At 71.3% G+C, this 56,275-nt stretch carries 54 protein-coding genes, 1 pseudogene and 1 riboswitch (2 of these 56 cut by a window edge); of the genes and pseudogenes, 26 read left to right on the forward strand and 29 right to left on the reverse strand.

The features are described 5' to 3' along the window. Both lat and QNA09_RS15015 read right to left on the reverse strand, forming a co-directional pair. Nucleotides 1–1,082, reverse strand: the 5' portion of a protein-coding gene (gene lat / locus QNA09_RS15010) for an L-lysine 6-transaminase (RefSeq protein WP_017679599.1). The gene continues 262 nt to the left of window position 1, outside the view; only the first 1,082 of its 1,344 coding nucleotides appear in the window; its start codon is at nt 1,080–1,082; its stop codon lies beyond the left edge, outside the window. 66 nt (nt 1,083–1,148) lie between these two features. Then, nucleotides 1,149–1,598 (reverse strand): Lrp/AsnC family transcriptional regulator, encoded by a 450-nt coding sequence (locus QNA09_RS15015; protein WP_010594793.1) that lies wholly within the window; start codon nt 1,596–1,598, stop codon nt 1,149–1,151. Between the two features lie 36 nt (nt 1,599–1,634). Here QNA09_RS15015 and QNA09_RS15020 point away from each other — a divergent pair, with 36 nt between their 5' ends. Both QNA09_RS15020 and QNA09_RS15025 read left to right on the forward strand, forming a co-directional pair. After that, the gene (locus QNA09_RS15020) at nt 1,635–3,140 is read left to right on the forward strand and encodes an aldehyde dehydrogenase family protein (RefSeq protein WP_010594794.1); all 1,506 of its coding nucleotides are present in this window, start codon (nt 1,635–1,637) and stop codon (nt 3,138–3,140) included. After that, a complete protein-coding gene (locus QNA09_RS15025) occupies nt 3,137–4,297 on the forward strand; it encodes a DUF4429 domain-containing protein (RefSeq protein ID WP_010594795.1) in 1,161 nt (386 codons plus the stop codon). The genes QNA09_RS15020 and QNA09_RS15025 overlap by 4 nt, the downstream gene beginning before the upstream one ends. A 10-nt stretch (nt 4,298–4,307) precedes the next feature. On the opposite strand, the gene QNA09_RS15030 is transcribed toward QNA09_RS15025, so the two are convergent. Genes QNA09_RS15030 through QNA09_RS15040 form a run of 3 tightly spaced genes read right to left on the reverse strand, consistent with a single transcriptional unit; the run spans nt 4,308 to nt 6,089 of the window. Beyond that, the gene (locus QNA09_RS15030) at nt 4,308–4,742 is read right to left on the reverse strand and encodes a pyridoxamine 5'-phosphate oxidase family protein (RefSeq protein ID WP_010594796.1); all 435 of its coding nucleotides are present in this window, start codon (nt 4,740–4,742) and stop codon (nt 4,308–4,310) included. Continuing rightward, complete coding sequence (locus QNA09_RS15035; RefSeq protein WP_010594797.1) at nt 4,739–5,110, reverse strand: hypothetical protein; 372 nt, start codon at nt 5,108–5,110, stop codon at nt 4,739–4,741. Before QNA09_RS15035 ends, QNA09_RS15030 begins: the two co-directional genes overlap by 4 nt. Before the next feature lie 22 nt (nt 5,111–5,132). Then, on the reverse strand, nt 5,133–6,089 hold the full coding sequence (locus tag QNA09_RS15040; protein WP_119700320.1) for a hypothetical protein: 957 nt from the start codon (nt 6,087–6,089) through the stop codon (nt 5,133–5,135). A gap of 138 nt (nt 6,090–6,227) precedes the next feature. On the opposite strand from QNA09_RS15040, the gene QNA09_RS15045 reads away from it, so the two are divergent. The 5 genes from QNA09_RS15045 to QNA09_RS15065 all read left to right on the forward strand — a co-directional run bounded on the left by QNA09_RS15045 (nt 6,228) and on the right by QNA09_RS15065 (nt 15,121). Continuing rightward, a complete protein-coding gene (locus QNA09_RS15045) occupies nt 6,228–7,772 on the forward strand; it encodes an AMP-binding protein (RefSeq protein ID WP_040272438.1) in 1,545 nt (514 codons plus the stop codon). Further along, nucleotides 7,769–9,139, forward strand: coding sequence for an FAD-binding oxidoreductase (locus tag QNA09_RS15050; RefSeq protein WP_208643875.1), 1,371 nt, complete (start codon nt 7,769–7,771; stop codon nt 9,137–9,139). The genes QNA09_RS15045 and QNA09_RS15050 overlap by 4 nt, the downstream gene beginning before the upstream one ends. A 44-nt stretch (nt 9,140–9,183) precedes the next feature. Beyond that, the gene (locus QNA09_RS15055; RefSeq protein ID WP_010594801.1) at nt 9,184–9,741 is read left to right on the forward strand and encodes a hypothetical protein; all 558 of its coding nucleotides are present in this window, start codon (nt 9,184–9,186) and stop codon (nt 9,739–9,741) included. Nucleotides 9,742–9,809: 68 nt separating this feature from the next. Next, nucleotides 9,810–14,327, forward strand: coding sequence for an ATP-dependent helicase (locus QNA09_RS15060; RefSeq protein ID WP_010594802.1), 4,518 nt, complete (start codon nt 9,810–9,812; stop codon nt 14,325–14,327). Further along, the gene (locus QNA09_RS15065) at nt 14,327–15,121 is read left to right on the forward strand and encodes a DNA-formamidopyrimidine glycosylase family protein (RefSeq protein WP_010594803.1); all 795 of its coding nucleotides are present in this window, start codon (nt 14,327–14,329) and stop codon (nt 15,119–15,121) included. Before QNA09_RS15060 ends, QNA09_RS15065 begins: the two co-directional genes overlap by 1 nt. Before the next feature lie 91 nt (nt 15,122–15,212). Here QNA09_RS15065 and QNA09_RS15070 read toward each other — a convergent pair whose 3' ends face one another. Next, entirely contained in the window at nt 15,213–15,470 is a 258-nt protein-coding gene (locus QNA09_RS15070) for a Rho termination factor N-terminal domain-containing protein (RefSeq protein ID WP_003935700.1), read from the reverse strand. Nucleotides 15,471–15,539: 69 nt separating this feature from the next. Continuing rightward, a pseudogene (locus QNA09_RS15075) lies at nt 15,540–16,091 on the reverse strand (TetR/AcrR family transcriptional regulator); the annotation flags it as partial. 152 nt (nt 16,092–16,243) lie between these two features. Between QNA09_RS15075 and QNA09_RS15080 the strand changes: the two are divergent. Next, a complete protein-coding gene (locus QNA09_RS15080) occupies nt 16,244–16,780 on the forward strand; it encodes a hypothetical protein (RefSeq protein WP_010594804.1) in 537 nt (178 codons plus the stop codon). A gap of 61 nt (nt 16,781–16,841) precedes the next feature. Here the strand turns inward: QNA09_RS15080 and glpD are convergent, their stop codons facing one another. Continuing rightward, nucleotides 16,842–18,575 carry a glycerol-3-phosphate dehydrogenase gene (glpD, locus tag QNA09_RS15085; protein ID WP_010594805.1) on the reverse strand — a complete coding sequence of 578 codons (1,734 nt, stop codon included), beginning with the start codon at nt 18,573–18,575 and terminating at the stop codon, nt 16,842–16,844. A gap of 95 nt (nt 18,576–18,670) precedes the next feature. On the opposite strand from glpD, the gene glpK reads away from it, so the two are divergent. Then, complete coding sequence (gene glpK / locus QNA09_RS15090) at nt 18,671–20,185, forward strand: glycerol kinase GlpK (RefSeq protein WP_010594806.1); 1,515 nt, start codon at nt 18,671–18,673, stop codon at nt 20,183–20,185. A gap of 63 nt (nt 20,186–20,248) precedes the next feature. On the opposite strand, the gene QNA09_RS15095 is transcribed toward glpK, so the two are convergent. From QNA09_RS15095 to QNA09_RS15105, 3 genes are all read right to left on the reverse strand, one after another. Continuing rightward, nucleotides 20,249–21,064, reverse strand: coding sequence for a MerR family transcriptional regulator (locus tag QNA09_RS15095; protein WP_010594807.1), 816 nt, complete (start codon nt 21,062–21,064; stop codon nt 20,249–20,251). Continuing rightward, a complete protein-coding gene (locus QNA09_RS15100) occupies nt 21,061–21,480 on the reverse strand; it encodes a VOC family protein (protein ID WP_010594808.1) in 420 nt (139 codons plus the stop codon). The genes QNA09_RS15095 and QNA09_RS15100 overlap by 4 nt, the downstream gene beginning before the upstream one ends. Before the next feature lie 61 nt (nt 21,481–21,541). Continuing rightward, nucleotides 21,542–22,942: an NAD(P)H-quinone dehydrogenase gene (locus QNA09_RS15105; RefSeq protein WP_010594809.1), complete on the reverse strand. Its 1,401-nt coding sequence runs from the start codon at nt 22,940–22,942 to the stop codon at nt 21,542–21,544. 178 nt (nt 22,943–23,120) lie between these two features. On the opposite strand from QNA09_RS15105, the gene QNA09_RS15110 reads away from it, so the two are divergent. After that, the gene (locus QNA09_RS15110; protein WP_006939627.1) at nt 23,121–23,591 is read left to right on the forward strand and encodes a gamma-glutamylcyclotransferase; all 471 of its coding nucleotides are present in this window, start codon (nt 23,121–23,123) and stop codon (nt 23,589–23,591) included. Here the strand turns inward: QNA09_RS15110 and QNA09_RS15115 are convergent. The 6 genes from QNA09_RS15115 to QNA09_RS15140 all read right to left on the reverse strand — a co-directional run bounded on the left by QNA09_RS15115 (nt 23,588) and on the right by QNA09_RS15140 (nt 30,336). Beyond that, nucleotides 23,588–24,646, reverse strand: coding sequence for an ABC transporter ATP-binding protein (locus QNA09_RS15115; RefSeq protein WP_040272432.1), 1,059 nt, complete (start codon nt 24,644–24,646; stop codon nt 23,588–23,590). The genes QNA09_RS15110 and QNA09_RS15115 overlap by 4 nt on opposite strands. Further along, nucleotides 24,643–26,097 carry an iron ABC transporter permease gene (locus QNA09_RS15120; protein WP_052455296.1) on the reverse strand — a complete coding sequence of 485 codons (1,455 nt, stop codon included), beginning with the start codon at nt 26,095–26,097 and terminating at the stop codon, nt 24,643–24,645. Before QNA09_RS15120 ends, QNA09_RS15115 begins: the two co-directional genes overlap by 4 nt. Before the next feature lie 104 nt (nt 26,098–26,201). Further along, nucleotides 26,202–27,236, reverse strand: coding sequence for an iron ABC transporter substrate-binding protein (locus QNA09_RS15125; RefSeq protein WP_026137503.1), 1,035 nt, complete (start codon nt 27,234–27,236; stop codon nt 26,202–26,204). Nucleotides 27,237–27,291: 55 nt separating this feature from the next. Then, nucleotides 27,292–28,446 (reverse strand): M20 family metallopeptidase, encoded by a 1,155-nt coding sequence (locus QNA09_RS15130; protein WP_010594813.1) that lies wholly within the window; start codon nt 28,444–28,446, stop codon nt 27,292–27,294. After that, nucleotides 28,443–29,603 carry a M20 family metallopeptidase gene (locus QNA09_RS15135; RefSeq protein ID WP_010594814.1) on the reverse strand — a complete coding sequence of 387 codons (1,161 nt, stop codon included), beginning with the start codon at nt 29,601–29,603 and terminating at the stop codon, nt 28,443–28,445. The genes QNA09_RS15130 and QNA09_RS15135 overlap by 4 nt, the downstream gene beginning before the upstream one ends. Nucleotides 29,604–29,637: 34 nt before the next feature. Further along, nucleotides 29,638–30,336 carry an enoyl-CoA hydratase/isomerase family protein gene (locus QNA09_RS15140; RefSeq protein ID WP_010594815.1) on the reverse strand — a complete coding sequence of 233 codons (699 nt, stop codon included), beginning with the start codon at nt 30,334–30,336 and terminating at the stop codon, nt 29,638–29,640. A 65-nt stretch (nt 30,337–30,401) separates the two neighbouring features. Here QNA09_RS15140 and QNA09_RS15145 point away from each other — a divergent pair, with 65 nt between their 5' ends. Next, nucleotides 30,402–31,214, forward strand: a complete 813-nt coding sequence (locus QNA09_RS15145; protein WP_010594816.1) for a purine-nucleoside phosphorylase — start codon at nt 30,402–30,404, stop codon at nt 31,212–31,214. Then, on the forward strand, nt 31,211–32,686 hold the full coding sequence (locus tag QNA09_RS15150) for a phospho-sugar mutase (protein ID WP_010594817.1): 1,476 nt from the start codon (nt 31,211–31,213) through the stop codon (nt 32,684–32,686). The genes QNA09_RS15145 and QNA09_RS15150 overlap by 4 nt, the downstream gene beginning before the upstream one ends. A gap of 69 nt (nt 32,687–32,755) precedes the next feature. Here the strand turns inward: QNA09_RS15150 and QNA09_RS15155 are convergent, their stop codons facing one another. Continuing rightward, entirely contained in the window at nt 32,756–33,451 is a 696-nt protein-coding gene (locus QNA09_RS15155) for an MspA family porin (RefSeq protein WP_010594818.1), read from the reverse strand. Between the two features lie 365 nt (nt 33,452–33,816). Continuing rightward, on the reverse strand, nt 33,817–34,440 hold the full coding sequence (upp, locus tag QNA09_RS15160) for a uracil phosphoribosyltransferase (RefSeq protein ID WP_010594819.1): 624 nt from the start codon (nt 34,438–34,440) through the stop codon (nt 33,817–33,819). A 176-nt stretch (nt 34,441–34,616) separates the two neighbouring features. On the opposite strand from upp, the gene QNA09_RS15165 reads away from it, so the two are divergent. From QNA09_RS15165 to QNA09_RS15180, 4 genes are read left to right on the forward strand one after another with little or no spacing between them, the layout of a single operon-like run. Further along, nucleotides 34,617–35,258 carry an ABC transporter permease gene (locus QNA09_RS15165; protein ID WP_010594820.1) on the forward strand — a complete coding sequence of 214 codons (642 nt, stop codon included), beginning with the start codon at nt 34,617–34,619 and terminating at the stop codon, nt 35,256–35,258. A gap of 1 nt (nt 35,259) precedes the next feature. Beyond that, on the forward strand, nt 35,260–36,450 hold the full coding sequence (locus tag QNA09_RS15170; protein WP_010594821.1) for an ABC transporter ATP-binding protein: 1,191 nt from the start codon (nt 35,260–35,262) through the stop codon (nt 36,448–36,450). Continuing rightward, the gene (locus QNA09_RS15175; RefSeq protein ID WP_119699886.1) at nt 36,447–37,241 is read left to right on the forward strand and encodes an ABC transporter permease; all 795 of its coding nucleotides are present in this window, start codon (nt 36,447–36,449) and stop codon (nt 37,239–37,241) included. The genes QNA09_RS15170 and QNA09_RS15175 overlap by 4 nt, the downstream gene beginning before the upstream one ends. Then, entirely contained in the window at nt 37,238–38,215 is a 978-nt protein-coding gene (locus tag QNA09_RS15180) for a glycine betaine ABC transporter substrate-binding protein (protein WP_010594823.1), read from the forward strand. Before QNA09_RS15175 ends, QNA09_RS15180 begins: the two co-directional genes overlap by 4 nt. Before the next feature lie 25 nt (nt 38,216–38,240). On the opposite strand, the gene QNA09_RS15185 is transcribed toward QNA09_RS15180, so the two are convergent. Further along, nucleotides 38,241–38,555 (reverse strand): multidrug efflux SMR transporter, encoded by a 315-nt coding sequence (locus QNA09_RS15185; RefSeq protein ID WP_010594824.1) that lies wholly within the window; start codon nt 38,553–38,555, stop codon nt 38,241–38,243. Between the two features lie 10 nt (nt 38,556–38,565). Further along, nucleotides 38,566–38,632, reverse strand: a riboswitch (guanidine-III (ykkC-III) riboswitch). A 121-nt stretch (nt 38,633–38,753) separates the two neighbouring features. Here QNA09_RS15185 and QNA09_RS15190 point away from each other — a divergent pair. From QNA09_RS15190 to QNA09_RS15210, 5 genes are read left to right on the forward strand one after another with little or no spacing between them, the layout of a single operon-like run. Beyond that, the gene (locus QNA09_RS15190) at nt 38,754–39,092 is read left to right on the forward strand and encodes a hypothetical protein (RefSeq protein WP_010594825.1); all 339 of its coding nucleotides are present in this window, start codon (nt 38,754–38,756) and stop codon (nt 39,090–39,092) included. Between the two features lie 5 nt (nt 39,093–39,097). Beyond that, entirely contained in the window at nt 39,098–40,111 is a 1,014-nt protein-coding gene (locus QNA09_RS15195) for a C40 family peptidase (protein ID WP_040272521.1), read from the forward strand. Between the two features lie 40 nt (nt 40,112–40,151). Beyond that, entirely contained in the window at nt 40,152–40,484 is a 333-nt protein-coding gene (locus QNA09_RS15200; RefSeq protein ID WP_010594828.1) for a hypothetical protein, read from the forward strand. A 5-nt stretch (nt 40,485–40,489) separates the two neighbouring features. Further along, entirely contained in the window at nt 40,490–40,795 is a 306-nt protein-coding gene (locus QNA09_RS15205) for a YbaB/EbfC family nucleoid-associated protein (RefSeq protein WP_010594829.1), read from the forward strand. A gap of 60 nt (nt 40,796–40,855) precedes the next feature. Further along, on the forward strand, nt 40,856–42,088 hold the full coding sequence (locus QNA09_RS15210; protein ID WP_010594830.1) for a hypothetical protein: 1,233 nt from the start codon (nt 40,856–40,858) through the stop codon (nt 42,086–42,088). Here QNA09_RS15210 and QNA09_RS15215 read toward each other — a convergent pair. The 5 genes from QNA09_RS15215 to QNA09_RS15235 all read right to left on the reverse strand — a co-directional run bounded on the left by QNA09_RS15215 (nt 42,021) and on the right by QNA09_RS15235 (nt 48,435). Beyond that, on the reverse strand, nt 42,021–43,409 hold the full coding sequence (locus QNA09_RS15215; protein ID WP_040272515.1) for an NAD(P)/FAD-dependent oxidoreductase: 1,389 nt from the start codon (nt 43,407–43,409) through the stop codon (nt 42,021–42,023). The two genes, QNA09_RS15210 and QNA09_RS15215, sit on opposite strands and share 68 nt — an antisense overlap. Nucleotides 43,410–43,491: 82 nt before the next feature. After that, nucleotides 43,492–45,582 carry an ATP-binding protein gene (locus tag QNA09_RS15220; protein ID WP_029540064.1) on the reverse strand — a complete coding sequence of 697 codons (2,091 nt, stop codon included), beginning with the start codon at nt 45,580–45,582 and terminating at the stop codon, nt 43,492–43,494. A gap of 39 nt (nt 45,583–45,621) precedes the next feature. After that, nucleotides 45,622–46,719, reverse strand: a complete 1,098-nt coding sequence (locus tag QNA09_RS15225) for an adenosine deaminase (RefSeq protein WP_010594834.1) — start codon at nt 46,717–46,719, stop codon at nt 45,622–45,624. Between the two features lie 17 nt (nt 46,720–46,736). Beyond that, the gene (locus tag QNA09_RS15230) at nt 46,737–48,020 is read right to left on the reverse strand and encodes a thymidine phosphorylase (protein WP_017679621.1); all 1,284 of its coding nucleotides are present in this window, start codon (nt 48,018–48,020) and stop codon (nt 46,737–46,739) included. Further along, nucleotides 48,013–48,435: a cytidine deaminase gene (locus QNA09_RS15235; protein WP_026137505.1), complete on the reverse strand. Its 423-nt coding sequence runs from the start codon at nt 48,433–48,435 to the stop codon at nt 48,013–48,015. Before QNA09_RS15235 ends, QNA09_RS15230 begins: the two co-directional genes overlap by 8 nt. Nucleotides 48,436–48,688: 253 nt before the next feature. On the opposite strand from QNA09_RS15235, the gene sdhC reads away from it, so the two are divergent. From sdhC to QNA09_RS15255, 4 genes are read left to right on the forward strand one after another with little or no spacing between them, the layout of a single operon-like run. Further along, entirely contained in the window at nt 48,689–49,093 is a 405-nt protein-coding gene (gene sdhC / locus QNA09_RS15240; protein ID WP_072786530.1) for a succinate dehydrogenase, cytochrome b556 subunit, read from the forward strand. Nucleotide 49,094: 1 nt separating this feature from the next. Beyond that, nucleotides 49,095–49,535 (forward strand): succinate dehydrogenase hydrophobic membrane anchor subunit, encoded by a 441-nt coding sequence (locus QNA09_RS15245; RefSeq protein WP_010594838.1) that lies wholly within the window; start codon nt 49,095–49,097, stop codon nt 49,533–49,535. Between the two features lie 15 nt (nt 49,536–49,550). Then, nucleotides 49,551–51,302 carry a succinate dehydrogenase flavoprotein subunit gene (gene sdhA, locus QNA09_RS15250; RefSeq protein ID WP_003935735.1) on the forward strand — a complete coding sequence of 584 codons (1,752 nt, stop codon included), beginning with the start codon at nt 49,551–49,553 and terminating at the stop codon, nt 51,300–51,302. After that, nucleotides 51,302–52,078 carry a succinate dehydrogenase iron-sulfur subunit gene (locus QNA09_RS15255; protein ID WP_003935736.1) on the forward strand — a complete coding sequence of 259 codons (777 nt, stop codon included), beginning with the start codon at nt 51,302–51,304 and terminating at the stop codon, nt 52,076–52,078. Before sdhA ends, QNA09_RS15255 begins: the two co-directional genes overlap by 1 nt. Nucleotides 52,079–52,136: 58 nt before the next feature. Here QNA09_RS15255 and QNA09_RS15260 read toward each other — a convergent pair whose 3' ends face one another. Then, nucleotides 52,137–53,177 carry an NAD(P)-dependent alcohol dehydrogenase gene (locus QNA09_RS15260; protein WP_010594839.1) on the reverse strand — a complete coding sequence of 347 codons (1,041 nt, stop codon included), beginning with the start codon at nt 53,175–53,177 and terminating at the stop codon, nt 52,137–52,139. A gap of 89 nt (nt 53,178–53,266) precedes the next feature. Next, the gene (locus QNA09_RS15265) at nt 53,267–54,274 is read right to left on the reverse strand and encodes an NADP-dependent oxidoreductase (protein WP_010594840.1); all 1,008 of its coding nucleotides are present in this window, start codon (nt 54,272–54,274) and stop codon (nt 53,267–53,269) included. Between the two features lie 122 nt (nt 54,275–54,396). Here QNA09_RS15265 and QNA09_RS15270 point away from each other — a divergent pair, with 122 nt between their 5' ends. Further along, the gene (locus QNA09_RS15270) at nt 54,397–54,993 is read left to right on the forward strand and encodes a TetR/AcrR family transcriptional regulator (protein ID WP_026137506.1); all 597 of its coding nucleotides are present in this window, start codon (nt 54,397–54,399) and stop codon (nt 54,991–54,993) included. On the opposite strand, the gene yhjD is transcribed toward QNA09_RS15270, so the two are convergent. Both yhjD and trpS read right to left on the reverse strand, forming a co-directional pair. Continuing rightward, on the reverse strand, nt 54,938–56,002 hold the full coding sequence (gene yhjD / locus QNA09_RS15275) for an inner membrane protein YhjD (protein ID WP_040272420.1): 1,065 nt from the start codon (nt 56,000–56,002) through the stop codon (nt 54,938–54,940). The two genes, QNA09_RS15270 and yhjD, sit on opposite strands and share 56 nt — an antisense overlap. A 58-nt stretch (nt 56,003–56,060) precedes the next feature. Next, nucleotides 56,061–56,275, reverse strand: partial view of a tryptophan--tRNA ligase gene (trpS, locus tag QNA09_RS15280; protein ID WP_040272418.1) — the 3' end only. Its footprint extends 826 nt past the window's final position; only the last 215 of its 1,041 coding nucleotides appear in the window; its start codon lies beyond the right edge, outside the window; the stop codon is at nt 56,061–56,063.

The following is a 56,275-nucleotide window of genomic DNA, read 5'->3' on the forward strand; positions in this document are numbered from 1 at the left end:
AGCAGATGTGCCCCGGTCATCCGCGCTCGGTCGACGAGCCGGTCCCGCTCGATCACCTCGAGAATGCGCCGGGCACGGACCATGTCGGTCAGGTTGCCGCCCCAGGTGGAGTTCAGGCGCGACGAGACCGCGAAGACGTTGTCGGGGATCTCGTCGATCCGGCCGCCGGCCATGATGCCGCAGACCTGGGTCTTCTTCCCGAAGGCGACGATGTCGGGGGTGACGCCGAACTGCTGGTACGCCCATGTGCTTCCGGTCAGCCCGACGCCGGTCTGCACCTCGTCGAAGATCAGCAGCGCATCGTGCCGGCGGCACAGTTCGGCCATGGCCTGGAAGAACTCGGGCCGGAAGTGGTGGTCGCCGCCCTCGCCCTGGATGGGTTCGGCGATGAAACACGCGATGTCGTGCGGGTTCTCGGCGAACGCCCGGTGCGCCTGCTGCAGTGCGTGCGCCTCGGCGGCCTCGACGTCGCGGTCGGCGGCCAGGTAGGGCGCGTCGATGCGCGGCCAGCGGAACTTGGGGTACCGGGCCGTCTTCACCGGGTCCGTGTTGGTGAGGGACATCGTGTAACCGGTGCGGCCGTGGAACGCCTCGGAGAGGTGGAGAACGCTGCCCCCGAGGTCGGAGCCGAGTCCGCGAGCCTCGTTGAGCCGGCTCTTCCAGTCGAAGGCCGCCTTGAGTGCGTTCTCCACCGCGAGTCCGCCACCGTCGACGAAGAACAGGTGCGGCAGGGCCGGGTCGCCGAGCACCCGGGCGAAGGTGTCGACGAACCGGGCCATCGCCACGGTGTAGATGTCGGAGTTGCTCGGCTTGTTCGCGGCGGCCGCGGCGAGTTCGGTGGTGAACGCCGGGTCGTCGACGATGTCGGGGTGGTTCATCCCGAGCGCGGAGGACGCGAAGAACCCGAACATGTCGAGGTAGGCCGTGCCGTCCCGTTGGTCGACGAGCCGCACCCCCCGTGATCGGTCGAGGTCGAGGACGAGATCGAACCCGTCCACCAGCAGATGTTCGCGCAGAACGGCATGTACCCGGCTCGGGGGCAGCTCGCGGGCACCGTCCGGGTGTCGGAATGCAGTGCTCATGCCACGAGGGTACGTCAAATTTCTCCCCTCGACGGTCACATGCCGGAAGATCGATCCACAGCCACGCTATCGTTCGTAAAATGTTTGGAGGATGACCGTGCTGCGGGTGGCTACATTCGCCGTCGCGCGGATCTCCTGGAGGAGTTGTTCGAGTGCCCGCGGTGAGGCGACGCGCACGAGCAGGATGTAGCTCTCGTCCCCGGCCACGGAGTGGCAGGATTCGATGGCGTCGATGTGCCGCAACCGCGCCGGCGCGTCGTCCGGCTGGGACGGGTCGAGAGGAGTGATCGCGACGAACGCCGACAGCATCAGCCCGAGCGCCTCGGGATCTACCTTCGCCGTGTATCCGCGGATCACGTGCCGGGCTTCGAGGCGGCGGACCCGGGACTGCACCGCGGAGATCGACAACCCGGCCTTCTCGGCGAGCGTGGCCAGCGTCGCCCGGCCGTCCACCACCAGTTCGCGCATGAGCAGCCGGTCGATCTCGTCCAGGGACTCCTTCGAGTTTTCCGCCATCAGCGCAGGCTAACCGACCCGGAAAGGACATCGACGATGAATCCGACTGGCAATCTCCACGATCGCGCCGTGGCCGCGCTGCGCCGCTGCGGGGCGGGCGCGCCCGCGCTCGACGGCCCGCACCCGGTCACCAGCCCGATCGACGGTTCGGAGCTCGCGCGCCTGCACCCGGCACGCGCGGAGGATGTCGATGCCGCGGTCACCGCGGCGAGCACGGCCTTCGAACGCTGGCGGCAGGTTCCTGCGCCGGTGCGAGGACGGCTGGTCCGCAGGCTCGGGGAACTGCTCGGCGAGCACAAGTCCGATCTCGCCGAACTCGTCACGCTCGAGGCCGGGAAGATCCCTTCCGAGGCGCTCGGCGAGGTGCAGGAGATGATCGACATCTGCGAATTCGCGGTGGGCCTCGCGCGCCAACTCTACGGCCACACCATGCCGTCGGAGCGACCCGGCCACCGCCTGATGGAAACGTGGCATCCGCTGGGGGTGGTCGCGGTGATCTCGGCGTTCAACTTCCCCGTCGCCGTGTGGTCCTGGAACACCGCGATCGCGCTGGTGTGCGGCGATCCGGTGGTGTGGAAGCCGTCGGAGAAGACGCCGCTCACCGCGTCGGCCTGCCACGCCCTGCTCGAACGGGCCGCACGCGACGTGGGCGCCCCCGGCGGCCTGCACCACGTCCTCGTCGGCGACGCCGCCGTCGGTGAGGCGCTGGTCGACGACCCCCGCGTCGCGCTGGTCAGCGCAACGGGCTCGATCCGGATGGGCCGCATCGTCGCGCCCCGGGTGGCGGCGCGGTTCGGGCGCTGCCTGCTCGAACTCGGCGGCAACAACGGTGCGATCGTCGGCCCTTCCGCCGACCTCGACCTCGCCGTGCGGGCCGTGGTGTTCGCCGCGGCCGGCACCACCGGTCAGCGTTGCACCACCCTGCGACGGCTCATCGCCCATCGTTCGGTCGTCGACGAACTGACCGAGCGGATCGCCAAGGCGTATTCGGGACTGCGGGTGGGTGATCCGTTCGGCGAGGGGGTGCTCGTGGGCCCGCTGATCGACGGCCGTGCCCACGCCGCGATGCGGGCGGCGCTCGAGCGCGCCGAGCTCGACGGCGGCATTCTCGTCACGGGCGGCGATCCGGTCGAGGTCCCCGGCGACGGGGTGTACGTCCGGCCCGCGGTCGTGCGGATGCCGGCGCAGACGGACGTGGTGCGCGAGGAGACGTTCGCTCCGATCCTCTACGTGCTGACCTACGACGACTTCGACGAGGCGATCGCCCTGCACAACGGGGTGCCCCAAGGGCTGTCGTCGTCGATCTTCACCACCGACCAGCGTGAGGCCGAGCGTTTCCTCGCCGCCTCGGACTGCGGCATCGCCAACGTCAACATCGGCACCTCCGGCGCCGAGATCGGGGGCGCGTTCGGCGGCGAGAAGGAGACCGGCGGCGGACGCGAGTCGGGTTCGGACTCGTGGAAGGCGTACATGCGCCGCGCCACGAACACCGTCAACTTCTCCGGCGATCTCCCCCTGGCGCAGGGCGTGGAGTTCGGTTGAGCGACAAGTTGGTTCCGTATCGGCTGTGGGGGTGCCGACCGGACCGGTTCGACACCGAGATCGAGGGCGAGTTCGCCTGGACCGAGCACATCGTGCGGACCCTCGGTGCGGCGTTCGACCCGGCCGGCGCCGAGATCCGCAGGGACGTGTCCCTGCTGCCGGAGACGCACGGCGTGAGCGTGCGCGCGGACGGGCTGACGGTCGGGATCCTCGGCGACGGCGACGCGCTGCGCTACGGGCCGGTGCTGCGCCGCGTCGTCGCCGGCGGGTACCTGCCGACCGTGCCGGGCCGCATCTGGGCCGCGGACGCGGGCACCTACAACGACGACCCCGGCCGCAGCGGGCGCATCATCGCGCGCGTCACGGTCAGCCTCGGCGCCCCGGCCAGGCTGGTGCCCCGCAACGATCCGCCGGACGTGCCCTACACGCTGCTGCCCTCGGGTCGCACCCTGCAGGTCACCGGGGAGGAACAGCACTTCGACCTGCTGCACCCCTACGCCGACCCGCCCGGCAAGTACGCCCTGCTCGTCACCCTGCACGAGGCGGACGGCGCGCTGGTGGAGGTGCGGGTGGACGATCGACCGTGCGGGTATCTCGGCCGGCGGTCCAGCGCGCGTCTGCTGCCGATCGTGACGCACCTGTCCGGGCGGGGGCTGCGCACCGCCGCACGGGCCGCGGTGAGCGGATCCCGGCTGGCCGCCGAGGTGACGGTGTCGGTGACCCCGGCCGACGAGATCGACGAGCGCGTCCTCGACGGGCCGCCGGTGACGGTGCCACGGCTGGCGCCCGGACCGGTCGCCGACCCGCCCGACCCGGTGCTGCCGATGCGCCGGTACCACGGGTGGGGCGGGCAGATCGTCGTGCAGGGCGACCGGCTGTGGATCCTGCGGGAGGGTCCCGTGGCACGAGCTCTGGGACCGGTTCCGTTGACGCCCAGAAGGATCCGGTTGCGGGACGTGAGCGACGTGCAGTTCCGTCCGGCGCTGCCGCAGACCGACGGCATGCTCCGGATCGTGACGGGCAGCGGGCGGGACGGTGCGCCGGCGCCGACGGATCCCGACACCGTGGTGTTCCACCACCCCGATCGGCAGCGGTTCCAGGCGCTGGCCGACTGGCTGCGGCACGTCGCCGCCGTGAACGCCGGACCGCCGTCGTGAGGGACACCCCTCAGGGCCGCCGCAGCAGCTCGGCCTCTCCCGGTTCGACGACGATCGTGGCCGGCGCGCTCTGCCCGTAGTACCGGGTACGCAGGAACCAGCTCCGCGCGTGCGACAGCTCCGAGCGCCATCCGCCCAGGTAGTACTTCCGCCCGAAACGGGCCGTGACGGCCGCGGGCGGCGCCCCCGGCCGCACGGTGGCCCGGCCGCGCAACCGCAGGACCGGTCCGCGCTCGCCGTCGTCGAGCAGCACGACGACGTCGGGATTCGCGGCGGCGTTGCGCGCCGCCACGGTGTCGCGCCCGGTGCCGAAGTACAGCCGGCCGTCGACCTGCACGAACCACAGGGGCGCCAGGGCCGCCGCGCCCTTCGGTGAGCGGGTCGCCAGGCGCGCGACGCGGGCGCGGTCGAGGAAGTCGCGCACGACGGCGTCGTCGGCCTTCACGAGTCCCGCTCCTCGTGCAGGGTCGCGTAGTCCCACGCGGTGGCGCGTCGGGGCGTGAAGACGAACCAGGCGAGGTCCTCCCGACCGTCGGGGGCGTCCGCCGGCGTCAGGCGTCCGCGCCAGTTCACCGCCCGCAGCTCGAACCAGAATTCGCCGTCGTCGAGCAGGACGGTGACCCGATCGAGTCCGGCCGACGGCGGCACCGATTCCCGCGGCACACCGACCCACAACCGGCCGTCGCGCCGCCGGACCCGCGCGGGCAGCGCGGTGACCGACCCGGCCTCGTCGAAGGCGACCGCCGCGCGACCGTGCCCGATCAGCCAGTCGGCAAGCGGTTCCGGTTCGACACGCTGGGTGATCCGCCCCATGTCGACAGACGATACCGTCGGATCATCCGCGACGGCCAGGCTCGCGCGGGGCCGGCCGGATCCGGACGGGTTCGGGCACGGTGACGGTCTCGTTGTCGGGCAACGGCTCTCCCCGCCGGCGCCCGGTGTCGACGTCCGCGAGTGGCGCCGCCCCCTGCCGCGCGACGGTCTCGTCGTAGAGTTCGAACCACGGGAAGCCGCGCGCCGTGTAGTCGCTCGCGGCCGGGGGCCGGGTCGGTGGATCCTGGTCCGTGATCGCGCGCCACTGCTCGCTGTTCACCAGGTGCACCTCGACCACGGAGCGGTGGTCGAGATCCCACGCGTCGTGCGACTCGACCGGGGTGGCGACGCCCTGGTCGACGGATCCGCCGGCACCGAGTCCCATCGCCGGGGCCGGCGCGAAGGCGGGCAGCGGGCGCCGGGCGTCGAATCCGGCGCGCTCCTCCCATCGCTGCGCCCGCATGGGGCGGGCCGCGACGCGGATCCCGCCCCGCGCCGGCCCGGACCGCAGTTGCTCCTCGAGGCTGTAGCCGGACCCGAGCGGCATCGCGACGAACTGGCGCACCCGGCCGTGCGCCACGACGTAGCCGTCGAGCCACGGTTGCGCCGGCACCTCGAGATAGTCCTCGCGTCCGAAGTCCGGCTCCGGCGACCAGGGTTCGCCGGTGAGCGCGTCGACGTCCCCGGCGCCGACCTTGACCAGGAACGGGTACCGGGACTCGAACCCGAGCCAGCACGCCTCCGCCTGCCACATCGGCATCACGAGGCCGCCGTGGGATCGCCACGAAGACGGCAGCGCGGCCTCGTCGAGTTCGGCGACGGTCCGCAGCGGGAACCGGCCCAGGCCGGGCGGCAACGGATAGGTGTTGCCGTCGTCCGGCACCCGCAGGGTGCGGTGGAAGGAGACGGCCATGCGGGCGGCGGGATGCACCTCCGGGAACTCGAACACCAGGCGGTCCTTCTCGAGAGCGAGCGCCACGTCGTCCTCCCGTCCGCGTGTTGCGGTGCCGTGCACGTGCGGGTGAGGGTACGCCCGGCCGGGCGGTCCGGTCGAGCGACGGCACCGCGGGCGCGCGACTCACGTGACCCGGGCCACAGCTGTGGTAGACCAGGGAACATGTTTCCTGGGAACTTCGTCGCCACGACGCCCGACAAGCCCGCTATCGTGCGGCCCGCCACCGGGGAGTCGCTCACCTACCGGCAGCTCGACGAGAACTCCGTCCGCCTCGCGAAGTACCTGCGCGCCGCGGGCCTCGAGCCGGGCGATCACATCGCGCTGATCTCCGACAACGACCTGCGGGTCATGGAGGTTTACTGGGCGGCGCTGCGGTCCGGCCTGTACATCACGGTGGTGAACTGGCATCTGACCCCGTCCGAGGCCGCGTACGTGGTGAACGACTGCGGTGCGAAGGTGCTCGTCGCCTCGGCCGGTGCGGCCACCGCGATCGACACCGGCACCGAGGCCTACCCGAACGTGGACCGACGGCTCGTGTACGGCGGTGTGCTGCCCGGCTTCGACGACTACTCCGAGGCACTCGCGGCGTTCGACACCTCGCCCCTCGAGTCGCAGCCGCGTGGCCAGGACATGCTGTACTCGTCCGGAACGACCGGACGGCCCAAGGGCATCGAGCCGAAGTTGCCCGAGGGCCAGGTGCAGGACGTTCCGGATCCCTACACGGCGGTGTTCGCGCCGATGTACGGATTCGACGCCGACACCGTCTACCTGTGCCCCGCTCCCCTCTATCATGCTGCCCCCCTGCGCTTCTGCGGCACCATCCAGTCGGTCGGGGGCACCGTGATCCTCATGGACCGGTTCGAGCCCGAGGAGGCACTCGCCCTGATCGACCGTTACCGGGTCACGCACAGCCAGTGGGTCCCGACGATGTTCGTGCGGATGCTCAAGCTTCCCGAGGAGGTGCGCGGCAGGTACGACGTGTCGAGCCTGAAGGTCGCCATCCATGCGGCGGCACCGTGCCCGCCGGAGATCAAGCGCGCGATGATCGAGTGGTGGGGTCCGGTCGTGTACGAGTACTACGCCTCCACCGAGGGTGCCGGCGCCACGTTCATCGACTCGCAGCAGGCGCTCGCGCATCCCGGGTCGGTCGGGCGCGACGGGGTCATGGGAATCGTCCACATCTGCGACGACGAGGGCCGCGAACTACCCACCGGCGCGGTCGGCACCGTGTGGTGGGAAGGGGACGAGCATCCGTTCCGGTACCACAACGATCCCGAGAAGACCCGCCAGGCCACCCATCCCGACCATCCGACGTGGACCACGAGCGGCGACATCGGATACCTCGACGAGGAGCGCTACCTGTACCTCACCGACAGGGCGGCGTTCACCATCATCTCCGGCGGCGTGAACATCTACCCCCAGGAGTCGGAGAACGTGCTCACCCTGCATCCCAAGGTGTACGACGTCGCCGTGATCGGGGTCCCCAACGAGGAGATGGGCGAGGAGGTCAAGGCCGTGGTCCAGCTCGCCGACGGCGTCGAGCCCGGGCCCGAGGTCGAGCGCGAGCTCCTCGACTTCGTCCGCGAGCGCGTCTCCCACTTCAAGGCGCCGCGCAGCATCGACTTCTCCGACGACCTGCCGCGCACGCCCACCGGCAAACTCGTCAAGCACAAGCTGCGCGCCCGCTACCTCACCCCGGCAGGCTGACCGTGCCCGCCGATCTCGCCGAACTCGCCGACCAGCTCCCGGACGGCGCGCTGATCACCGATCCGGACCTGCTCGCCGGGTACCGGCAGGACTGGGCCCGCGACCCGGACGCGGCGGTGCCGCGCGCGGTCGTGCGGGCCACCCGCACGGCGGACGTGCAGGCCACACTGAGGTGGGCGAGCACGCACCGGGTGCCGGTGGTGCCGCGTGGCGCGGGCACCAGCCTGTCCGGCGGGGCGGGCGGCGTCCCGGGCGGGATCGTGCTGAGCACCGAGCGGATGCGGGCGGTCGCCGTGGACCCGGTCACCCGCACGGCGGTCGTCCAGCCGGGACTGCTCAACGCCGAGGTCAAGCGGGCCGCGGCCGAGCACGGGCTGTGGTATCCGCCCGACCCGTCGTCGTTCGAGATGTGCACCATCGGGGGCAACGCGGCGACCAACGCCGGTGGGCTGTGCTGCGTGAAGTACGGCGTCACCACGGACTACGTGCTCGGACTCGAGGTGGTGCTCGCCGACGGCACCGCGGTGCGGCTCGGCGGACCGCGCGTCAAGGACGTGGCGGGGCTGTCGCTGACCAAGCTGTTCGTCGGCAGCGAGGGCACCCTCGGCGTCATCACCGAGGTGACGCTGCGGCTCCTCCCGCCGCAGCCGCCGGCGTCGACGATGGTCGCCACGTTCGGCTCGGTCCAGGCCGCGGCCGACGCGGTGCTGGCCGTCACGGCGACGTTGCGCCCGGCGATGCTCGAGTTCATGGACCGTGCCTCGATCAACGCGGTCGAGGACGCGCTGCACATGGGGCTGGACCGCACCACCGAGGCGATGCTCATCGCCCGGTCCGACGCGCCCGGTACGGCGTCGGCGCAGGAGATCGCGACGATGGTGAAGGCGTGCGAGGACGCCGGCGCCGACGAGGTGTTCTCGACCGACGACCCCGAGGAGGGCGAGGCGTTCGCGGCGGCGCGGCGGATGGCCATCCCGGCGGTCGAACGGACCGGCAGCCTGCTGCTCGAGGATGTCGGCGTTCCCCTGCCGGCACTGCCGGCACTCGTCGGGGGCGTCGCCGAGATCGCCGAGCGCAATGCGGTGACGGTGGCGGTGATCGCGCACGCCGGGGACGGCAACACCCATCCGCTGATCGTGTACGACCCCACCGACGCCGACCAGACGGCGCGGGCGCACCTGGCGTTCGGGCAGATCATGGACCTGGCGATCGCGCTGGGCGGCACCATCACCGGCGAGCACGGGGTGGGCCGGCTGAAGAAGGCGTGGTTGCCGGATCAGGTGGGTCCCGACGTGATGGACCTGACCCGGCGGATCAAGGCGACACTCGACCCGGACTCGATTCTCAATCCGGGCGTCATCCTCTGAAACAAGATCGAGTACGGTGACCGCGTGCACGAGGACCAGATCCAGTGAACGCCCGTACGCCCTTGTCCCCGGCGGGTCTGCCGCTGCGCGACACCCGCTACCGGACGTTCGAGCAGTACCCGGAGTTCACCGCGGCGACGACGTGGCTGCGCGACTACGTCCGCGCCGCGATACCCAACCCGCGGATGAGTGAACGCGAGTACTGGTCGGTGGTGTGCCTGCCGCCGCGCGACGGCTCCACCGAACCGCTCGTGAGCGTGCACGTCGGCGCGATCGAGGCCGCGGGGTTGTACGTCGAGGCTCCGGCCGCGCAGGCACGCCGGCTCGGCGGACGGGTCAGCGTCGCCGTCGACGACCTCGAGGCGACGGCCGGCACGAGCGTGGAAGTGCTCGCGGCAACGCATTCGGAGCTGCGGTTCCGGCTCGACGGACCCATCGTGTCGATCGGCTGGTCCGGCGAGCCGGCCAGCCGTGCGCAGTTCGCCGCGATGCCGTGGGAGCCGGCCGCTGCCGCACTCGTCGGCCGCGTGATGCGTACCGGCAGGTGCCGCTGGGCGTCGCACCACTGCGCCCAGCTGGCGCGGTTCGCGCTGGCCGACTGACGCCGGGTACCCGGGTCCGGAACCCGCGAGGTGCCCGCGGTGTCGTACCGGCGGTGCACCATGGAACGGTGACCGATGTCCTGAGCCGATTCTCCGAGCCCACCCGGCAGTGGTTCGCGGGCGCGTTCGAGGCCCCGACCGCCGCGCAGCTCGGGGCCTGGGAGTCGATCTCGACCGGCGCGCACACCCTGGTGGTGGCCCCGACCGGGTCGGGCAAGACGCTCTCGGCGTTCCTGTGGTCGCTCGACCGCCTCGCGGCCACCCCGGCCGGGCACCCCGGCACGCGGGTGCTCTACGTCTCCCCGCTCAAGGCCCTCGCGGTGGACGTGGAACGGAACCTGCGCTCGCCGCTGGTCGGCATCACCCAGACCGCGCGCCGGCTCGGCCTCGAGCCGCCGGAGATCACCGTCGGCGTGCGTTCGGGCGACACGTCGGCGACCGACCGGCGCGCCCTGATCCGCACCCCGCCGGACATCCTCATCACCACCCCCGAGTCCCTGTTCCTCATGCTCACCTCCGCGGCGCGCGAGACGCTCGCCGGGGTGGAGACCGTCATCGTCGACGAGGTGCACGCCGTCGCCGGCACGAAACGCGGCTCCCACCTTGCGCTTTCGCTCGAACGGCTCGACGTGCTGCTCGGGCGGCCCGCGCAGCGGATCGGCCTTTCGGCGACGGTGCGCCCGCACGAGGAGGTGGGCCGGTTCCTCGCCGGGGCGGCGCCGATCCGCATCGTCGCCCCGCCGTCGGCCAAGACGTGGGATCTGACGGTGCGGGTGCCCGTCGAGGACATGACCGAACTGGGCGTACAGCCGGAACTGTCGGACGACGGGATGCCCGCGGTCCCGCAGGCCGGGTCGATCTGGCCGCACGTCGAGGAGCAGATCGTCGACCTCATCGTCGCGCACCGTTCCACCATCGTGTTCGCCAACTCCCGCCGCCTCGCCGAGCGGTTGACGGCCCGGCTCAACGAGATCCACGCCGAACGCGAGGGCGAGGCGGTGGACCACCGGCCGCGGCCCCCGGCGCAGCTCGGGGCGCCCACCGAGGTCGCGTTCGGCGCACAACCGCTGCTGGCGCGGGCCCACCACGGCTCGGTGAGCAAGGACCAGCGGGCCCTGATCGAGGACGACCTCAAATCCGGGCGGCTGCGCTGCGTCGTCGCGACCTCGAGCCTCGAACTCGGCATCGACATGGGCGCGGTCGACCTGGTGATCCAGGTCTCGGCGCCCCCGTCGGTGGCGAGCGGCCTGCAGCGCGTCGGACGGGCGGGCCATCAGGTCGGCGAGGTCTCCCGCGGGGTGCTGTTCCCCAAGCACCGCACCGACCTGGTGCACTGCGCGGTCACGGTCGAACGGATGGTGGGCGGGCACATCGAGGCTCTGCAGGTCCCGGCCAACCCGTTGGACGTGCTCGCACAGCAGACCGTCGCCGCGGTCGCGCTCGAGCCGGTCGACGTGGACGAGTGGTTCGACACGGTTCGGCGCAGCGGGTCCTTCGCGACGCTGCCGCGCTCGGCGTACGAGTCGACGCTGGACCTGCTAGCCGGGCGCTATCCGTCGGACGAGTTCGCCGAGCTGCGGCCCCGGGTGGTGTGGGATCGCACCGCCGGCACTCTCACCGGCCGGCCCGGCGCGCAGCGGCTGGCCGTCACCTCGGGCGGCACGATCCCCGACCGCGGCCTGTTCACCGTGTACATGGTCGGCGAGAAGGCCACGCGCGTCGGGGAACTCGACGAGGAGATGGTGTACGAGTCCCGGGTGGGCGACGTGTTCGCGCTCGGCGCGACGAGCTGGCGCATCGAGGAGATCACCTTCGACCGGGTGCTGGTCTCCCCCGCCTACGGACAGCCCGGCCGGTTGCCGTTCTGGCACGGCGACGGGGTCGGCCGCCCGGCCGAACTCGGCGCCGCCCTGGGGGCGTTCGTGCGCGAACTCGGGCACGCCGATCCGGAGGACGCCGCCGCCCGGTGCCGTCGCGGCGGCCTGGACGACAACGCGACCGCGAACCTGACCCGGCTGCTCGAGGAGCAGCGCACCGCCACCGGGCAGCTGCCCACCGACCGCACCCTGGTGGTCGAGCGATTCCGCGACGAACTCGGCGACTGGCGCCTGGTGCTGCACTCCCCGTACGGGATGCGGGTGCATGCACCGTGGGCACTCGCCGTGGGCGCGCGACTGCTCGACCGGTACGGCGTCGAGGCCGCACCCACGGCGTCGGACGACGGCATCATCGTCCGGCTCCCGGACACCGAGGACGCCCCGCCCGGGGCGGAGGTCTTCGCCTTCGACACCGACGAGATCGAGGACCTCGTCACCGAGCAGGTCGGCGGCTCGGCACTGTTCGCGTCCCGCTTCCGGGAGTGCGCGGCGCGCGCATTGCTGCTGCCCCGCCGCAATCCCGGCAAGCGGGCGCCGCTGTGGCAGCAGCGTCAGCGGTCGGCCCAGCTGCTCGACGTGGCGCGTCGCTACCCCACCTTCCCGATCCTGCTCGAGACGGTGCGGGAATGCCTCCAGGACGTCTACGACCTGCCTGCGCTGCGGAACCTGCTCGGCCGTGTCGCCCGGCGGCAGGTCCGGATCGTGGAGGTCGAGACGGCCACCGCGTCGCCGTTCGCGACCTCGCTGCTGTTCGACTACGTCGGCGCGTTCATGTACGAAGGCGACAGTCCCCTGGCCGAGCGGCGCGCCGCGGCCCTGTCCCTGGACTCGACCCTGCTCGCCGAACTGCTCGGCCGGGTGGAGCTGCGCGAGTTGCTCGACGCCGACGTCATCGCCCGGGCCGAGCTCGAGCTGCAGCACCTCGCCCCCGACCGCAGAGCCCGCGACGCCGAGGGTGTCGCGGACCTGCTCCGGTTGCTCGGCCCCCTCACCGACGCCGAAATCGCCGAGCGCACCACCGCCGATCCGGCCGCCTGGCTCGACGAACTCGACGCACAGCGCCGGGTGCTGAAGGTGTCCTTCGCCGGCCGGGAGCGGTGGTCGGCCATCGAGGACGCCTCACGTCTCCGGGACGCCCTCGGGGTCCCGTTGCCGATCGGCGTGCCGACGGCGTTCGTCGAGCCGGTGCCCGATCCGCTGGGCGACCTGATCGGCCGGTACGCCCGCACCCACGGCCCGTTCACCGCGGCGGAGGCGGCGGCCGGATTCGGACTCGGCACCGCGGTGGTGCAGGACGTGCTGCATCGGCTGGCTGCCGAGAAACGGGTCAGCGCAGGAGAGTTCCGCCCCGGCGCGACGGGCGCGGAGTGGTGCGACACCGAGGTACTGCGGCGGCTGCGCCGACGGTCGCTCGCTGCGGCACGACAGGAGGTCGAACCCGTCGGGACCGCCACCCTCGGCCGGTTCCTGCCGGCGTGGCAGCACGTGGGCGGCGGCCTGCGCGGAGTGGACGGAGTGGCCACGGTCGTCGAGCAGCTGGCCGGGGTGCCGGTGCCGGCGAGCGCACTCGAGCCGCTGATCCTCGCCCCCCGGGTGCGGGACTACTCCCCGACGATGCTCGACGAACTCACCACGACGGGCGAAGTCGTGTGGGCCGGCTCGGGGCAGATCTCCGGCAAGGACGGCTGGGTCTCGCTGCACCTGGCCGACACTGCTCCGCTGACCCTCGCACCGGCAGCCGAGATCGACAGGACCGACGTCCATCACGGCATCCTGGACACGCTCGCGGGCGGCGGGGCGTACTTCTTCCGCCAGCTCACCGACGCCCTGGGCACCACGGACGCGGAAACCTCCTCGGCTCTCTGGGATCTCGTGTGGGCCGGACTCGTCTCGGGCGACGCGCCGGCCGCGTTGCGCGCCCTCGTCGGCGACACCTCACGCGCCACCCCCGCGCATCGCACGCCCCGGCGGGCCCCGCGCGCCCGGATGTACCGCGGACGTCCGGCACTGCCGAGCCGAAGCGGGCCCCCGACGGTCGGCGGCCGGTGGTCGCTGCTGCCCGAACGGGAAACCGACCCGACGGTGCGCACCCACGCCACCGCGGACCTGCTGCTCGAGCGCTACGGCGTGGTCACCCGCGGCGCGGTCGTCGCCGAGGGCGTGCCGGGCGGCTTCGCGTTGATGTACAAGGTGCTGAGCCGGTTCGAGGAGACCGGTCGGTGCCGGCGCGGCTACTTCGTCGACACGCTCGGCGGTGCCCAGTTCTCGACGCCGGAGGTCGTGGACCGGTTGCGGTCCTACGGCGAATCGCTCGAGGGCCGCCACACCGACACCCCGGCGGTGACCCTGGCCGCCTGCGACCCGGCGAATCCGTACGGTGCGGCCCTGCCGTGGCCCAAGTCGGCCGCCCCCGAGGACTCGCCGCGGCACCGTCCCGGCCGCAAGGCCGGCGGACTCGTCGTACTCGTCGACGGCGAACTGGGACTGTTCGTCGAACGCGGCGGCCGCACGGTGCTGACGTTCAGCGACGACCCGGGAACTCTCCGCGGCGCGTGCACGTCGCTGGCCGGGACGGTCAAGGGCGGGGGCCTGGACACTCTCGTCGTCGAGAAGGTCGACGGCAGTTCCATCCACGGCCACTCGTTCGCCGAGTTCCTCGCCGAGGCCGGCTTCTCGGCCACCCCGCGCGGCTTCCGGTTGAGGGCCTGATGCCCGAGGGCGACACCGTCTTCCGGGCGGCCACTCTCCTGCGCGGCGCACTGGCGGGAAAGCCGTTGACGCGCTGCGATATCCGCGTGCCCCGGTACGCGACGGTCGACCTCACCGGCACCGTGGTCGAGGAGGTGCTCGCGCGCGGCAAGCACCTGCTGATCCGCGCCGGTGCACACACCGTCCACACCCACCTGAAGATGGAGGGAGTGTGGGACGTCCACCCACCCGGGACGCGCTGGCGCCGTCAGGGATACCACGCGAGGATCGTGCTGGCGGTCGCGGACGCCGAGGCCGTCGGCTTCGATCTCGGCACCGTCGAGGTCCTGGACCGCGACCGCGAGGCGGAGGCCGTGGGACACCTGGGCCCGGATCTGCTCGGGCCGGACTGGGACCCGGCCGTCGCGGCGGCGAACCTGGCGCGCGACCCGGGCCGCCCCGTCGGTCTGGCGCTGCTCGATCAACGGGTGATGGCCGGGGTGGGCAACGTGTACCGGTGCGAACTGTGCTTCCTGCGGGGCGTACACCCGGCGACTCCGGTTGCGGACGCGGGAGATCCGGCCGCCTGGGTCGATCTGGCGCACCGGCTGCTGATGTTCAATCGGGACCGTGTCAGCCGGATCACCACCGGCGACCGCCGGCCCGGCCGGGGCACATGGGTGTACGGGCGCGCGGGCAAGCCGTGCCGCCGGTGCGGCACGGTGATCCGCACCGGGATGCTGGGGTCGGCCGGGGACCCGGACCGCAAGATCGACTGGTGCCCGCACTGTCAGCCGCGGAGCGAGGACGGGTGAGTCGCCCCCGCTCCGCCGGCCGAGCCGGCGCGGCGACCGCGCGGTCGGCTCAGTGGTTGCGCCTCAGTGGTTGCGCCTCAGTGGTTGCGCCTCAGTGGTTACGCAGAGCGTCGATGAGCTCGCTCTTGCGCTTGGACGAGTAACCCGACATCCCGAGTTCCTTCGCCCTCTTCTTCAACTCGTCGACCGTCCAATCCTCGTAGGACCCCGACTTGCCGCCCTTGTGCCCGACGGAGGAACGGCCACGATTCGCGGCCGCGTTCGAGATTCGGGCGGCCTTCTCCTTGGAGGCGCCGTCGTCACGTAGTTCCTGATAGAGCTTCTCGTCCTTGATCGACGACCTGGGCATGATGCCCCTCCTTTCGTCGAGCGTGCTGTCGTGGTGCGGATACCCCTCCGGCCGGGGCCGTACACCTCCGGCCTGGACCAGCAGGCTCACACAGTGCCGCACCAACCGCTCCGGCGCCACCGTGACGGTGCCGTCCAGGTAGCCGATGAACAGGCTCGTCAGTGCCCCGACCAACCCCACGGCCACCAGGTGCCGCTCGTCGCGATCGGCGATCGCGGTGAGCTGCTGCCGGACGAGCGTCACGAATGCGGGAGCGAGATCGAGGCCCTGCCCGCCGAGGGCCGGTTCCCGCAGCGGGCCGAGCAGCAGCACCCGGCCCACGGCCGGGCGGTCCACGATCAGCTCGACGAAGGCCCGGACCGCCGCCCCGGGAACGTCCCGCGGCTGCGGGACCGTGCCGACCGCGCCCTCCAGCACTGCGCGCACGTGTTCCCCGACCGCCGCATACACGGCGCGCACGAACGCGTCCCGGTCGTCGAAGCTCTCGTAGAAGTACCGTTCGGTCAGTCCGGCCGCCCGGCACACGGCGCGTACGTTGACCGCCGGTCCGTCGGGCGCGCCGAGCAGATCGATGCCCGCCGACAGCAGCGCGTCGCGGCGTGCCCGCCGGCGTTCCGCCATGTCGGTGCCGCCCCAGCGCCGTCGCACCCTCTCCACCACCGCGATCCCGTCGTCGACCGTCTGCGACGTCGGATCCTACGCGCCGGGCCGGCCGCGACGGATGCACGCGGTTGCCGTCTCGGTACGCTCCCCGGTCTGTCACCCTGGTCGGCATGGACTCCGATGCCAACGCACTCCTGCACGGCCCGTTGTTCTCCCGGCGCATGCCGCTCGACCGCGGCAACGCCGCCAGTCGCATCAGCGCCTACATCTACGGCAACGTGCTGGTGCTCGCGGCCCTCGTGCCGATCGTCACCGGGCCGAAGTACGTCGGCATCGCGATCGTGCTCGGCACGGCACTGTCGACGTTCGTCGCCCACGTGTTCGCCGAGGCGGTCGGGCACACCGTGCGCCAGGGCACCCCGTTGACCCGGGCGGAGAAGCTCGCCGAACTGCGCAACTCCGTGCCGATCCTGAGTTCGGCGGTGCTGCCGTGCGTGATCCTGGGAATCGGCTGGCTGGGTTGGCTCGAACCGCGCACCGCCCAGTTGCTCGCCGAGGTCGCCGTGCTGGCACGGATCGGGGGGATCGTCTTCGTCATCGGTCGCCTCAAGGGGGAGCGGCCGGGCCGGACCTCGCTGGTCAGTGCCGTCGCGCTCACCACGGTGGCCGCGACCGTGGTGCTCGTCAAGGTCGTCCTGACCCACTGACACGTCGACCCACCGACGTCGGCGTCCTCGACGGCCGGGCCGCCGTCGCGCCGAGGGCGTCTCAGGCGCCGGTGGGCACCGGTTCGAGGATCTCCGCGCGCGCCTCCGGGGCAGCCGCCCGCAGCGCGTCGGCGGACTCGTCGTCGGGCCGGCTCTGCGATTCGATCTCGGCGTCGACCCTCGCCCGGTAGGTCGCGATCTCCTGCTCCACCGTCGCGGCGTCCCAGCCCAGGACGGGTGCCACCAGGCGGGCGGTCTGCTCGGCGCAGTGCACGCCGCGGTGCGGGTACTCGATGGAGATGCGGGTGCGGCGCGCGAGGATGTCCTCGAGGTGCAGCGCGCCCTCCGCGGCCGCCGCGTACACGACCTCCACCTGCAGGTACTGGGGGGCGTCGGTGAGCGGTTCGAGCAACTCGGGACGGTCGGCCGCCGCCTCGAGCACCTCGTCGATCAGCGACCCGTACCGGTCGAGCAGATGCTTGATCCGGTACGGATGCAGGCCGTACCGCTCGGCGAGCTGCATCGTCTGGTTCACGAGCGCGAAGTAGCCGTCGGCCCCCGCCAGCGGCACCCGTTCGGTGATGGACGGGGCGATGCGGGCGGGGATGTCCTCGGCCGCCAGGTCGACGGCATCCTCGGCCATCACCCGGTAGGTGGTGTACTTGCCGCCGGCGATCGCGACGAGACCGGGCGCGACCCGGGCGACGGCGTGCTCGCGCGAGAGCTTCGACGTCTCGTCGCTCTCCCCCGCCAGCAACGGCCGCAGTCCCGCGTACACGCCGTCGATGTCGCCGTGGGTGAGCGGGACGACCAGGACCCGGTTCACGTGGTCGAGGATGTAGTCGATGTCGGCCTTCGTCGCGGCGGGGTGGGCGAGGTCGAGATTCCAGTCGGTGTCGGTGGTGCCGATGATCCAGTGGCTGCCCCACGGGATCACGAACAGCACGGACTTCTCGGTGCGCAGGATGATCGCCGAGTCGCTGACGATCCGGTCGCGCGGCACCACGATGTGCACGCCTTTCGAGGCGCGCACCCGGAACCGGCCGCGCTGCCGGGACAGGGCCTGGATCTCGTCGGTCCACACCCCCGTGGCGTTGATCACCACGTGCGCCCTCACCTCGGTGACCGAGCCGTCCTCCGAGTCGCGCACCCGTACACCGGAGACCCGGTCGGCCTCGCGCAGGAACCCGACCACCTGGGTCGACGTGCGTACGACGGCGCCGTAGTGGGCGGCGGTGCGAGCCACCGTCATGGTGTGGCGGGCGTCGTCGACGACGGTGTCGTAGTACCGGATCCCGCCCACGAGCGAGTTGCGTTTGAGCCCGGGTGCCATGCGCAGCGCGCCGGACCGGGTCAGATGCTTCTGCGCGGGCACGGATTTGGCGCCGCCCATCCGGTCGTAGAGGAAGATGCCCGCAGCGACGTACGGGCGCTCCCACCCGCGGTGGGTGAGGGGGAAGAGGAACTTCAGCGGCTTGACCAGATGCGGGGCCAGCGTCGACAGCGACAGTTCGCGCTCGCGCAGCGCCTCACGGACGAGGCCGAACTCGAGCTGCTCGAGATAGCGCAGCCCGCCGTGGAACATCTTCGACGAGCGGCTCGACGTGCCCGAGGCGAAGTCCCGCGCCTCCACCAGTGCGACCCGCAGCCCGCGGGTGGCGGCGTCCAGGGCGGCGCCGGCGCCGACGACACCGCCGCCGACGACCACCACGTCGAAGTGCTCCGAGCCGAGTCGTCGCCATGCGTCACGGCGCTGTTGCGGCCCGAGGACCTGGACGCCTGGTTGGTTGGTCACCGCATTGCTCCCGTGAGTCGCCGACGTTTCCGCACTCAGGGTAGTAGGTTCGTCCGCAGACTGCCGTCCCGAACCACACGCCCGGAGAGGTTGCCGTGACCCGATACATCGCCGCGATCGATCAGGGGACCACGTCGAGTCGCTGCATCATCTTCGACCACGACGGTCGCATCGTGGCCTGGGCCCAGACCGAGCACGAACAGATCCTTCCCCGCGCCGGCTGGGTGGAACACGATCCGGAAACACTGTGGATCAACACTCGCGAGGTCGCCGCCCTGGCCCTGGCGAAGGCGGATCTCACGCGCGCCGACATCGCCGCGATCGGGATCACCAACCAGCGTGAGACCACGGTGGTGTGGGAACGCTCCACGGGCCGGCCCGTCCACAACGCGATCGTGTGGCAGGACACCCGCACCGATCGCCTCGTCGAGCAGCTCGCCGGGGACGCGGGCGTGGACCGGTATCGCGACGCCACGGGCCTGCCGCTGTCGACGTACTTCGCGGGCCCGAAGGTGCGGTGGATCCTCGACAACGTCGAGGGCGCCCGGGAGCAGGCGGAGGCCGGCGAACTCGCGTTCGGGACGGTGGACAGCTGGATCCTGTGGAATCTCACCGGCGGCACCGGCGCGGGCAACCGGCAGCCGGGGGTGCACCTCACCGACGTCACCAACGCCTCGCGCACGATGCTCATGAATCTCGAGACGCTGCAATGGGATCCGGACATCTGTGCGGATTTCGGCATTCCGATGTCGATGCTGCCGGAGATCCGGAGTTCGTCCGAGATCTACGGATACGCCCGCGACCGCGGACCGCTGGCCGGCGTCCCGGTGGCCGGCATCCTCGGAGACCAGCAGGCCGCGACGTTCGGCCAGGCATGCCTGTCGCCGGGTGAGGCCAAGAACACCTACGGGACCGGCAACTTCCTGCTTCTCAACACCGGGACGACGCCGGTGCGCAGCGAGCACGGGCTGCTGACCACCGTCTGCTACCGCGTCGGCGACGCCCCGGCGGTGTACGCCCTCGAGGGTTCGATCGCCGTCACGGGCTCGCTCGTGCAGTGGATGCGCGACAATCTGGGGCTCGTCCGCACGGCCGCGGAGATCGAGGACCTCGCCGCGACCGTCCCCGACAACGGCGGTGCCTACTTCGTACCGGCGTTCTCGGGACTGTTCGCACCGCGATGGCGACCCGATGCGCGCGGGGTGATCGCCGGTCTCACCCGCTTCGTCAACCGGGGGCACCTGGCGCGGGCCGCACTCGAGGCGACCGCCTACCAGACCCGTGAGGTCATCGAGGCGATGCACGCCGACTCCGGTGTCGAACTGCACACGCTGAAGGTGGACGGCGGGATGGTCGTCAACGAGACCCTGATGCAGTTCCAGTCGGACATCCTCGGCGCCCCCGTGGTCCGCCCCGTGGTCTCCGAGACCACCGCGCTCGGCGCGGCGTACGCGGCGGGCCTGGCGGTCGGCTTCTGGGAGGGTGAGGACGACATCCGCCACAACTGGGCGGCCGGCCGCACCTGGGAACCGAAGATGGACGCCGCCGAGCGGGAACGGCTCTACGCCGAGTGGAACCGGGCGGTCGAACGGACCTACGGCTGGGCCTGAGTCGGTCGATCCGGTGGGGCGAGGCCGGCGCGGGAGCCTCGGCGCGCCGGCCTCGGGGACCCCTCATCCCGGAACGTGGTCACCGGGGACGGGGTGCAGCACCCGCGTACGCATCGCATCGGGAGCGACGTCGCGCGGGTCGGCGAGGTAGTACTCCCGGAACGGCCCCTCGGCCGCGAGACCGCGCTCGTCGAGCCACCCGAACAGTGCGTGGTAGGCGACCGGGAGCAGCGCGACCGGACCGACGAAGTCCACGCCCGCGAACGCCCCGCCCGGCAGCGTCGTCGTGGCAGTTTCCGCACGTCCGGGCGGGGACCGCAACTCGAGACCGACGCCGAACTGCACCACGCCGTCGAGGGTGGCCGGGTACTGCCCCACCACCGGCGCGTCGGTGGGCAGCCCGGCGCTCGACGCCTCGGTCAGCAGCGCCGTCACGAGATTCGTCACATCCGAATCGAGAGATTCGGCGGTCGATTCCCCACTGCGCCACAAGACCGTTCGATCCTCGACCCGGTGCCGGCGCACGGAGAGTCCGCCGGCTTCGGCCTCGGCGAGCGACGCGACGAGGGCGAGCGCGCGGCGCTTACGGTCGGCCTCGCGCTCGATCCGTTCCCGCTCCGCGGCGAGGACGGCCTCGGTGTGTCCGGGGTCCTGCAGGAGGAGACGGATCGCGGGGACGGACACCTCGGCTCGGCGCAACACCGCGATGCGCAGAGCCGAGGCGAGTTGCTCCCGCGAGTAGTACCGGTATCCGGTACGCGGATCGACCCGGCCTGGAGCGAGCAGCCGTTCGCGGTCGTAGTGGCGCAGCGTCCTGACGCTCAGCCGCGACATCCGCGCGAACTCGCCGATGCTCAGCCAGCCGTCGGCCGGGCTCACCCGGTCACCACCGCCCCGCTTCCGGCAACCTCCGGCGCGTACGGGATCACCGTGATCACGTCGACGAGCAGGCCGTCGGGATCGACGGTCATGAAGTGCCGCTGCCCGAAGTCCTCGTCGCGCAGGTCCGACGCGACCGGGAGTGCGAGGTCGCCGGCGCGCGCATACACGGCGTCCACGTCGTCGACCTCCACCGAGATCAGCACGCCGGCGGGAGCGGAGAGATGGGCTCGGGGAATCGTCTCGTGGCCGCGTGCCACGAGACCGAGCTGCACGGTCTCGTCGGTCGCCGCCTGCAACTGGACATACCAGCCGCTGTCGAAAACCACACGCAGACCGAGCAGCCCAGCATAGAAGTCGCGGCTGCGGGCGACGTCGTGAGCGGGGACCACGGGGAAGATGCTGTTCGTTCGCATGCCTCCACCGTCGACCCTCCCCCAGCGAGAGAGTCAAGAACGTCGACGCCGACCATCCCGCTCAGTCCAGATGATCGTCGTGCCGCATCAGCTGACGCGCCGCCTCGGTGATCGACCCGGTCAGCGACGGATAGACCGAGAAGGTGTGGGCGAGGTCGTCGACGCTGAGATTGTTCTGCACCGCGATCGCGATGGGCAGGATCAGCTCCGAGGCGGTGGGGGCGACCACCACGCCACCGATCACGACGCCGGTGGCGGGACGGCAGAAGATCTTCACGAAACCACGGCGCAGCCCCGCCATCTTCGCGCGGGGATTGGTGTGCAGCGGCAACATCACGGTGCGGGCCGGGACCTCACCCTTGTCGATCGCGGCCTGGCTCACGCCGACCGTGGCGATCTCGGGCCGGGTGAACACCGCGGAGGCGACGGTCTTGAGCCGGATCGGGCTGACCCCCTCGCCGAGGGCGTGGTACATCGCGATGCGGCCCTGCATCGCGGCCACCGATGCCAGCGGCAGCAGCCCGGTGCAGTCGCCGGCGGCGTAGATCCCCGAGACGGACGTGCGCGAGACCCGGTCGACCTGGATGTAGCCGCCCCGGTCGAGTTGCAGGCCGACCTTCTCCAGGCCGAGGCCGGCGGTGTTCGGCACCGAGCCCACCGTCATCAGCGCATGGCTGCCCTCGACGATGCGGCCGTCGGCCAGCTTGACCCGGATCCCGTCCCCGGTGCGCTCGACGGCGTCGGCACGGGCGTGCTTGACCAGGTTCACGCCCCGCTCGGCGAAGGCGTCCTCGAGCACGAGGGCGGCGTCCTCGTCCTCGTGCGGCAGCACCCGGTCGCGGCTCGAGACGAGCGTCACCTGGACGCCGACCTCCGTATAGGCGGAGACGAACTCGGCGCCGGTGACACCGGAGCCGACGACCACGAGGTGTTCGGGCAGCGCGTCGAGGTCGTAGAGCTGACGCCAGTTGAGGATGCGGTCACCGTCCGGCTCCGCGCCGGGCAGCACCCGCGGGCTCGCGCCGGTCGCGATGAGCACGACGTCGGCATCGAGGATCCGCTCCTCGCCCGTGAAGAGGTCGGCGCGCACCTGGTGCGCCGCCATTCCGACCTGGGTGTCGATGAGCTCGCCGCGGCCGCTGAGCAGCTGCACGCCGGCCGCCTCGAGCTTGGTGCGGATGTCCGCGGACTGCGCCCGGGCGAGGCTCTTGACACGGGTGTTGACCTCGGGCAGCGCCACCCCGGCGCTCTCGAGCCGCACGCCGAGGTCGGCAGCCCGGCGCATGTCGGTGCGGATGCCCGTGGACGCGATGAACGTCTTGGACGGTACGCAGTCGAAGAGGACGCAGGCGCCGCCGATCCCGTCCGAATCGATCAGTGACACGGCCGCGCCGTACTGGGCCGCCACCAGCGCCGCTTCGTAGCCCGCGGGGCCGCCGCCGATGATCACGATCCGGGTCATTGTTCTCCTCTGTATCGATTCCGAGATGGTCCTCGGTCCGGTGTGTGCGGGCGCCGGGGTTGCCGAACGTCCGCAGACACGCTATGTCACGGGCACCGTCCCGCGCACGCGGACGCCGCCACGAAGCGGCCGGCGCCCCGTGTCCTGCGCCGGACGGTCAGCCATTAGCCTGTACCCCGTGCCGATCTACGCCGCCTACGGCTCCAACATGCATCCCGAGCAGATGCTGCAGCGCTGCCCGCATTCGCCGATGGCCGGAACCGGCTGGCTCCACGGCTGGCGGCTGACCTTCAGCGGCGGCGACATCGGCTGGGAGGGCGCGCTCGCCACCGTCGTCGAGGATCCCGACTCGAAGGTGTTCGTCGTGCTCTACGACGTGCCCGACGAGGACGAACGCAGCCTCGACCGCTGGGAGGGCTCCGAACTCGGCATCCACCGCAAGATCCGGTTGCGGGTGGACACCGACGACGGGCCCGTGCTCGCCTGGCTGTACGTCCTCGACGCGTACGAGGGCGGCCTGCCGTCGGCGCGCTACCTGGGCGTGATGGCCGACGCCGCCGAGATCGCCGGAGCCCCCGCCGACTATGTGCGGGATCTGCGCACCCGCAACAGCCGCAACGTCGGGCCCGGCCGGCCCGACAGCTTCTAGGCCGTCTTCTCGGCCTCGGCCGGCCGAGCCGGGTAGAACGGCACCGGGACGCCGACCCGCAGCGTCACCGGATCCCCGGCCTGCACGTCGTGCGACGCGGCCCGGTGCGCCCGGATCGTCTGCCCGGCCCCGGTCACCCGCACCTCCGTCAGTGCGCCCCCGAAGGCGACGTCGAGCACGGTGAACTTCGACGGTTCGTCGGCCGCGGCGACCTGCACCTGTTCCGGGCGTACGAGCACGTGGCCCTTGCCGTGGGCCGGGGTCGCGAGGGGAACCGCACCGATCACCGTGTGCGCGCGGTCGCCGGCCGCATCGGCGTCGAGCACGACCGAATCCCCGACGAAGGCGCCCACCTCGAGCGTCGCGGGCCACCGGTAGACCTCCTCCGGCGTGCCCACCTGGGCGACACGCCCGCCGAGCATCACCGCGACCGTGTCCGCGATGGCCAGGGCCTCGGCCTGGTCGTGGGTGACGAGCACGGAGGCGACCTCCTGGTCCCGCAGCAGGGTGCGGACCTCGGTGCGCAGGCTGGACCGCAGCCCGGCGTCGAGAGCGCTGAACGGCTCGTCGAGCAGGACGACGGCCGGATTGGGCGCGAGCGCCCGGGCCAGCGCGATCCGCTGCTGCTGACCGCCGGACAGCTGGGAAGGCTTGCGCTGACCGGTGCCGGCCAGGCCGACCAGTTCCAGCAGTTCCTCCACGCGGCGCTGCCGCACGGCCTGCTGCCGCACCATCGACCGCCACGTCGGCTGCACGAGCCCGTAGCCGACGTTGCGTGCGACGCTCAGGTGCGGGAAGAGAGCGCCCTCCTGCGGGACCAGTCCCACCCCCCGGCGTTCCGGCGGCAGCGCCGTGAGGTCGCGCCCGTCCGCGACGACGCGTCCCGCGCTCGCCGGGTGCAGACCCGCGACCACCCGCAGCAGGGTGGTCTTGCCCCCGCCCGAGGGCCCGAGCACGGCCAGCAGCGCGCCTCGTTCCACCGTCAGCGAGACGTCGCTGACGACCTCCGTCCGCCCGTACCGGGCGCAGACGCCCTCGAGACAGAGCCCGCTCATTCCTCACCGCCACTTTCCGCATCGACCCGGCCGCGCAGCAACCGGCCCAGCACCAGGGACGGCAGCGCGGCGACGAGCACCAGGATCGCCGCGTACGGGGCCGCCGACCCGTACTCGAGGGTCTCGGTGTACTTCCACATCCGTGACGCCAGGGTGTCCTCCCCGATCGGCAGGAGCAACAACGTCGCCGGCAGTTCCTTCGCGATGGTGAGGAACGCCAGTGCCGTCCCCGCGACGACTCCGGGCGCGGCCAGCGGGATCATCACCCGGATGCCGGTCCGCATCCGTCCGCTGCCGAGGGTCGCGGACGCGTCCTCGAGGCCGAGCGGAATCGAGGCGACCGCCGCGCGGATCGAGCCGACGGCGAGCGGCAGGAACAACACCGCGTAGCCCATCACGAGCATCGGGGTGTGCTGGTACCACTGCGGCAGCAGTCGGATCCCGAAGAAGACCAGGGCCAGGCCCACGGTGATGCCGGGCAGCGCGAATCCGACGTAGGCGGCGCTCTCGGTGAACCGCGAGACCGGCGAGGTCGAACGCGCCGCCAGGATGCCGACCGGCAGGGCCAGCGCCGTGGTCAGCAGCGCACCGAGGGCCGCCACCCACAGGGTGTACGTCGTCGCCGTCCAGATCCCCGCCCAGTCGATCGCGGCCTGCTGCGAGAACCACAGCCAGCGCGCGAGTCCGGCGAGCGGCACGCCGACGCCGACCGTCAGCACGACGGCGAGGAACGCCAGGGCCGTCCACCGCTGCCGGCCCAGCGGCACGGGCGCGGCGGGCCGTGGGGCGCCGGAGCCGATGCGCGCGGTCGCCCCCCGGCGCACCCGGCGTTCGGAGACGGTCAGCGCGACGGCGAGCACGACGAGCACCAGGCCGAACACCGCCGCGGGGGTGCGGTCGAGCAACCCCCGGTAGCTGCCGTAGATGGCGAGGGTGAACGCTTCGTACCGCATCAGCGCGACGGCACCGAAGTCGCTGAGGGTGTACAGCGCCACCAGCAGGCCGCCGGCCGCCGCGGTGGGCCACACCTGTCGCAGGGTGACGGTGAGCGTGGTGCGCAGCCGGGACCGGCCGAGGGTGCGCGCCACCTCCTCGAGCCCCGGGTCGACCGAGGCCAGCGCGGCGGACACCGGCAGGTACACGTACGGGAAGCTCGCCGCGGTCAGGACCAGCGCAGCACCCGCGAAGCCCGCGAGTCCGGGGAACTGGGCGATGTACACGAACCCGGACACGTACGACGGGATGGCGAGGGGAACGCTCAGCGCGAGGGCGAACCACCGCCGGCCGGGCAGGTCGGTGCGTGCCGTGAGCCATGCGGCGGTGACGCCGACGACGAGGCAGGCCACGGTGACGGTGAGCGCGAGAATGCCGCTGCGCCACACCAGATCGAGGGTGCGCTGCCGGAACACCAGCGACCACACCCGGTCGGGGCCGTCGGCGAACGCGCGCATGACCAGGTGCGCCACGGGGGCGAGTGCGAAGACCGAGACACCCAGCGCGGCCAGCGTGAGAACGGGCCGGCTGCGCCGGGTGGGACGGAGCGAGGCGAGCTGGATCAGATGAATCCCAACTCCTGCAGCAACGCCTGGGTCTGCTCGAGCGAGGCGAGTTCGGCGAGTTCGATGTCGGCATTACCGATCTCGGACAGCGGACGCAGCTGATCCTTCGTCTCGACACCCTCGACGACCGGATACTCGGACGTCTCGTCGGCGAAGTAGGTCTGTGCCTCGGGCGAGAGCAGCGCGGCGACGAACTGCTCCGCCTGTTCCTTCTGGTCGGTGGTCCGCACGACGCCCGCCCCGGCGATGTTCACCAGTGCGCCCGGATCACCGGCCTGGAAGTAGTACACCTGCACGTTCAGGTTCTCGGCACCGCGCTCGTCCGCGAGTCCGTACCAGTAGTAGTGGTTGGTCAGACCGAGGGTGACCTGGCCGGCGTCGACCCCCTCCATCAGCGGGCCGTTGCCCTCGAACGCCACCGGCTCGTTGGCCTTGAAGGCCTCGAGCCAGGCGCGGGCGCCGTCCTCGCCGCGGGCGACGCGCAGCCCGGTGACGAACGCCTGGAACGACGCGTTGGTCGGGGCGAAGCCGATCTGGCCCTTCCACTTCGGGTCCAGCAGACCGTCGATGCCGGTGGGCAGGTCCTGCGGCTGCACCTTCTCGTCGTTGTAGACGAGTACGCGGGCACGTGCGGAGGTCGCCACCCAGGTGCCGTCGGCAGCGCGGTAGTCGGCGGGAACCAGGTCGGTCACCGAGGCCGGCAGCGTCTCGAGCAGCCCCGCCTGGTCGAGCAGGCCGAGGGCACCCGCGTCCTGGGTGAACACCACGTCGGCGGGCGAGGAGTCACCCTCCTCCACCAGCTTCCCGGTGATCTCCGGGGTGCTGCCGTAGACGACGTCGACCTCGAAGCCGAGCGTGCCCTCGAGCTGGTCGATCAGCGGGGCGACCAGGTTCTCGCTGCGCCCGGAGTACAGGGTGAGCGCGCCGGTCGAGTCGCCCTCGGACCCACCCGAGTCGCTGCCGCACGCGGCCAACGCGGCGGCGAGTACCCCGGCCGACACTACTGCGACGGCTCTGCGTCGAAACTGCATTCCGGACCTCCTGGCGTGAGCGACGGCTCACAGGCGATGTACAGGTTGTGCAAGCCTAACCTGATCCCAGGACCAGGTTCGTCATCACCCGTACGCCGACCGCCAGGGCGCGCTCGTCGAGGTCGAAATCGGGCTGGTGGATGTCGAGCTTCGGCCCGCTCCCCCGCCACACACCCAGCCGGGCCATCGCACCCGGAACCTGCTCGAGGTACCAGGAGAAGTCCTCCCCGCCGCCGGACTGCGGGGTGTCCGCCAGCGCGTCCGGGTCGATCGCCCGCACCGCGTCCTCGACCATCCGGGCCGACACCTCGTCGTTGACGACGGGCGGCACCCCGCGCCGGTAGTCCAGCTCGTAGCTCAGTCCCGTGGGCGCGAGCAGGCCGTGCACGATCTCCCGCACCATCGGTTCGAGCAGTTCCCACGTCTCGTGGTCGCCGGTGCGGACGGTGCCGGTCAGCATGCCGGTGCGGGGAATCGCATTCGCGGCCTTGCCCGCCGCGACCGCGCCCCACACCATCACCGTGCTCGTACGGGGGTCGATGCGCCGGCTGAGCATGCCGGGCAGCCCGGTGATCACGGTGCCGAGTCCGTACACCAGATCGCCGGTCAGGTGCGGGCGGGAGGTGTGCCCTCCCGGCGAGTCGAGAACCAGCTCGACCGTGTCGGCGGCCGAGGTGATCGCCCCGACCCGCACCCCCACCTTGCCGGCCTCGAGTCTGGGATCGCAGTGCAGCGCGAAGATCCGGGCCACGCCTTCGAGCGCGCCGGCGGCCACCACGTCGAGCGCGCCGCCGGGCATCACCTCCTCGGCGGGCTGGAAGATCAGCCGCACCCCCACCGGCAGCTCGGGCACCGAGTTCAACGCCAGGGCCGCGCCGAGGAGCACGGTCGTGTGGGCGTCGTGCCCGCAGGCGTGCGCCACACCCGGCACGGTGGAGGCGAACGGCAGGCCCGTCATCTCCTGCATGGGCAGCGCGTCCATGTCGGCGCGCAGGGCTATCCGCGGCCCGTCGGGACCGAGATCGCAGATCAGGCCCGTGCCGCGCGGCAGCACCTTCGGTTCGAGCCCGGCGGCCGCGAGCGTGCTCCCGACGAACTCGGTGGTCGCGTACTCCTGGCGGGCCAGTTCGGGATTGGCGTGGATGTGCCGGCGCCACCCCGACAGGTCGTCGGTGTGCTCGCCCAGCCACTTCTCGATGTACGGGTTCATCGGCGTGCCACGTTCTCGAGCAGCCGCGCACGTTGCGTGGGATCGGCCGCCGCCCGGGCCGCCGTCGCGGCCAGCGCGCGGGCGCCGTCGAGGACGGCGAGGTCCGCCGAGGCGGTGACGCACGCGTCGGCGAACGCCGCCTGGTGAGTCACCGCGCCACCGGAGTCGAGACCGATCACCGGGTGGATACCCGGCACCACGTTCGTCACGTTTCCCATGTCCGTGCTGCCCAGCGGGCGCGATCCTTCCTCCTCGACGGGCAGCGGCGTGCGCCCGAGACCGATGATCTCCTCACGATAAGCCCGGACCAGCCACGGGTCGGGAGTCAGTTCCGTATAGGTCGGCGACACGGTGCGGATCTCGTGCGTGCAGCCGGCGGCGAGGGCCCCGGCGGCGAAGCAGCTGCCGGCGCGCTCGGACAGGTCGGCGAGGGACTCCGCGGTCGCCGCCCGCAGGTAGTACAGCAGTTCCGTGTGCGCGGGCACGATGTTCGGGGCGGTGCCGCCGTCGCTGACGATCCCGTGGATCTGCTGACCGGGCAGCAGGTGCTGCCGCAGCAGGCCGACGGCGACCTGCGCGACGGTCGCCGCATCGGCGGCGTTGCGGCCGTACTCGGGAGCCGCGGAGGCGTGCGCCTCGCGGCCGGTGTAGCTGACCGCGATGTCCGCGAGGGCCAGCGACGTCGCCCCGGTGATGTCGAACGGACCCGGGTGCACCATCAGGGCCATGCCGACGTCGTCGAACACCCCGCGTTCGAGCATGAGCACCTTGCCGCCGCCGGTCTCCTCGGCGGGTGTGCCGATGACGCGGACGGTGACGCCGAGCGCGTCGGCGACGGCGGCCAGTCCCAGGCCCGCGCCGGCGGCGGCAGCAGCAATGATGTTGTGCCCGCACGCGTGCCCGATGCCGGGCAGCGCGTCGTATTCGGCGCAGAGGCCGACCACGAGGTCTCCGCTGCCGAACCGGGCGTCGAATGCGGTGGGCAGATCGGCGATCCCGGTGCGGACCTCGAATCCGCCGCTGCGCAGCAGGTCCACGATCTTCGCGGCGCTGCGGTGTTCGTCGAAGGCCAGTTCCGGCTCGGCATGGATCGAATGCGACAGGGCGATCAGGCCGTCCGACGCAGCCTCGATCGCCCTGTCCGCATCGCTCGTCACCCGCTCAGTCTGGCACGGGCGGAAAGCGCGCACCTCACCCGAGGCGGAAGTTCGACTCGTCCGTCTTCGTCTCGAGTGCCGCGATCAGCGGTGCATGCAGACCACGCTTGATGCCCGCCAGGTTGGCGCCGCGGGTGCCCGTCAGCGCGGCGGCCCGTTCGACGGCGGCGGCCAGCACGGCATCACCGTCGACGGCGCGATCGACGATGCCCGCCGCGAGGGCGTCGGCGCCGCCGAACCGGCGGCCGGTCGTGGTCGCCTCGACCGCGGCCTGGATCGGCAGCCGCTCGCGCAGGAGCGCGGACATGCCCACGGTGAACGGCATGTTCAGGGACACCTCGGGCAGGCACCAGAAGCCGCGATCGGACCGCATCACGCGGAAGTCGTGGGTCAGCGCGAGCATCGCACCGGCACCGAACGCGTGGCCCTGCACCGCCGCGACGGTCGCCGCGGGGAAGGTCAGGATCCGCACGTACAACTCGTGCACGGAATCGAGGTAGCCCGGAAGGTCGGGGAGGTTGCCGAAGATCCAGTCGGTGTCGAGGCCGTTGCTCCAGAACTTCCCGGTGGCCGCGGTCACGAGCGCGGCCGGGCCGTCGTGGGCGACGACCTCGTCGAGCAGCTCGTGGACGGCGGAGAGCCAGCCGGGATGGAAGCGGTTCTCGGTGTCGCCGCCGGAGCGGTCGCCGAGATGGAGGACGAAGACGTCGCCGTCGCGGTCGAGGTATGGCATGCGGAGAGGATAGCGCCACAACCTACCGACGAGTAACAACAGGCTTGGCGCTAGGGTCGACCGACATGGGAACACCCGACGCCATCGCCGACCCCCCTGCCGAGGCCGCCCGCGCCGCCGCGGCACTCGCCGAACGCACCGGCGTGCCCGAACACCCCGTCGCGGTGGTCCTCGGCTCGGGCTGGCGCGCCGCGGTGGAGCGCTTCGGCCCGGCGGTCGCCGACGTCCCGATGGGCGAACTTCCCGGGTTCGCCCCGCCCACCGCCGAAGGGCATTCGGGCACCGTGCATTCGGTGCGGGTCGGCGAGACCCCGGTGCTGCTCCTCGCCGGCCGCACCCACGCCTACGAGGGGCACGACCTGAGCCGTGTCGTGCACCCGGTGCGCACCGCCGTCGCGGCCGGCGCGCACACCGTCGTGCTCACCAACGCCGCCGGCGGCATCCGGCCCGACCACACGGTCGGTCAGCCGGTGCTGATCTCGGACCACCTCAACCTCACCGGCCGTTCGCCCCTGCGCGGCGCCCAGTTCGTCGACCTCGTCGACGCCTACTGTCCGGAGCTGCGCGCCCTCGCCCGCGAGATCGACCCCACCCTCGACGAGGGCGTGTACGCAGGACTGCCCGGCCCGCACTACGAAACCCCCGCCGAGATCCGCATGCTGCGCACGCTCGGCGCCGACCTGGTGGGCATGTCCACCGTGCACGAGACCATCGCCGCGCGTGCCGCGGGCGCGCGGGTGCTCGGCATCTCCCTGGTCACCAACGCCGCCGCGGGACTCACCGGTGAGCACCTGGACCACCACGAGGTCCTCGCGGCGGGACGGGCCGCCGCGACCCGTATGGGCGACCTGCTGCGCGAGCTGGCGGGCCGGCTGTGAGCCTGCGTTTCGGGACCGCCGGGCTGCGCGGTCCCGTCGGCGACGGACCCGGCTGCATCAACGAGGACGTGGTCGTCCGCACCACCGCGGGCCTGGCCCGATGGCTCGACGCGCGCGGGTGCGGCGGCGGCACCGTGGTCGTCGGCCGCGACGCCCGCACCGGATCCGCCGAGTTCTTCGCCGCCGCCACCGAGGTCCTCGCGGCCGCCGGTTTCGACGTCGTGGCCCTGCCGCGCCCGCTGCCGACCCCGGTGACGGCGTACGCCGTGCGGGCCCTCGATGCGGTCGCGGGCGTGCAGATCACCGCGTCCCACAACCCGGCCCCGGACAACGGCTACAAGGTCTACACCCGGGGCGGTGCACAACTGGTCGAGCCGGACGACCGCGAGATCGAGAGGGCGATCGACGCCGTCGGCGCGGCGTCGTCCGTGCCGCGCACCGCCGTCGCGCCCACCGGGGACGACCTGGTGGCGCGCTATCTGGCGCGCGTCGCCTCCCTACCGCGCGGCACGGCGCGCACCCTGCGCATCGCGCTCACACCGCTGCACGGCGTCGGCGGCGAGACCGCCGTCGCGGCGCTGCACGCCGCGGGCTTCGGCGACGTGCACGTGGTGGACGCCCAGTTCGCCCCCGATCCCCGCTTCCCCACCGTCGAGTTCCCCAATCCGGAGGAACCGGGGGCCGCCGATGCCGTGCTCGCACTCGCCGCCGACGTGGGCGCGGACATCGCGCTCGCCCTCGATCCCGATGCGGACCGATGCGCCGTGGGCGTCCCCACGCCCGAGGGCTGGCGGATGCTGCGCGGCGACGAGACCGGGGCGCTGCTCGGGGACCGGATTCTCGCGGGTGCCCCGCGCGGCGCGCTGGTGGCGACGACGATCGTCTCCTCGGCCCTGCTCGGCAGACTCGCCGCCGCACGGGGCGCCCGCTACGCGCAGACCCTCACGGGCTTCAAGTGGCTCGCTCGCGCGGGCGACGGACTCGTGTACGCGTACGAGGAGGCCCTCGGTCACTGCGTCGACCCGGATGCGGTGCGCGACAAGGACGGCATCGCGACGGCGGTCGTCGTCGCGGACTATGCCGCCGAATTGAAGGCTCGCCGAAGCACTCTCGTCGACGCGCTCGACGCCCTCCACCGAGAGTTCGGGCTGCACCTCGGCGATCAGGTCTCGATCCGGGTGGCCGATCTCGCCCGGATCGGGGCGATCATGAGCCGGTTGCGGTCCGCGCTGCCGGCCGAACTCGCCGGAGAGCCGGTCACGGCCACCGACCTCGCGGCGGCGAGCGGCCCGCTGCGCACGGACGCCGTGGTACTCGAGGGCGCGTCGGTGCGGGTCGTGGTCCGGCCGTCGGGCACCGAGCCGAAGCTCAAGTGCTACCTCGAGTCCGTCGCCGCGGACGGTGACCGCGACGGCGCGACCGCGCGGCTGAAGGCGTTGCGCGCGTGGGCGACCGGCCTCGGTGAGCGCTGACGCGCGACACCGGGCCGGTGACGGCCGCTTCTCGCGGTCGCCACCGGCCCGGCGGAGGAACGGCCACCCTCAGAGACGGTGTGGCACACCGTAGGTGATGACGGTGTCGTTGTTCGAGGTGACAGCCCGGGCGTACGGCCGGATCGTGACCGGGCCGAGTGCCCCCGAGACCGAGCCGTGGACTCCGGCCAGCCGGACGGTCGCCGACCGGCCGTCGAACTCCATGTCCTCGACGAACGCCACGTCGGTGATGCCGCCCGGCGAGAGATCGACCTCGATCTCCTGCGACGGGATGATCGACCCGCCGATCGTCGCGCCGGTGCTCGCGTCGAGCCCGAGGCCGAACTCGGGGGCGAGCTCGACGCCGATACCGAATTCGTTGCCGACCTCCCAGTCGAGACTGGGGGTGTTGATGTGCACGACGGCCCCGTTGAGCGCGACCGGGTAGCCGATCTGGTATCCGATGGTCAGCTTGGTGTCCTGGAACGAGTCGGCATCGGGCCCGGTGAAGTTGACCGACACCACCTCGTCGTGGAAGAACTCGAAACTGACGGGCGAGCTGTCGAGCGGCGGATAGGACTGGATCGACGTGTCGGCCTGAAGGACTTCGATGGCGTTGTTGTTGCCGAGGGGCAGCGTCCGGGCGTTGTCGACAGCGGCTCCGGCACTACCGGACCCCACCACCATGCCCAGCACGGCGGCCGCACCGAGTGCGGTGGCCCGGGCGCACTGTCGAAATCTGCTGCCGGAGAAGGTGTTGATCATCGAGCGGACCTCATTTTCGTGGGCGGTCGAGGACAGTGGACGTTCCAACCGATCACGGGGAGCGTAACCAGAGCGGGCCCGGAGAAAAGGAGAGTTGATCAACTTCCCCGAATCGAGACGGTGCCCGCCCGGTCGCTGCCGCTCGGATCGAGATCCTCGGCGGCCCACGCTCTGGACCGAAAACCCTTCCCGGGCTGGCATTTCGATGTCCATGCACCGCCCGTCGCCCCCGCGGCCGGGCACCGCCGTCCAACCTCACCCGAAACTCTATTGTTATCCTGCAACAAAACAGACTATTCGGACAAAATTGGCGATACGGGCGTTCGGGGGTCGCCGATACCGCCCGAGCGGGTCCGCGTAGGGGGTCAGCGTGGGCCGAACTGCCGATCGCCGGCATCCCCGAGACCCGGAACGATGTACTTGTTCTCGTTGAGACCGTCGTCGATCGACGCGGTCACGAGCCGGACCGGGTGACCGGACTCGGACAGGGCTGCCACCCCCTCCGGAGCCGCGACCACGCACACCGCCGTGACATCGGTCGCGCCGCGCGCGACGAGCAGGTCGATCGTGTGCACCATCGAACCTCCCGTGGCGAGCATCGGATCGAGCACGTACACCGGCAGCCCGGACAGGTCGTCGGGAAGCGACTCGAGGTACGGCACGGGCTCGAACGTCTTCTCGTCGCGGGCCAGTCCGACGAAGCCCACCCGCGCCTGCGGGATGAGCGCATGGGCCTGCTCCACCATCCCGAGGCCCGCACGCAGCACCGGCACCAGCAGCGGTGGCTGCCGAAGGCGCACACCGACCGTCGTCGCCACCGGCGTGCGCACCTCGAACTGCTCGACCGGGGCGTCCCGGATCGCCTCGTACACCAGCATCTGGGTCAGCCGGCGCAGCGCGTAGCGGAAGGCTGCGTTGTCGCTGCGCTCGTCGCGCAGCGTGGTCAGGAGGGCAGCGGCGAGCGGGTGGTCGACGACGAGCGAATCCATGCCGGAAGGATAGAACGCCGTCGCTCGCCCGCCGTCGCCGACTGCTTCCCGGCACAGCCCACCGGCGCAGCCCGCCCGCACGGTCCGCCGCAGTCCCGTTTTCCGGACTCGCCCCGACCGCGGGGCACGTGTGCCATCGTGACAGTCGGGCCTGCGGACGGACGGGACGGGTGGGCATGTGGGACTACATCGACGAGCGCAAGGCGCAGATCGCCTTCAGCGCGTACCAGCATGTGAGCCTCGTCGTGCAGGCCGTGCTTCTCGCCACCGTCGTCGCCGTCGTGCTCGCGGTGGTCGTCACCCGGATCCCCCGGCTCGAACCGGTGGCCAACACCCTCAGTGCCGTCGGCCTGACCGTCCCGTCCTTCGCGCTGCTCGGCATCCTCGTCCCGCTCGTCGGGATCGGGGTGGCACCGGCATTCCTCGCGGTCGCCTTCTACGCGACCCTGCCGGTGCTGCGCAACGCGGTGGTCGGGTTGCGTGGCGTCGACGGCACCCTCGTCGAATCCGCACGCGGAATCGGCATGGGCGAGATCGGCACGCTCACCCGCGTCCGGCTCCCGCTGGCCTGGCCCGTCATCCTCGCCGGGGTGCGGGTCTCGACGCAGATGTCCATGGGCATCGCCGCGATCGCCGCCTACGTGCTCGGCCCCGGTCTCGGCTCGTTCATCTTCACGGGCCTGTCGCAGATCGGCGGCGCGAACGCACTGAACTCGGCCCTGGTCGGCACGATCGGAGTGGTCGTCCTCGCGCTGGCGCTCGACGCGCTGCTCCTCGCGCTCGGCAAGGTCACCGTCTCGAAGGGAATCCGTGCCTGACATGAACACGCCGCCGCCGTCCGCAGCGCAGATCAGCGGCACCGACATCGACCTGATCGACGTGGTCAAGACGTTCCCCGGGCAGGCGCGCCCGGCAGTCGACGGTCTGAGCCTGCACATCCCCGCGGGCGAGATCGTGATGTTCGTGGGCCCGTCGGGCTGCGGCAAGACCACGTCGCTGAAGATGATCAACCGTCTCGTCGAACCCACGTCCGGAACCATCCGGATCGGCGGCGACGACATCCGGTCCGCGGACGTCGACGACCTGCGGCGGCGGATCGGGTACGTGATCCAGGGCGGCAGCCTCTTTCCGCACATGACGGTCGCGCAGAACATTTCGATCGTGCCCCGGTTGCTGGGCTGGGACCGGCGGCGAACCGCGGACCGCGTCACCGAACTGCTCGAACTGGTCAACCTCGACCCGGACCGGTACCGGGACCGCTACCCGCGGGAACTGTCCGGCGGGCAGCAGCAGCGGGTCGGCGTCGCCCGGGGCCTCGCCGCCGACCCGCCCGTCGTGCTGATGGACGAGCCGTTCGGCGCGGTGGACCCGATCACCCGGCTCCGGTTGCAGGACGAGCTGCTGCGCATCCACGACGATCTGCGGAAGACGATCGTGTGCGTCACCCACGACATCGACGAGGCCGTCAAACTGGGCAGCCGGATCCTGATCATGCAGGAGGGCGGGCACGTCGCACAGTACGACACCCCCGAGACGATCCTGTCGGCACCCGCGAGCCCGTTCGTGGAGAAATTCGTCGGTGCCGGTTCCACACTCAAACAGCTCTCGCTCAGCCGCGTCGCGGAGGTCGAACTGGCCGAACCCACCACCGCGGAAGTCGGCAGCTCCGCCGAGGAGGCCGTCGCACGCGCCAGGGCACGCGGGGACGACACCGTCGTCGTCCTCGACCGGCGCCGTCGTCCCGTGGCCTGGCTGTGGGTGCGCGAACTGCAGGGTTCGGGCACCGTCCCGGACGGCGACCCCGACGACCTGGTCACCCTCGACCGGCACGCCACCCTCAACGACGCACTGGACACGATGCTCGCCTCCGCTCACGGGGCCGCGATCGTGACGGGACGGCACGGCGAATTCCAGGGATTGATCAACTTCGAATCGGTGACCGGACGGATCCGCGGCGGTGAGTCGCAGTCCGCGGCCGCAGGCCCCGGTGAGACGGGACAGCACACATGAGCATCGACACCGAACCGGCGTCCTCCCGGGCCGGAACCCGTCCAGGTCCTCCCCCGCGCCGGCGCGGCGGTATCGCGATGCTGTTCGTCCTGCCACTCGTCGTCGCCGTGGTGTTCGCCGCCTGGGCGCTGTGGCGCGCGAACGCGGACCTCGACTCGATCGAGGCCCGCCAGCTCGAATGGGCCACCATCTCGACCCTCCTCCGCGAACACGTCGAACTCACGGTGGTCTCGGCGATCCTCGTCGTGGTGATCGCCGTCCCGCTCGGGATCGTCCTCACCCGGCCCGCGTCGCGCGCCCTCGCGCCCGTCGCGGTGGGTGTCGCCAACGCCGGGCAGGCGGCACCGGCCATCGGACTGCTCGTGCTGCTGGCCATCTGGCTGGGATTCGGATTCGGCACCGCCGTCGTCGCCCTGACCCTGTATGCCGTGCTGCCCGTCCTGCGGAACACGATCACCGGCATCGAAGGCGTCGATCCGACCCTCGTCGAGGCCGGGCGCGGCCTCGGCATGTCCGGGCTCGGCGTGTTGCTCCGGGTCGAGCTGCCCCTAGCCCTGCCGGTGATCATGACCGGCGTCCGCACCGCGCTCGTTCTGCTGGTCGGCACCGCCACCCTCGCCACCTTCATCAACGCCGGCGGCCTCGGATCCCTCATCGTCACCGGCATCACCCTCTTCCGCTATCCCGTCCTCGTCAGCGGCGCGCTGCTGGTGGCGCTGCTCGCCCTTCTGGTCGACTGGGCGGGGCGCATGCTCGAGTTCACGGTCCGGCCGAAGGGGCTCCGCCCGTGACCGCGCGCCTGCTGTCCCGGCTCGCCGGAGCGCTCCTCGCGGCGTCGACGCTGGCCGCGTGCGGATTGGGAACCGCCGGCGGTTTCGTCCCCACCGGCGAACTCGCGGGCCCGCTGCAGTCCGTCGAGCCGCTCGACGGTGCGAGCATCTCGGTGGGATCGAAGAACTTCTCCGAGGGCATCCTCCTGGGGAAGATGGCAGTGATCCTCCTGCGTTCGGCGGGCGCGGACGTCACGGATCTGACCAACATCCCCGGCAGTGCCAGCTCCCGCCAGGCGCAGCTCGAGGGACAGGTCGATCTGCAGTGGGAGTACACGGGCACGGCCTGGATCGCCTATCTCGGACACGAGGAAGCGATCCCCGACGAGCGCGAGCAGTACGAGGCCGTGCGCGACGAGGACCTGCGCGAGAACGGCCTGGTGTGGCTGCCGCCCGCCCCCATGAACAACACCTACGGTTTCGCGGCCACCAGCGCCGAGGCCCAGCGACTCGGCGTGGCGTCGCTCTCCGACATCGCGAACATCCCGGTCGCCGAACGCACCTTCTGCGTCGAATCCGAGTTCGCCAACCGCAACGACGGCCTGCAGCCGATGCTCGACACCTACGGCATTCCGCTCGGATCCGGTGTCCCACGCGAGAACATCAGGACGCTCGACACCGGCGCCATCTACGAGGCGACGGCGCGCGGCGACTGCAACTTCGGCGAGGTGTTCACCACGGACGGCCGGATCGAGGCCCTCGATCTGACCGTGCTCGAGGACGACCGGAAGTTCTTCCCCATCTACAACGTGGCGGTCGTCGTCCGCGACGAGACCCTCACCGAGAACCCGCAGATCGCGGAGCTGTTCGCTCCCGTCTCCCGGAAACTGACCGACGAGACTCTCATCGAACTGAACGGACGGATCGACGTCGACGGCCAGGAGCCGGCCGAGGTCGCCTACGACTGGCTCGTGCAGGAGGGCTTCGTCGAGTAGGACAGCGGCGGCACCCGCGACCGTGTCAGTGGACGAACTTCAGTCCCACCACGCCGCCGACGATCATGGTCAGGAACAGGATCTTCCATGCCGAGACCGATTCGTTCCCGGTCGCCATCGCGTAGACCACGGTGAGCACCCCGCCGATCCCCACCCACACGGCGTAGGACGTTCCCACCGGCAATCGACGCATCGCATAGGCCAGTCCCGCCATGCTCGCGGTCAGCGCCGTGACGAACACGACCGTCGGAACCAGACGGGTGAAGCCTCGGGATCTGTCCAATGCCGTGGCCCACACCGCTTCCAGCACCCCGGACACCACCAGCACCAACCACGACATCACAGGCTCCCTCGGGCCGTCTTGTCGCACACCGGGTACGGCGCCCCTCGTCCGGGAACCCGGGTTCCGGGCTCGCTTCCAAGGTCCCACAACCCGTGGCGGGGAACAAATCCGGCTCGTCGACGCGGAACCGGGGCACCACCCGCCGCGTCCAACCGGTCGAAGGACGATCCGTTTCACCGAGGGGGAGCAGCCCGAATGGACGCAGGCACCGGCAACCACGACGTGGTACGTGCCCGACCCGAGACGATCGCGGCGTTCGGACGCACCGCTACGGCCATGGCCGAGCGGCTCCACGAAGCCGCCGGCGAGGCACACGCGGTGGATCCGGCGCCACTCACGACGGCATTCGGTCCGGTCGGCGCCGCGTTCCTCGCCGCGTTCGCGGCCACCCACCGCGCCCACGAGACGGAACTGACCCGGCTCGGCGGCACCTTCGCGGCAATGGGTGCGGTCGCCGGTGCCACCGCGGCCGCCTACGAGCACGCCGTCACCGCCCAGTCGGCACTGCTGAAGGCCGCCGGAGCGCCGCGGTGACCGGCATGCCGGAGGTGGATCTGCTCACCGCTCCCCTGGCCGAGCTGCTGTCGGCGTTCGGCACCGGCGCCGTCGCCACCGATCCGGCCGCGGCACTGCGCTCCTGCACGGAACTGGTCGAGGGCGTACACACGGTGGGCCGGGCCGCGCTGGGCGAGCTCGCGTGGGACTGGGCGGGCGCTGCCGCCGAGACCGCCGTCCGCAGCGGCGAACGGGCCCTGGCCGACCTCGTCGCCGCCGCCGACCGCGGGACGGCCATCGCCGACGTCGCGGTGGACGCGACGACGACCGTCGTGACCGGCGCCGCCGAGATCGCCCGGCTGATCGACTCGTTCACGACGCTGGCCGAGCGCTCCGCTCCCCTTGCCGCCCTCCCGCAGGCACAGATGATGCTGCTGGTGGCGGCCGTCGAGCACATCGCAGCGGGACTCGACGTCCTGGCCCGGGTCACCTCGGCGCTGGCGGAGCACACGGCACGGATGGCAGAGCTGATGCCGTCGGATCCTGCCTCGGCCGCACCGCCGGGCCAGGATCCGGCCGTGTCGCCGGGCCAGGATCCGGCCGTGTCGCCGGGCCAGGGTCCGGCCGCGTCGCAGTCCGGCGAGCCGCGGGCCTTCGGCGGCCCCGGAACCGAGGTGCGGCTACCGGACGGCAGCGTGGCCGTCGCACCGAATCGAGCGGCGGCCGATGCGGTGCGTCACGCGCTCTCCCAGCAGGGCACGCCCTACGTGTGGGGTGGGACCGTGCCGGGGCAGGGCCTCGACTGCAGCGGACTGACCCAGTGGGCGTACGGACAGGCCGGAGTACAGATTCCGCGCCTGGCCCAGGATCAGGACGTGGGAACCGCAGTCGATGCGAGCGCGGTGCAACCCGGCGATCTCGCGGTGTGGGACGGGCACGTCGCGATGATCGTCGGAAACGGCCTCATGGTCGAGGCGGGTGACCCGGTGCAAGTGTCGCCGATCCGGACCACGAACAGCGGGATGGGATTCCAGGGATTCTTCCGGCCCACCGGGTGACACGGGAACCGATCGGTGCGGGTGCGCGTCCAAGTCCGGTATGGACACCCCGGAGACGACCATCACGACGGCGACCGCCCGGAACCGGGCCGGCACCATCTCGGTGCGCACCACCGAACAGGGCCTGCCCGTCGACCTTCACATCGATCAGAGCGAACTACGCTACGGCACAGCACAACTGGCCGAGCAGATCGTGTCGCTGTGCCGACTCACGACACTCGAGGCCGCCGCGCGGCACCGAGAGGAACTGGCGGACGGAGGCATGCCGGAAGGACTGCTGAACCGGCTGGGCCTGACCACCCACGATGCCGTGCAGCGGGCGCGCCGCGACGACGGGCACGCGGCCGGAACTCGTGCGGCGCTCCGGTGGTGAGCGCGATGTCGGCGAGCGACCAGCGCGTGACGGAGATCGTGGAGAGTGTGCGCACGAGGCTCGGGGCCCTGCAGGACTGCGTGGCCGCGCTCGGCGTGGTCTCGGGCACTGCGACGAGTCCGGACGGTCTCGTGCGGGCCGAGGTGGACGGCAACGGCGCCCTGACCGGACTGTGGCTCGCCGAGACGTTGCGCGGGCACCGCACCCGGGACGTGGCGGCATCGATCCTGGCCACGGCGCACGAGGCCGCACGGGTCGCCGCCGCCGAACGGGCCCGTCTGCTCGGGGATCTCCGTGGCGCGCTCGGGTGACGGCTGTCTCACCGCCGCTCCGCTATGTCTTCGGCCCGGAGGTGGCTAGGCTTGGCGACCATGGCTGGAGACATCGTCCCGATCGAGCTCGGTCTCACCGACGGCGACGTCGCGACCCTCTGGGCGCCGCGGTGGCGCGAGGGCGACGACGAATGGGAGGCGTTCCTGGGCCACGGTGACGATCTGTATGCGTTCGGCGCGGTGGCCGAGCTCGTTGCGTTCGTCCGCTCCGGCGCCGACAACGACCTCGTCGAGCATCCGGCCTGGCCGGTCGTGTCGAAACTCGCGGCGGAGGAGTTCGAGCCGGACGAGAGCCATTCGTACGACCTGATCGGCGTGCCGGAACTCGTGGCGGACGACGCGGATCCGGAGTCCGTCGCCGAACTGCAGAACACGTTCGACATCGCGTCCGTCCTCGGCGACGTGTGCGAACTCGAGCCGGTGACGAAGTTCTTCGAGCGCGCCGAGATCGAGGCGCTGCTGAGCCACGGAGTCGCGGCGTTCGAGGGCCGCGAGGGCGTGGAACTGTGGAATCGGGTCGGCGCGGCCGTCGCCGAGGACTGGGACGCGGTGCTCGACGCGATCGACGGCGTCGTGAAGTCGCCCGAGGTGGACCCCGAACTCGTCGCCGAAGCCGAGGCGGAACTCGTCGCGGCCGAGGAGAACGTCGTCGAGGCCGAGGACGCGGCCGAGGAGGCGGAGGACGAGGAGTACGAGTTCGTCGACGGGGACGAGGACGAGGAGACGAGCTTCTGGACCGCGGTCGGGATCGACCCGGTCAAGATCATCGCCTCCGACGGCACGTGGTTCACCCTGCGCTGCTACGTCGACGACGATGCGTTGTTCCTCGGCCGGGACGGGACGATCCTGGTGTTCCCCACCGAGCGGGCGCTGGCGCGCTATCTCGCCGACCACCACGACCACGACCTGGCGGCGCTGAGCACCTACGACGACATCCGGCACGCGGCGACGGACGGTTCCCTCGAGATCGACGTGACGGACGAGAACGTGTACGTGCTGCCCGGGATCGCGGACGACATCGAGCACGGCACCGAGGCGGTGGACGCCGATCAGCTGGATCTGGCGGTCGAGCTGTTCACCGACGCCGCGAACTACGCCGAGGACGACAGCACCGACGCCACGCTGGCCGGCTCCACCGAGCTGGGCTGGTTCGTCAACTACGTGCTCGAACCGGATCCGACACGGCTCGCGCCCAGCGCGCCGTTCACCGCGGAGGCAGAGGCGTGGCGGGCTCTCGAGCGGGAGTTCGAGGCCCGGCTGCACAAGCACTGATCGATCGCCGGAGCACCCGGCGCAGTATCGGCGGGGCGACCAGCCGCCCCGGCGGGTCCACCATCGCCGCGACCCGGAAGAATGCGCGGACCACCTCGGCATCCTGCACGGCAGCGGCGTGGACGAGCGGCAGATAGCGGTTGGCCACGCGCACTTTCGCGCCGCGCCGGCCCTGGACCTCCGGCCAGGCTAGGTCACCGCCGGTCGCCATGTCCCAGGGCACGGCGACGACCTTCGCCACGTCCCGGAACCACCGGTGCGGGTCCGGTTCCCGGCCGCGGGCAAGGTGTTCGGCGAGGAGCACGGCTTCGAACGCCGCGACGCTCATGCCCTGCGCGTAGATCGGGTCGAAGCTGCACACCGCGTCGCCGATCACCAGCAGCCCCTGCGGCAGCCGCCGGCACCGTTCGTATCGCAAGCGCCGGCTCGCCGGAAAGTGGTACGACCGGGGTGCGTCGAGCGGCTCGGCGTCCCGGATCGCGTCGTACACGTCCGGCCACGGCAAGGACCGCACGAAGTCCACCCAGCCCTCCGGTGAGGCCGGGGGCCGGTGACCGAGCATGCCGACCGCCGTCACGAGACAGCGACCGTTCTCGATCGTCTGGAGGGCGGCGCCGCGCGGGTCCGGCGGGGACGGCGCGAGCAGAATACCCAGGTCGCCGCCCATGCGTGCCGGATCGGCAGGGTAGGTACGGGTGACGTACGTGAGATCGACGCGGACCTCCTCCCGCTCGGGTGGGGGGTATCCGAGCTGCTCGAGCCACGCCGGGGTTCGCGAACCACGCCCGGTGGCGTCGACGACGAGATCGGCGTCGAGCACTTCCTCGACGCTGCCGTCCGCCCGGCGGAGCACGCGCACGCCGGTGACCCGTCGACCGTCACCGCTCACCATCGCCCCCAGCGCGTCGCACCGGTCGACGATCCGCACTCCGGGCAGTGCGGCGACGCGGGACCGGATCCGATGTTCGAGATTCGGCCGGCTCGCGCTCACCGCCGTCAGGCCGCTCTCCGTCTGCCGGAGGCGGTGGCCGCCGAGATACCAGCGCACGTCGCCGCACTGGTCCACCAGCGGCGCCCCGTCTGCGACGAGCTCCGCGGTGAGGCCGGGCAGCAGATTCTCGATGGCGCGCATCCCGCCGGCCACCAGCACATGGATGTGCCGTCCCTGCGGTACACAGCGCCGCGCCGCGGCACCGTCCGGCAGCCGGTCGTGATCGATCACCACCACATCCGAGTACGCATCCGACAACACCCGTGCGGCAAGCAAACCGGCCGTTCCCGCTCCGAGCACCACGGCACGATCACCGATTCGTGTCACCATTTCCGGCACCTCCTCGTTCGAGTGCGAGAAGCATGCGGCCGGATTGTGCTCGGTCACCAGTCCGTTCGGTGCTCGGTCGTGCTCACTGCCGGCGGCCGTACACCTCCTGGTCCCACAGCCACGACACGATCCGCTCCACACCTGCGGTCAGATGCCTGCGATAGGTGCTGAACGGCAGTCCGAGCGCCGCTGCGGCCGATTCCTGGGTTGCGGCCGGTCGCAGGTACGTCCGATCCACGGCCCGCAGCAGTTTGTCGTCGCGGGGGTGGTCGGCCAGGGTGGCGACCGCGTCGCGGAGCACCTCCTCGAGCAGCGCGACGTCGGGTTCCCCGGAGCCGGTCCGGTCGTGGAGCACTCGAGTTCGCAGCAGCGGATTGCGGGCGAGGAGATCGTGCCGCCGCAGGTCGTGCAGGCCCTGCTTGACCGACTGCGCGAACTCGGGTTGGGAGAGGACGAGCAGCACGGGTGCGCCGGGCGCGGACGGGGACGGACCGCGGGCCAGCGCCCGGTCCGTCACCCGCTCGAGCCAGGCGTCGACCGGGACGCGCCGGAAATCGTGGGCGAACAGACCGAACCGGCGGCCACCGACGACGAAATCGCCGCCGGCGACGCGCGGCAGATCGGCCACGGCGAAGTAGTCGTCCCACCGGTCCGGCTCGGCCAGGGCGAGCACGTCGTAGGCAAGGCCCCGGGTGGTGAGGCATCGCTGGATCGTGAGAATCGGGACTGCGTTGAGCGTCGGCGAGGGGTCCTGGTACTCCTCCCGGTCCACGACGAACCGGGTCTGGGTGACGACCTCGCCCTCGCGCACCGGCGTACATCGCTGTGCGACCCGCCATCCCGCCGCGGCACCCGGGTCGCGGACCCGATCCGCCTCGGCGGCGCGGGTGAGATCCAGCAGCCCGATCACGCCGCGGACGGTCCCGTCCAGGTACCGGAGCACGAAGAAGCCGTCGGGTTGCCGTGCGAGCCACCACTGTGCGTGCCGGGCGGACTCCTCTCCCTCCGCGGTCCCGATCAGCTCGACGACCGCCGCGCGGTCGGCAGCGGTGGCGGGCTCGGGATAGTGTCGGCCCCAGCTCTCCCACTGCACGGGCGACAGCACGCCGGCGAGGTTGCGGAACACGAACTCGAGATCGAAGATCGCCTGCTGTTGCCGCCGGCCGGTCGTCGAGTCGAGCGCCCGATGGATGTGCCGCCACACGAGGCGGAAGACGTCGGCATAGCTGTCGGCGTCCCGCCACCACAGGTCGGCGTCGATGACGTCGCGGGCCAGGTCGTGAGGATGGAGCCCGTCGGCGCCGGTCTCGACGAAGGACAGGCTCCGAAGCCACCGGAACGCGTCGTGCGCACAGTCGTCGTCCGCGCCGAGCGCGTCCCGCAGGAGCGATTCCGTGGTCACGCGGGCGAGTGCGCACACCTCCAGTGCCCGCCGGTGGACCGTGCCGGGTTCCTCGTCGACGAACCGGCGCAGCAGAGTTCCCACCAGGTCGGGGGTCAGCGGATCGGCGTCGGCGCTGCCGCCGCGGAGCACCGCGTCGGCGAGCAGCGACAGCGCCAGGGGGTGGCCGTGGGTCACGCGGCAGAGACGCTCGTGCAGGTCGTCCCGGACCCCGGCGGCGCGCAGGTATTCGACGCTCTCCCGGGGAGCGAGGTTGCGCAGCGACACCACCCGCAGCAGCTCGCCCCAGGCGAGATCCGAGCGCCACTGCGGCGACGGTGGATCCCGCCCCGCGATCACGGTCACCGCGTCGTCCGGGAACCGCGGCAGCAGATTCCGGCGGATCCAGCCGTCGATCGGTGCGAGTGCCTCGTACGTGTCGATCACCGTCACGAGGCGTTGCCCGGACGCGGTGGCGATTCGGTCCGCGCCCACGTCGAGGTGCTTCTCCAACGCGGCGAGGACGGCGGCCGGATGGGGGACGAGGTCCCGCCCGTCGAGACGCACGAGAGCCGACCCGGCCCCCGCGGCGAGATCGGCGACCTCGTCGAGCAGGCTGGTCTTGCCGATCCCTCCGGGTCCGTACAGGTACAGCACCGAGAACGGGGACCGGGGTGCGTCGAGGGCGGCACGTACCAGCTCGAGTTCGGCCGCACGCCCGACGAACCGGCGGCGTCGGCGCGCGGCGAGCACGTCGCCGAGAGTTGCCGAGGGCGGGACGCGGTCCCTCATACCCCCGACCCTACGAGGTGGCGGCCGCCGGCGGTACCGTCAGCCGATCAGGACGGCGTAGCCGGGCTTGATCACGTCGTCGATGATCTCGAGCCGCTGATCGAACGGCAGGAACGCGGACTTCATCGCGTTGATCGTGAACCGCTCGAGGTCGGACCAGCCGTACCCGAACGTCTCGACCAGCCGCATCATCTCCTTGCTCATCGTCGTGTCGCTCATCAGCCGGTTGTCGGTGTTGACGGTGACGCGGAACCGCAGGCGTGCCAGCAGGTCGAACGGATGCTGTTCCAGGGTGTCGACGGCGCCGGTCTGCACGTTCGAACTCGGGCACAGCTCGAGCGGAATCCGCTTGTCGCGCACGTAGTTCGCCAGCAGACCGAGAGTGGCGGTGCCGTCCTCGGCGACGGTGATGTCGTCGACGATGCGCACACCGTGACCGAGGCGGTCGGTGCCGCAGAACGCGATGGCCTCGTGGATGGACGGCAGTCCGAATGCTTCCCCCGCGTGGATCGTGAAGTGCGCGCTGGCGGCGCGCATGTACTCGAAGGCATCGAGATGCCGGCTCGGTGGGTAGCCGGCCTCGGCACCGGCGATGTCGAACCCGACGACGCCGCGGTCGCGGAACCGCACCGCGAGTTCGGCGATCTCACGGGACCGGGCGGCGTGCCGCATCGCGGTGAGCAGCAGCCGCACCCGGATGGGCTGGGCACCGGAGGCCTCCACCGCGGACTCCCCCGATCGGAAGCCCTCGAGCACGTGCTCGACCACGGAGTCCAGGTCGAGTCCCCGCTCGAGATGCTGTTCGGGGGCGAAGCGGACCTCGGCGTAGACGACGCCGTCGGCGGCGAGGTCGAGCACGCATTCGCGGGCGACCCGCTCGAGGCCGTCCGGGGTCTGCATGACGGCCACCGTGTGCGCGAACGTTTCGAGGTAACGCTCGAGCGAGCCGCTGTCGGCCGAGTCCCGGAACCAGCGCGCCAGTTCGGGTTCCGTGCCGGCCGGCAGCCGGTAGCCGCAGGCCTCGGCCAGTTCGAGCACGGTTCCCGGCCGCAGACCGCCGTCCAGGTGGTCGTGCAGAAGTACTTTCGGCGCGGTCCGCAGCGCGGGTTCGGTCAGTGTCGTCGCCGGCTCCGTCATGCCCCGACGGTAGTCGGCTAGGCGGTGATCCGCTCGACGACGAGCGGTCGTGTCGCCGGCGCGGAATCGGCGATGTGCACGCCCTCGCCGAGGGTCGCCATCGCGGCGGGGAACTTCACCGGGGTGTCGGTGTGCAGGGTGGCGATCGTGTCCCCGGCGCGGACCCGGTCCCCCGGCTTCGCGTGCAGCTCGATCCCCGCCGCAGCCTGCACGGGTTCGCCCTGCCGTTCCCGGCCGGCGCCGAGTCGCCATGCGGCCACGCCCACCGCCATCGCGTCGAGTTCGGCCAGCACGCCGTCGCCGGGTGCGCGCAGTTCCTCGGTGTACCGGGCCGCGGGCAGCGGCGCGTCGGGGTCACCGCCCTGCGCGGCGATCATCGCGCGCCACCGGTCCATGGCGGTGCCGTCGCGCAGCCGGTCTGCGGGGTCGACGTCGTCGCGACCGACGGCGGCGAGCATCTCGCGGGCGAGGGCGAGGGTCAGCTCGACCACGTCCGACGGGCCGCCGCCGGCGAGCACCTCGACGGCCTCGCGCACCTCGAGGGCATTGCCGGCGGTGCGCCCGAGCGGGACGTCCATCCGGGTGAGGAGCGCGGTGGTGTGCAGCCCCTCGTCCTCGCCCAGCTCGACCATGGTGCGGGCGAGCTCGCGGGCGTCGCCCAGGTTCTTCATGAACGCCCCGGAGCCGACCTTGACGTCGAGGACGAGGGCGCCGGTGCCTTCGGCGATCTTCTTGCTCATGATCGAGCTGGCGATCAGGGGGATGGACTCGACCGTGCCTGTGACGTCGCGCAGGGCGTAGAGGCGGCGGTCGGCCGGGGCGAGATCGGCGCCGGCCGCGCAGACGACTGCACCCACCGCCGGGTCGGCGAGGATTTCGGCGATCTCGGCGGTGCTCAGTTCCGCCCGCCAGCCGGGAATCGCCTCGAGCTTGTCGAGGGTGCCGCCGGTGTGGCCGAGTCCGCGGCCGGAGAGCTGGGGTACTGCGACGCCGCAGGCAGCGACGAGCGGAGCCAGCGGAAGGGTGATCTTGTCGCCTACGCCGCCGGTGGAGTGCTTGTCGACGGTGGGCAGGCCCAGTCCGGTGAAGTCGAGACGCCGGCCCGAGTCGATCATGGCGGTGGTCCAGCGGGCGGTCTCGGCGCGCGTCATGCCCCGGAAGTAGACCGCCATCGCGAGGGCCGCCATCTGCTCGTCGGCGACGACACCACGGGTGAACGCCTCGATGATCCAGTCGATCTCGGCGCCGCCGAGTTCCTTGCCGTCCCGTTTGCGGGTGATGATCGACAGGGCGTCAGGCACGATCGGTCCCTCCCGCCTCGCGCACCGCGTCCAGGTCACCGGGCCCGAACGCGTCCGGCAGCAGTTCGGAGAGGGGCCGCGGACCGCGACGCGTGTCGACCTCGAGTTCGGGACCGCCGTGTTCGGCGAGGATCTGCCGGCAGCGCCCGCACGGGCTCAGGACGGCCCCACGCGCGTCGCAGACGGCGACGGCGCGCAACCGCCCGCCACCACCGGAGATCAAGTTACCGACCAGTACACATTCGGCACACAGGCCCACTCCGTGTGAGACATTTTCCACATTGCATCCGACGACGATCCGTCCGTCGTCCACGAGCGCCGCAGCCCCCACCGGGAAACGGGAGTAGGGTGCGTACGCGCGGCCCATCACCTCATGTGCTTTGGCGCGCAAGGTTTTCCAGTCTACGTCCGGCATGGTTGCCCATCCTGTCACGGTGGCCGATTCCACGGTCCACCGCCCCGTCCGGGCCAGATCACAGTTGGAAAGGCATACCTAACTTGTTATTTGGCGGCCGTACGAACCGCCACGCGAATTAGTTCCCGACTTTCGGATAGGACTAAAGTCGGTCGAAGTCGGTTCAGGTTCACGTCGAGCCCGTGCTGCGGAATCCCCCAGAGGCTGGAGAGGCTCGACGCGTCCACCATTGACGTTGGAGGCACAGCACTCGATGAGCAGCACGACTGAAGCCGCTCCCGCACCGGGGCGCACACGGTCGCTTTACCGGGGAGACCCGGGCATGTGGTCCTGGGTTCTGCACCGGATCACAGGCGTGGCGACATTCTTCTTCCTTTTCGTCCACGTCCTGGACACGGCACTCGTCCGGGTGAATCCCGAGACCTACGACAGTGTCATCGAGACCTACAAGAATCCCGTCGTCGGTCTCATGGAGCTCGGGTTGGTGGCGATGGTGCTCTACCACGCCCTCAACGGCCTGCGCGTGATGCTCGTGGACTTCTGGTCCAAGGGCCCGCAGTACCAGCGGGTGATGCTCTGGACGGTCCTGGCGATCTGGTTCGTGGTGATGATCCCGGCCGCCGGTCGCATCTTCTACAACATGTTTGCGGGGCACTGAGATGACTGAAGCCAAGACTCTCGGCACGGCGTACGACCGCCCGGCCAGCCTCGACAATCCGCGCTCCCCGCGCCGCGCCGCAAAGAACAACTTCGAGCTCTACGCCTGGTTGTTCATGCGCCTGTCCGGTCTCGCCCTGATCATCCTGGTGCTCGGCCACCTGTTCATCATGCTGATGCTGGACGAGGGCGTGCACCGCATCAACTTCGCATTCGTCGCCGGACGCTGGTCCAGCCCGTTCTGGCAGTTCTGGGACCTGTCGATGCTCTGGCTCGCGCAGCTCCACGGCGGCAACGGCCTGCGCACCGTCATCGCGGACTACTCCCGCAAGGACTCGACCCGATTCTGGCTCAACACGATCCTGGTCGTGTCGATGATCCTGATCATGGGCCTGGGCACCTATGTGATCTTCACCTTCGACCCCAACATCGTTGCGAGCTAGGGGAGCTACCACTTCATGCAGGAACATCGTTATGACGTGGTCATCGTCGGTGCCGGCGGCGCCGGCATGCGTGCGGCCATCGAGGCCGGTCCCCGCGCCCGCACCGCAGTTCTGACCAAGCTCTACCCGACCCGCAGCCACACCGGCGCCGCGCAGGGCGGCATGTGCGCCGCCCTCGCGAACGTCGAGGAGGACAACTGGGAGTGGCACACCTTCGACACCGTCAAGGGTGGCGACTACCTCGTCGACCAGGACGCTGCGGAGATCATGGCCAAGGAGGCCATCGACGCGGTGCTCGACCTCGAGAAGATGGGTCTGCCGTTCAACCGCACCCCCGAGGGCAAGATCGACCAGCGCCGGTTCGGTGGCCACACCCGTGACCACGGCAAGGCCCCGGTACGGCGCGCCTGCTACGCGGCCGACCGCACCGGTCACATGATCCTGCAGACGCTCTACCAGAACTGCGTCAAGCACGACGTGGAGTTCTTCAACGAGTTCTACGCCCTCGACATCTCGCTGACGCAGACCCCCGAGGGTCCCGTCGCCACCGGCGTCATCGCCTACGAGCTCGCCACCGGCGAGATCCACATCTTCCACGCGAAGTCGATCGTGTTCGCCACCGGCGGCTCGGGCCGGATGTACAAGACGACGTCCAACGCGCACACCCTCACCGGTGACGGCATGGGCATCATCTTCCGCAAGGGCCTGCCGCTCGAGGACATGGAGTTCCACCAGTTCCACCCGACGGGACTCGCGGGCCTGGGCATCCTGATCTCCGAGGCCGTGCGCGGCGAGGGCGGCATCCTCCGCAACGCCGACGGCGAGCGCTTCATGGAGCGCTACGCCCCCACCATCAAGGACCTCGCGCCCCGCGACATCGTCGCCCGCTCGATGGTGCTCGAGGTGCTCGAGGGCCGCGGCGCCGGCCCGAACAAGGACTACGTCTACATCGACGTGACGCACCTCGGTGAGGACGTCCTCGAGGAGAAGCTCCCGGACATCACCGAGTTCGCCCGCACCTACCTCGGCGTCGACCCCGTCACCGAGCTCGTGCCGGTGTACCCGACCTGCCACTACGTGATGGGCGGCATCCCCACCAAGATCAACGGTGAGGTGCTGCGCAACAACGAGGACGAGGTCCCGGGCCTGTACGCCGCGGGCGAGTGCGCCTGCGTCTCCGTCCACGGCGCCAACCGTCTCGGCACCAACTCGCTGCTCGACATCAACGTGTTCGGCCGTCGCGCCGGCATCGCCGCGGCCGAGTACGCCAACACCCACGACCACGTGGACCTGCCGGAGGACCCGGCCCGCAACGTCGTGGAGTGGCTCGAGCGGATCCTGGGCGCGGGCGGCAAGGAGCGCGTGGCGGACATCCGCAGCGAGCTGCAGCAGTCCATGGACAACAACGCCTCGGTGTTCCGCACCGAGGAGACGCTCACCAAGGCGCTCGAGGACATCCACGCGCTGAAGGAGCGGTACAAGAACATCACCGTCCAGGACAAGGGCAAGCGCTACAACAGCGACCTGCTCGAGGCCGTCGAGCTGGGCTTCCTGCTCGAGATGGCCGAGGTCACCGTCGCCGGTGCGCTCAACCGGAAGGAATCGCGCGGCGGTCACGCCCGCGAGGACTTCCCGAAGCGCGACGACGAGAAGTTCCTCAAGCACACCATGGCCTACAAGGAGGGGACGGAGCTGATCTCCCCCATCCGCCTGGACTACAAGCCGGTGGTGCAGACCCGCTACGAGCCGATGGAGCGGAAGTACTGATGACAACCCTCGAGAAGAACGAAGCCGACGTCTCGAACCTGCCACCCGTGCCCGAGGGCGCCACGATGGTCACCCTCAAGATCGCGCGGTTCAACCCCGAGGACGGCAAGGGTCAGCACTGGGACAGCTTCCAGGTTCCGGCGCTGCCGTCGGACCGCATGCTCAACCTGCTGCTCTACGTGAAGGGCTACCTCGACGGCACCCTCACGTTCCGCCGCAGCTGCGCGCACGGGGTGTGCGGCTCGGACGCCATGCGGATCAACGGCGTCAACCGCCTGGCCTGCAAGATCCTGATGAAGGACATGCTGCCCAAGGACGGCAAGCCGGTGACCATCACCGTCGAGCCGATCCGCGGCCTGCCGGTCGAGAAGGACCTCGTCGTCGACATGGAGCCCTTCTTCGACGCGTTCCGCGCCGTGAAGCCGTTCCTCATCGCCACGGGCAACGAGCCCACCCGCGAGCGGATCCAGTCGCAGGCCGACCGTGCCCGGTTCGACGACACCACCAAGTGCATCCTGTGCGCGTGCTGCACCACCTCGTGCCCGGTGTACTGGAACGACGGCAGCTACTTCGGTCCCGCCGCCATCGTCAACGCGCACCGGTTCATCTTCGACAGCCGTGACGAGGGCGCCGCCGAGCGTCTCGACATCCTCAACGACGTCGAGGGCGTGTGGCGCTGCCGCACCACCTTCAACTGCACCGACGCGTGCCCGCGCGGCATCCAGGTGACGAAGGCGATCCAGGAGGTCAAGCGCGCGCTGCTGTTCGCTCGCTGATCCCCGTACCCGACGAAGGCTCCGCACTCGATCCGAGTGCGGAGCCTTCGTCGTCGTGTCAGCCCGGGACGACCACCCCGCGGCCGCGGATGCTGCCCTCGCGTAGCCGCCGGTAGGCCGTGGGTCCCTCGTCGAGGGTGAACGTCTCGGTGTGGATGTCGAGCCGGCCGGCACGGGCCAGGTCCACGACGTCCATCAGCTCGGACCGCGTGCCCCAGTACGGCGTCACGACGGACGCGCCGAACGGGATCATGAAGAAGCCGACCTTGGCGTGGGCGCCGGCATGGATGCCGACCACCGAGATGTGCCCGTCGATCGCGACCACCTGCTGCGCCGTGTCGATCGTCGACTGGGCGCCGACGAAGTCGAACACCGCCGTCGCGCCCTCACCGCCGGTCAGCTCCCGGATCGCGTCCGCCGCCCCGGCGCCCGACTTCACCGCCGCGTCGGCGCCGACCTCGCGGGCGAGCGCGAGTCGGTCGTCGTCGAGATCGACGGCGATCACGCGGGCCGCGCTGACGGCGCGCAGGATCTGGATGCCGACGTGCCCGAGTCCGCCGACCCCGATGACGACCGCGGTCGAGCCGGGTCCCAGCAGGGGCAGGACCCGCGAGATCGCGTGGTACGGCGTCAGGCCCGCGTCGGTGAGCGGAACCGCCGCGACGGGGTCGAGGTCCCCGATCGGGACGAGGTGGCGCGCCGAGTCGACGATCATGTACTCGGCCATCGACCCGGGCGAGCCGAGACCGGGCGGGGTGATGCCCAGCTCGGCGGCGCGGGTGCAGTAGTTCTCCCGGCCGCGCGCGCACGCGTGGCACGCACCGCACCCCCACGGCCCGTACACGGCGACGGCGTCCCCCGTCTCGAATCCGGTGACGCCGGCGCCGAGTTCGGCGACGGTGCCGACGCCCTCGTGGCCGAGGGTGAGGGGAAGACCGTAGATGTACTGCTCTGCCGGCATGTCCATCACGAAGATGTCCGAGTGGCACAAGCCGGCCGCGGTGACCTTCAGCAGGATCTCACCCGGCCCGGGCGCCGGGGTGGGGACGTCGACGACGACCGGCTCGGAGCCGATCTCGGTGTACTGGAGGGCTTTCATGCGCCCGACTCTACGGCCGGGAAGGTGCGCCCGCCCGGCACTGGAGCGAATCTTCCGCTGCACGACGCCGGCCGTTCCGGCTCCGGACGTCAGGCGGTTCGGACGAGCATCTTGCCGACGTTGCGCCCGCGCATGAGGTCGAGGAAGGCATCGACCGAGTTGCCGATGCCGTCGACGATCGTCTCGTCGAACACCACGTCGCCGGCCGCGAGCCACGGCCCCATCTTCGCCGCGAACTCGGGGAAGACGTGGGTGTAGTGGCCGAGGGTGAAGCCCTGCAGGGTCAGGCCGCGGGTGATGATGTTGGCCATGTTGTCCGGGCCCGCCGTGCGTTCGGTGTTGTTGTACAAGGCGATCGCGCCGCACAGGGCGGCCCGGCCGCCGTCGCGCAGGACGTCGAGGGCCGCCTCGAGATGGTCGCCCCCGACATTGTCGAAGTACACGTCGATCCCGTCGGGCGCGGCCCGGCGCAGCTGACGCCGCACGGGCGCCGACTTGTAGTCGAACGCGTCGTCGTAGCCGTAGCGCTCGGTGAGCATCGCGACCTTGCTCTCGGAGCCGGCGGAGCCGAGCACCCGGCTCGCTCCCTCGAGCCGGGCGATCTGTCCGGCGGCGGTGCCCACCGCCCCGGCGGCCCCGGAGACGAAGACGGTGTCCCCCGGCTGCATGCGGGCGATGTGCATCAGACCGACGTAGGCGGTCAGTCCCGTCAGCCCGAGGATGCCGAGGTAGGCGGAGTTCGGGACCCCCGGCAGCTCGTCGACCACGCGGAAGGCGGCGGCGTCGCCCTGCGCGACGTCGCGCCAGCCCAGATCGTGCAGTACGACCGAGTCGACGGGGTGGGCCGGCGACGTCGACTCCACGACGCGGCCGACGGCGCCGCCGGTCATGGTCTCCCCCAGGGCGAACGGCGGGATGTAGGACTTCACGTCGTTCATCCGTCCCCGCATGTAGGGGTCCACCGAGACGAACTCGTTGACGACGCGGACCTGGTTCGGGCCGAGGTCGGGCAGGTCGGCCGTCACGGTGCGGAAGTCGTCGTGCGACGGCCAGCCGACGGGGCGCCGGACCAGCTGGATCTGGGTGCTAGAGGTCACCGGGTGTGAACCTTCCTCACGTATCGAGCCGCCGGGACAGTCCCGGCGGCTCCGGAGTATTGAACTGACCTTTCCAATATATACTGGACCGGTCATTGCACAACGGGGGATCGGAAGGACGCATGGGACGGCCACCGGGGTTCGACGCCACCGATGTCGTGGAAAGAGCGCGGGATTTGTTCTGGGACAAGGGTTTCGAAGCCACGTCCGTCCCCGAGCTCGAGCGGGCGACCGGCCTGAACAGGTCGAGTCTCTACAACGCCTTCAGCAGCAAGCGCGGGTTGTTCGACGCCGCCGTGCGGGACTACCTCGACCGTGTCGTGCGTCCCCGGCTGCGCGTCCTCACCGACGAACCCGTCGCCGCCGATGCGGCGGCACGCTACTTCCGGGCGCTGGCCCGCACCGTCGCGGCCCTGCCGGACGACTCGCCGCGCCGCGGCTGCCTGCTGCTCAACAGCGCCGCGGGCCTCGCCGCGCACGACGAGGCGCAACGCGCGGTCGTCGCCGCCTACCGCACCGAGCTGGCGACCGCGTTCGCCCACGCGCTGCGCGCCCTCGATCCCGCCGCCGACGGCGAGACGCTGGCCCACCGGGTGCGGGTGCTGGCGTCGCTGTCGCTGAGCACGCTGCTGCTCGCCCGCGTCGACCGGGACGAGGCGGTCGCTACCGCCGAAACCGCGCTCGCACAGCTCGACGAATGGCGCGCGAGCGCTCGCTGAGCAGGACCCCGCCGACCGCACCGGCACCGACGAGCGCCAGACCGCCGCGCAGGCCGGGACCCTCGTGCACCTCCACCCGCGGCGTGATCCGAGCCAGCTCCGGGGGCGGCACGTGGGCCAGGACCAGATTCTCCTTGGACGACGCCGCCCACGCCGTGGCGAACAGCAGCATCCGGGCGGTCAGGTTCGCGAACACCAGCACGCCGAGGATCGGGCCGAACGCCACCCCGGCGGGACCGCTGGTGACCCGGGAGAGGTAGATCGAGCCGACCTGCTTGAACACCTCGAACGCCACGGCGGCGAGCAGGCCGGCCCGCATCGCGCTGCGGAAGGTGACGGGTTCCCGGGGCAGCCGGGCGATCACCCAGGTGAACAGCAACCACGTCGCGCACACGGCGAGGGCGATCGTCGCCACCGTCAGCGCCACCCCGATGCCGGGCACGTTCTCGAGCCGCAGCACCCCGACGAAGAGGTCCATGACGGGTCCGCTGCTCGCGGCCGACAGGGCCAGCGACGCCACGATGGCGAGTCCCAGGCCGAGGAGGGTCAGTGCGTCGTTGACCTTGGTGCGCACGAACCCGTCCTTGACATGCGGATGGTCCCACATCGCCGTGAGCGCGTCCCGCAGGTTGGTGATCCAGCCGATCCCCGCGTACGCGGCGGTGAGCAAGCCCACGGTTCCCACCGCGCTGCGGGATGCGATCGCGGAGTCCACCAGGCCCTGCACCGTCGCGCCGAGCTCGCCGGGGATGTTCTGGGCGATCGCGGTCTGCAGCTGCTCGAGGGTCTCGGGCCGGCCCGCGAGCACGAAACCGGCCACCGAGAACGACAGCATCAGGATGGGAATCAGGGACAGCACACTGAAGTACGTGATTCCCGCGGCGTAGTAGTCGCCCTTCTGCTCCTGGTACCGCAGGCCGGCCCGTACCAGGTGGTCGAGCGACGGATGCGCCGCTCGTTGCCGCTCGAGAAACCCCGGTTTCGACGGTTCGGTGGAATCGTCGGCCATCGGTGGGCAGCTCCTTCCGCGTTCCGCCGCCCCGGGCTGTGCGCGGGGCACGCCCCGGCTACTTGCGGGGCAGGAATCCCACCCTGTCATAGACCTGCCCGAGTGTCCGGGAAGCCACCTCGCGGGCCTGATCGGCACCGGTCGACAGGATGCGCAGCAGCTCCGCCTCGTCGGCGAGGTACTCGTCGACCTTCGCCTGCAGCGGCACGACGAACTCGGTGAGCACCTCCGCGGTGTCGGCCTTGAGATCGCCGTACCCCCTGCCCGCGTAGC

This window comes from Rhodococcus sp. AH-ZY2 (genome assembly GCF_030916465.1).
In the GTDB taxonomy this organism is placed as follows: Bacteria; Actinomycetota; Actinomycetes; order Mycobacteriales; family Mycobacteriaceae; genus Rhodococcus; species Rhodococcus ruber.

Coding starts and splice junctions, on each gene's coding strand:
- QNA09_RS15130 (WP_010594813.1), bottom strand. CDS start 28,446: ATGAACCCGTACATCGAGAAGTGGCTGGGCGAGCACACCGACGACCTG.
- QNA09_RS15255 (WP_003935736.1), top strand. CDS start 51,302: ATGACAACCCTCGAGAAGAACGAAGCCGACGTCTCGAACCTGCCACCC.
- QNA09_RS15205 (WP_010594829.1), top strand. CDS start 40,490: ATGTCGGCGAGCGACCAGCGCGTGACGGAGATCGTGGAGAGTGTGCGC.
- QNA09_RS15020 (WP_010594794.1), top strand. CDS start 1,635: ATGAATCCGACTGGCAATCTCCACGATCGCGCCGTGGCCGCGCTGCGC.
- QNA09_RS15120 (WP_052455296.1), bottom strand. CDS start 26,097: ATGCGCGCGTTCGCCGACGGCCCCGACCGGGTGTGGTCGCTGGTGTTC.
- QNA09_RS15140 (WP_010594815.1), bottom strand. CDS start 30,336: ATGCCATACCTCGACCGCGACGGCGACGTCTTCGTCCTCCATCTCGGC.
- sdhC (WP_072786530.1), top strand. CDS start 48,689: ATGAGCAGCACGACTGAAGCCGCTCCCGCACCGGGGCGCACACGGTCG.
- QNA09_RS15125 (WP_026137503.1), bottom strand. CDS start 27,236: ATGCAGTTTCGACGCAGAGCCGTCGCAGTAGTGTCGGCCGGGGTACTC.
- QNA09_RS15270 (WP_026137506.1), top strand. CDS start 54,397: ATGGGACGGCCACCGGGGTTCGACGCCACCGATGTCGTGGAAAGAGCG.
- QNA09_RS15190 (WP_010594825.1), top strand. CDS start 38,754: ATGGACGCAGGCACCGGCAACCACGACGTGGTACGTGCCCGACCCGAG.
- QNA09_RS15195 (WP_040272521.1), top strand. CDS start 39,098: ATGCCGGAGGTGGATCTGCTCACCGCTCCCCTGGCCGAGCTGCTGTCG.
- QNA09_RS15045 (WP_040272438.1), top strand. CDS start 6,228: ATGTTTCCTGGGAACTTCGTCGCCACGACGCCCGACAAGCCCGCTATC.
- QNA09_RS15145 (WP_010594816.1), top strand. CDS start 30,402: ATGGGAACACCCGACGCCATCGCCGACCCCCCTGCCGAGGCCGCCCGC.
- QNA09_RS15070 (WP_003935700.1), bottom strand. CDS start 15,470: ATGCCCAGGTCGTCGATCAAGGACGAGAAGCTCTATCAGGAACTACGT.
- QNA09_RS15065 (WP_010594803.1), top strand. CDS start 14,327: ATGCCCGAGGGCGACACCGTCTTCCGGGCGGCCACTCTCCTGCGCGGC.
- QNA09_RS15175 (WP_119699886.1), top strand. CDS start 36,447: ATGAGCATCGACACCGAACCGGCGTCCTCCCGGGCCGGAACCCGTCCA.
- QNA09_RS15015 (WP_010594793.1), bottom strand. CDS start 1,598: ATGGCGGAAAACTCGAAGGAGTCCCTGGACGAGATCGACCGGCTGCTC.
- QNA09_RS15100 (WP_010594808.1), bottom strand. CDS start 21,480: ATGCGAACGAACAGCATCTTCCCCGTGGTCCCCGCTCACGACGTCGCC.
- upp (WP_010594819.1), bottom strand. CDS start 34,440: ATGGATTCGCTCGTCGTCGACCACCCGCTCGCCGCTGCCCTCCTGACC.
- QNA09_RS15155 (WP_010594818.1), bottom strand. CDS start 33,451: ATGATCAACACCTTCTCCGGCAGCAGATTTCGACAGTGCGCCCGGGCC.
- QNA09_RS15245 (WP_010594838.1), top strand. CDS start 49,095: ATGACTGAAGCCAAGACTCTCGGCACGGCGTACGACCGCCCGGCCAGC.
- QNA09_RS15235 (WP_026137505.1), bottom strand. CDS start 48,435: ATGCCGGACGTAGACTGGAAAACCTTGCGCGCCAAAGCACATGAGGTG.
- QNA09_RS15210 (WP_010594830.1), top strand. CDS start 40,856: ATGGCTGGAGACATCGTCCCGATCGAGCTCGGTCTCACCGACGGCGAC.
- QNA09_RS15115 (WP_040272432.1), bottom strand. CDS start 24,646: ATGAGCGGGCTCTGTCTCGAGGGCGTCTGCGCCCGGTACGGGCGGACG.
- QNA09_RS15105 (WP_010594809.1), bottom strand. CDS start 22,942: ATGACCCGGATCGTGATCATCGGCGGCGGCCCCGCGGGCTACGAAGCG.
- QNA09_RS15035 (WP_010594797.1), bottom strand. CDS start 5,110: ATGGGGCGGATCACCCAGCGTGTCGAACCGGAACCGCTTGCCGACTGG.
- QNA09_RS15220 (WP_029540064.1), bottom strand. CDS start 45,582: ATGAGGGACCGCGTCCCGCCCTCGGCAACTCTCGGCGACGTGCTCGCC.
- yhjD (WP_040272420.1), bottom strand. CDS start 56,002: ATGGCCGACGATTCCACCGAACCGTCGAAACCGGGGTTTCTCGAGCGG.
- QNA09_RS15200 (WP_010594828.1), top strand. CDS start 40,152: ATGGACACCCCGGAGACGACCATCACGACGGCGACCGCCCGGAACCGG.
- QNA09_RS15215 (WP_040272515.1), bottom strand. CDS start 43,409: ATGGTGACACGAATCGGTGATCGTGCCGTGGTGCTCGGAGCGGGAACG.
- QNA09_RS15260 (WP_010594839.1), bottom strand. CDS start 53,177: ATGAAAGCCCTCCAGTACACCGAGATCGGCTCCGAGCCGGTCGTCGTC.
- QNA09_RS15225 (WP_010594834.1), bottom strand. CDS start 46,719: ATGACGGAGCCGGCGACGACACTGACCGAACCCGCGCTGCGGACCGCG.
- sdhA (WP_003935735.1), top strand. CDS start 49,551: ATGCAGGAACATCGTTATGACGTGGTCATCGTCGGTGCCGGCGGCGCC.
- QNA09_RS15170 (WP_010594821.1), top strand. CDS start 35,260: ATGAACACGCCGCCGCCGTCCGCAGCGCAGATCAGCGGCACCGACATC.
- QNA09_RS15185 (WP_010594824.1), bottom strand. CDS start 38,555: ATGTCGTGGTTGGTGCTGGTGGTGTCCGGGGTGCTGGAAGCGGTGTGG.
- QNA09_RS15080 (WP_010594804.1), top strand. CDS start 16,244: ATGGACTCCGATGCCAACGCACTCCTGCACGGCCCGTTGTTCTCCCGG.
- QNA09_RS15165 (WP_010594820.1), top strand. CDS start 34,617: ATGTGGGACTACATCGACGAGCGCAAGGCGCAGATCGCCTTCAGCGCG.